Source organism: Exiguobacterium sp. OS-77, assembly GCF_000414195.2.
In the GTDB taxonomy this organism is placed as follows: Bacteria; Bacillota; Bacilli; order Exiguobacteriales; family Exiguobacteriaceae; genus Exiguobacterium_A; species Exiguobacterium_A indicum.
On record NZ_DF239008.1, the window covers coordinates 1,156,978 to 1,214,648 of the forward strand.

At 47.9% G+C, this 57,671-nt stretch carries 60 protein-coding genes, 1 pseudogene and 1 riboswitch (2 of these 62 only partly in view); of the genes and pseudogenes, 56 read left to right on the top strand and 5 right to left on the bottom strand.

Annotated elements, in window-relative coordinates; translation table 11 throughout:
* Positions 1–195, bottom strand: partial view of a lactoylglutathione lyase family protein gene (locus tag EXG77_RS05615; protein ID WP_023468778.1) — the 5' end (the start) only. The gene continues 297 nt to the left of window position 1, outside the view; 195 of the gene's 492 nt are visible here — the first part of the coding sequence; it begins with the start codon at positions 193–195; its stop codon lies beyond the left edge, outside the window.
* 104 nt (positions 196–299) lie between these two features.
* Between EXG77_RS05615 and EXG77_RS05620 the strand changes: the two genes are divergently transcribed.
* The 4 genes from EXG77_RS05620 to EXG77_RS05635 all read left to right on the top strand — a co-directional run bounded on the left by EXG77_RS05620 (position 300) and on the right by EXG77_RS05635 (position 3,317).
* Positions 300–614, top strand: coding sequence for a helix-turn-helix domain-containing protein (locus tag EXG77_RS05620; RefSeq protein WP_023468777.1), 315 nt, complete (start codon positions 300–302; stop codon positions 612–614).
* Positions 615–633: 19 nt separating this feature from the next.
* Complete coding sequence (locus EXG77_RS05625; RefSeq protein WP_023468776.1) at positions 634–1,323, top strand: metal-dependent hydrolase; 690 nt, start codon at positions 634–636, stop codon at positions 1,321–1,323.
* 183 nt (positions 1,324–1,506) lie between these two features.
* Positions 1,507–2,409 (top strand): hypothetical protein, encoded by a 903-nt coding sequence (locus tag EXG77_RS05630; RefSeq protein ID WP_023468774.1) that lies wholly within the window; start codon positions 1,507–1,509, stop codon positions 2,407–2,409.
* The gene (locus EXG77_RS05635) at positions 2,406–3,317 is read left to right on the top strand and encodes an aromatic acid exporter family protein (protein WP_035396740.1); all 912 of its coding nucleotides are present in this window, start codon (positions 2,406–2,408) and stop codon (positions 3,315–3,317) included. The genes EXG77_RS05630 and EXG77_RS05635 overlap by 4 nt, the downstream gene beginning before the upstream one ends.
* A 63-nt stretch (positions 3,318–3,380) precedes the next feature.
* Here the strand turns inward: EXG77_RS05635 and EXG77_RS05640 are convergent, their stop codons facing one another.
* Positions 3,381–5,072 carry an NFACT family protein gene (locus EXG77_RS05640; RefSeq protein WP_035396742.1) on the bottom strand — a complete coding sequence of 564 codons (1,692 nt, stop codon included), beginning with the start codon at positions 5,070–5,072 and terminating at the stop codon, positions 3,381–3,383.
* Between the two features lie 168 nt (positions 5,073–5,240).
* Here EXG77_RS05640 and gmk point away from each other — a divergent pair, with 168 nt between their 5' ends.
* The 13 genes and pseudogenes from gmk (at position 5,241) to EXG77_RS05700 (ending at position 17,989) form a co-directional block, all read left to right on the top strand.
* Entirely contained in the window at positions 5,241–5,858 is a 618-nt protein-coding gene (gene gmk / locus EXG77_RS05645; protein ID WP_174316772.1) for a guanylate kinase, read from the top strand.
* A gap of 1 nt (position 5,859) precedes the next feature.
* Positions 5,860–6,063: a DNA-directed RNA polymerase subunit omega gene (gene rpoZ / locus EXG77_RS05650; RefSeq protein ID WP_023468770.1), complete on the top strand. Its 204-nt coding sequence runs from the start codon at positions 5,860–5,862 to the stop codon at positions 6,061–6,063.
* Between the two features lie 56 nt (positions 6,064–6,119).
* A complete protein-coding gene (gene coaBC, locus EXG77_RS05655) occupies positions 6,120–7,310 on the top strand; it encodes a bifunctional phosphopantothenoylcysteine decarboxylase/phosphopantothenate--cysteine ligase CoaBC (protein ID WP_023468769.1) in 1,191 nt (396 codons plus the stop codon).
* Positions 7,307–9,631, top strand: a complete 2,325-nt coding sequence (priA, locus tag EXG77_RS05660) for a primosomal protein N' (RefSeq protein ID WP_035396744.1) — start codon at positions 7,307–7,309, stop codon at positions 9,629–9,631. The genes coaBC and priA overlap by 4 nt, the downstream gene beginning before the upstream one ends.
* A gap of 9 nt (positions 9,632–9,640) precedes the next feature.
* Positions 9,641–10,030, top strand: a pseudogene (def, locus tag EXG77_RS16520) (peptide deformylase); the annotation flags it as partial.
* Between the two features lie 72 nt (positions 10,031–10,102).
* Positions 10,103–11,023: a methionyl-tRNA formyltransferase gene (gene fmt / locus EXG77_RS05665; RefSeq protein WP_035396898.1), complete on the top strand. Its 921-nt coding sequence runs from the start codon at positions 10,103–10,105 to the stop codon at positions 11,021–11,023.
* Positions 11,020–12,351 (top strand): 16S rRNA (cytosine(967)-C(5))-methyltransferase RsmB, encoded by a 1,332-nt coding sequence (rsmB, locus tag EXG77_RS05670; protein WP_035396747.1) that lies wholly within the window; start codon positions 11,020–11,022, stop codon positions 12,349–12,351. Before fmt ends, rsmB begins: the two co-directional genes overlap by 4 nt.
* An 18-nt stretch (positions 12,352–12,369) precedes the next feature.
* The gene (locus EXG77_RS05675; protein WP_035396748.1) at positions 12,370–13,104 is read left to right on the top strand and encodes a Stp1/IreP family PP2C-type Ser/Thr phosphatase; all 735 of its coding nucleotides are present in this window, start codon (positions 12,370–12,372) and stop codon (positions 13,102–13,104) included.
* A gap of 2 nt (positions 13,105–13,106) precedes the next feature.
* Entirely contained in the window at positions 13,107–15,041 is a 1,935-nt protein-coding gene (pknB, locus tag EXG77_RS05680) for a Stk1 family PASTA domain-containing Ser/Thr kinase (protein WP_035396750.1), read from the top strand.
* A 25-nt stretch (positions 15,042–15,066) separates the two neighbouring features.
* On the top strand, positions 15,067–15,972 hold the full coding sequence (gene rsgA, locus EXG77_RS05685; protein WP_023468763.1) for a ribosome small subunit-dependent GTPase A: 906 nt from the start codon (positions 15,067–15,069) through the stop codon (positions 15,970–15,972).
* 2 nt (positions 15,973–15,974) lie between these two features.
* The gene (rpe, locus tag EXG77_RS05690; protein ID WP_029342106.1) at positions 15,975–16,631 is read left to right on the top strand and encodes a ribulose-phosphate 3-epimerase; all 657 of its coding nucleotides are present in this window, start codon (positions 15,975–15,977) and stop codon (positions 16,629–16,631) included.
* 22 nt (positions 16,632–16,653) lie between these two features.
* Positions 16,654–16,763: riboswitch (TPP riboswitch) on the top strand.
* Positions 16,764–16,824: 61 nt separating this feature from the next.
* Positions 16,825–17,385, top strand: coding sequence for an energy-coupled thiamine transporter ThiT (gene thiT / locus EXG77_RS05695; protein ID WP_023468761.1), 561 nt, complete (start codon positions 16,825–16,827; stop codon positions 17,383–17,385).
* A gap of 1 nt (position 17,386) precedes the next feature.
* Positions 17,387–17,989: a thiamine diphosphokinase gene (locus tag EXG77_RS05700; protein WP_035396754.1), complete on the top strand. Its 603-nt coding sequence runs from the start codon at positions 17,387–17,389 to the stop codon at positions 17,987–17,989.
* Between the two features lie 54 nt (positions 17,990–18,043).
* Here EXG77_RS05700 and EXG77_RS05705 read toward each other — a convergent pair whose 3' ends face one another.
* Together EXG77_RS05705 and rpmB are read right to left on the bottom strand one after the other, a co-directional pair.
* Positions 18,044–19,447, bottom strand: a complete 1,404-nt coding sequence (locus EXG77_RS05705; protein ID WP_023468759.1) for an amino acid permease — start codon at positions 19,445–19,447, stop codon at positions 18,044–18,046.
* 140 nt (positions 19,448–19,587) lie between these two features.
* The gene (rpmB, locus tag EXG77_RS05710) at positions 19,588–19,776 is read right to left on the bottom strand and encodes a 50S ribosomal protein L28 (RefSeq protein WP_023468758.1); all 189 of its coding nucleotides are present in this window, start codon (positions 19,774–19,776) and stop codon (positions 19,588–19,590) included.
* A gap of 283 nt (positions 19,777–20,059) precedes the next feature.
* Here rpmB and EXG77_RS05715 point away from each other — a divergent pair, with 283 nt between their 5' ends.
* From EXG77_RS05715 to rnc, 11 genes are all read left to right on the top strand, one after another.
* Positions 20,060–20,422 (top strand): Asp23/Gls24 family envelope stress response protein, encoded by a 363-nt coding sequence (locus EXG77_RS05715; RefSeq protein WP_023468757.1) that lies wholly within the window; start codon positions 20,060–20,062, stop codon positions 20,420–20,422.
* 25 nt (positions 20,423–20,447) lie between these two features.
* Positions 20,448–22,121 carry a DAK2 domain-containing protein gene (locus EXG77_RS05720; RefSeq protein ID WP_369815311.1) on the top strand — a complete coding sequence of 558 codons (1,674 nt, stop codon included), beginning with the start codon at positions 20,448–20,450 and terminating at the stop codon, positions 22,119–22,121.
* A gap of 100 nt (positions 22,122–22,221) precedes the next feature.
* Positions 22,222–22,884, top strand: a complete 663-nt coding sequence (gene sdaAB / locus EXG77_RS05725) for an L-serine ammonia-lyase, iron-sulfur-dependent subunit beta (RefSeq protein WP_023468755.1) — start codon at positions 22,222–22,224, stop codon at positions 22,882–22,884.
* 4 nt (positions 22,885–22,888) lie between these two features.
* Positions 22,889–23,785 carry an L-serine ammonia-lyase, iron-sulfur-dependent, subunit alpha gene (gene sdaAA, locus EXG77_RS05730; protein ID WP_023468754.1) on the top strand — a complete coding sequence of 299 codons (897 nt, stop codon included), beginning with the start codon at positions 22,889–22,891 and terminating at the stop codon, positions 23,783–23,785.
* Positions 23,769–25,799, top strand: a complete 2,031-nt coding sequence (gene recG, locus EXG77_RS05735) for an ATP-dependent DNA helicase RecG (RefSeq protein WP_035396758.1) — start codon at positions 23,769–23,771, stop codon at positions 25,797–25,799. The genes sdaAA and recG overlap by 17 nt, the downstream gene beginning before the upstream one ends.
* A gap of 85 nt (positions 25,800–25,884) precedes the next feature.
* Positions 25,885–26,454 (top strand): transcription factor FapR, encoded by a 570-nt coding sequence (fapR, locus tag EXG77_RS05740; protein ID WP_023468752.1) that lies wholly within the window; start codon positions 25,885–25,887, stop codon positions 26,452–26,454.
* Positions 26,451–27,446 (top strand): phosphate acyltransferase PlsX, encoded by a 996-nt coding sequence (gene plsX / locus EXG77_RS05745; protein ID WP_035396760.1) that lies wholly within the window; start codon positions 26,451–26,453, stop codon positions 27,444–27,446. Before fapR ends, plsX begins: the two co-directional genes overlap by 4 nt.
* Positions 27,447–27,462: 16 nt before the next feature.
* Positions 27,463–28,383: an ACP S-malonyltransferase gene (gene fabD / locus EXG77_RS05750; RefSeq protein WP_035396761.1), complete on the top strand. Its 921-nt coding sequence runs from the start codon at positions 27,463–27,465 to the stop codon at positions 28,381–28,383.
* Entirely contained in the window at positions 28,380–29,111 is a 732-nt protein-coding gene (gene fabG, locus EXG77_RS05755; RefSeq protein WP_035396763.1) for a 3-oxoacyl-[acyl-carrier-protein] reductase, read from the top strand. Before fabD ends, fabG begins: the two co-directional genes overlap by 4 nt.
* 70 nt (positions 29,112–29,181) lie before the next feature.
* A complete protein-coding gene (acpP, locus tag EXG77_RS05760) occupies positions 29,182–29,421 on the top strand; it encodes an acyl carrier protein (protein ID WP_029342095.1) in 240 nt (79 codons plus the stop codon).
* Positions 29,422–29,477: 56 nt separating this feature from the next.
* Positions 29,478–30,248 (top strand): ribonuclease III, encoded by a 771-nt coding sequence (rnc, locus tag EXG77_RS05765; RefSeq protein ID WP_023468747.1) that lies wholly within the window; start codon positions 29,478–29,480, stop codon positions 30,246–30,248.
* A 70-nt stretch (positions 30,249–30,318) separates the two neighbouring features.
* On the opposite strand, the gene EXG77_RS05770 is transcribed toward rnc, so the two are convergent.
* Complete coding sequence (locus EXG77_RS05770; protein WP_023468746.1) at positions 30,319–30,519, bottom strand: DUF1128 family protein; 201 nt, start codon at positions 30,517–30,519, stop codon at positions 30,319–30,321.
* Between the two features lie 126 nt (positions 30,520–30,645).
* Here EXG77_RS05770 and smc point away from each other — a divergent pair, with 126 nt between their 5' ends.
* From smc to EXG77_RS05910, 28 genes are all read left to right on the top strand, one after another.
* Positions 30,646–34,209 carry a chromosome segregation protein SMC gene (gene smc / locus EXG77_RS05775; RefSeq protein WP_035396764.1) on the top strand — a complete coding sequence of 1,188 codons (3,564 nt, stop codon included), beginning with the start codon at positions 30,646–30,648 and terminating at the stop codon, positions 34,207–34,209.
* A complete protein-coding gene (ftsY, locus tag EXG77_RS05780) occupies positions 34,206–35,210 on the top strand; it encodes a signal recognition particle-docking protein FtsY (protein ID WP_023468744.1) in 1,005 nt (334 codons plus the stop codon). The genes smc and ftsY overlap by 4 nt, the downstream gene beginning before the upstream one ends.
* A gap of 99 nt (positions 35,211–35,309) precedes the next feature.
* Positions 35,310–35,630, top strand: coding sequence for a putative DNA-binding protein (locus EXG77_RS05785; protein WP_023468743.1), 321 nt, complete (start codon positions 35,310–35,312; stop codon positions 35,628–35,630).
* A gap of 12 nt (positions 35,631–35,642) precedes the next feature.
* On the top strand, positions 35,643–36,992 hold the full coding sequence (gene ffh, locus EXG77_RS05790) for a signal recognition particle protein (protein ID WP_023468742.1): 1,350 nt from the start codon (positions 35,643–35,645) through the stop codon (positions 36,990–36,992).
* A gap of 93 nt (positions 36,993–37,085) precedes the next feature.
* Positions 37,086–37,361, top strand: coding sequence for a 30S ribosomal protein S16 (gene rpsP / locus EXG77_RS05795; RefSeq protein ID WP_023468741.1), 276 nt, complete (start codon positions 37,086–37,088; stop codon positions 37,359–37,361).
* 62 nt (positions 37,362–37,423) lie between these two features.
* Positions 37,424–37,933 (top strand): ribosome maturation factor RimM, encoded by a 510-nt coding sequence (gene rimM, locus EXG77_RS05800; RefSeq protein WP_023468740.1) that lies wholly within the window; start codon positions 37,424–37,426, stop codon positions 37,931–37,933.
* Entirely contained in the window at positions 37,930–38,658 is a 729-nt protein-coding gene (trmD, locus tag EXG77_RS05805; RefSeq protein WP_023468739.1) for a tRNA (guanosine(37)-N1)-methyltransferase TrmD, read from the top strand. The genes rimM and trmD overlap by 4 nt, the downstream gene beginning before the upstream one ends.
* Positions 38,659–38,770: 112 nt before the next feature.
* Entirely contained in the window at positions 38,771–39,124 is a 354-nt protein-coding gene (gene rplS, locus EXG77_RS05810; RefSeq protein WP_023468738.1) for a 50S ribosomal protein L19, read from the top strand.
* Positions 39,125–39,228: 104 nt separating this feature from the next.
* The gene (gene lepB, locus EXG77_RS05815) at positions 39,229–39,768 is read left to right on the top strand and encodes a signal peptidase I (RefSeq protein ID WP_023468737.1); all 540 of its coding nucleotides are present in this window, start codon (positions 39,229–39,231) and stop codon (positions 39,766–39,768) included.
* Between the two features lie 147 nt (positions 39,769–39,915).
* Complete coding sequence (gene ylqF / locus EXG77_RS05820) at positions 39,916–40,779, top strand: ribosome biogenesis GTPase YlqF (RefSeq protein WP_035396901.1); 864 nt, start codon at positions 39,916–39,918, stop codon at positions 40,777–40,779.
* A gap of 51 nt (positions 40,780–40,830) precedes the next feature.
* On the top strand, positions 40,831–41,583 hold the full coding sequence (locus EXG77_RS05825) for a ribonuclease HII (protein WP_023468735.1): 753 nt from the start codon (positions 40,831–40,833) through the stop codon (positions 41,581–41,583).
* 12 nt (positions 41,584–41,595) lie between these two features.
* On the top strand, positions 41,596–42,462 hold the full coding sequence (locus EXG77_RS05830) for a flagellar hook-length control protein FliK (RefSeq protein WP_035396766.1): 867 nt from the start codon (positions 41,596–41,598) through the stop codon (positions 42,460–42,462).
* Positions 42,459–42,719, top strand: coding sequence for an EscU/YscU/HrcU family type III secretion system export apparatus switch protein (locus EXG77_RS05835; protein ID WP_023468733.1), 261 nt, complete (start codon positions 42,459–42,461; stop codon positions 42,717–42,719). The genes EXG77_RS05830 and EXG77_RS05835 overlap by 4 nt, the downstream gene beginning before the upstream one ends.
* Positions 42,720–42,806: 87 nt before the next feature.
* Positions 42,807–43,967: an ADP-forming succinate--CoA ligase subunit beta gene (gene sucC, locus EXG77_RS05840; protein ID WP_023468732.1), complete on the top strand. Its 1,161-nt coding sequence runs from the start codon at positions 42,807–42,809 to the stop codon at positions 43,965–43,967.
* A gap of 13 nt (positions 43,968–43,980) precedes the next feature.
* Positions 43,981–44,898, top strand: coding sequence for a succinate--CoA ligase subunit alpha (gene sucD / locus EXG77_RS05845; protein ID WP_023468731.1), 918 nt, complete (start codon positions 43,981–43,983; stop codon positions 44,896–44,898).
* A gap of 83 nt (positions 44,899–44,981) precedes the next feature.
* The gene (dprA, locus tag EXG77_RS05850) at positions 44,982–45,809 is read left to right on the top strand and encodes a DNA-processing protein DprA (protein WP_035396768.1); all 828 of its coding nucleotides are present in this window, start codon (positions 44,982–44,984) and stop codon (positions 45,807–45,809) included.
* A 47-nt stretch (positions 45,810–45,856) separates the two neighbouring features.
* Positions 45,857–47,953, top strand: a complete 2,097-nt coding sequence (topA, locus tag EXG77_RS05855; RefSeq protein ID WP_029342082.1) for a type I DNA topoisomerase — start codon at positions 45,857–45,859, stop codon at positions 47,951–47,953.
* A 3-nt stretch (positions 47,954–47,956) separates the two neighbouring features.
* On the top strand, positions 47,957–49,261 hold the full coding sequence (gene trmFO, locus EXG77_RS05860) for an FADH(2)-oxidizing methylenetetrahydrofolate--tRNA-(uracil(54)-C(5))-methyltransferase TrmFO (RefSeq protein WP_023468729.1): 1,305 nt from the start codon (positions 47,957–47,959) through the stop codon (positions 49,259–49,261).
* Positions 49,262–49,406: 145 nt separating this feature from the next.
* On the top strand, positions 49,407–50,312 hold the full coding sequence (locus EXG77_RS05865; RefSeq protein ID WP_231496840.1) for a tyrosine recombinase XerC: 906 nt from the start codon (positions 49,407–49,409) through the stop codon (positions 50,310–50,312).
* Positions 50,313–50,326: 14 nt separating this feature from the next.
* Positions 50,327–50,878, top strand: coding sequence for an ATP-dependent protease subunit HslV (gene hslV, locus EXG77_RS05870; protein ID WP_023468727.1), 552 nt, complete (start codon positions 50,327–50,329; stop codon positions 50,876–50,878).
* The gene (hslU, locus tag EXG77_RS05875; RefSeq protein WP_023468726.1) at positions 50,871–52,244 is read left to right on the top strand and encodes an ATP-dependent protease ATPase subunit HslU; all 1,374 of its coding nucleotides are present in this window, start codon (positions 50,871–50,873) and stop codon (positions 52,242–52,244) included. Before hslV ends, hslU begins: the two co-directional genes overlap by 8 nt.
* 16 nt (positions 52,245–52,260) lie before the next feature.
* The gene (codY, locus tag EXG77_RS05880) at positions 52,261–53,040 is read left to right on the top strand and encodes a GTP-sensing pleiotropic transcriptional regulator CodY (RefSeq protein ID WP_023468725.1); all 780 of its coding nucleotides are present in this window, start codon (positions 52,261–52,263) and stop codon (positions 53,038–53,040) included.
* 604 nt (positions 53,041–53,644) lie between these two features.
* Positions 53,645–54,007 (top strand): flagellar basal body rod protein FlgB, encoded by a 363-nt coding sequence (gene flgB / locus EXG77_RS05885; protein WP_023468724.1) that lies wholly within the window; start codon positions 53,645–53,647, stop codon positions 54,005–54,007.
* Positions 54,008–54,009: 2 nt separating this feature from the next.
* Entirely contained in the window at positions 54,010–54,408 is a 399-nt protein-coding gene (flgC, locus tag EXG77_RS05890) for a flagellar basal body rod protein FlgC (RefSeq protein ID WP_023468723.1), read from the top strand.
* A 23-nt stretch (positions 54,409–54,431) separates the two neighbouring features.
* Positions 54,432–54,719: a flagellar hook-basal body complex protein FliE gene (gene fliE / locus EXG77_RS05895; RefSeq protein ID WP_035396905.1), complete on the top strand. Its 288-nt coding sequence runs from the start codon at positions 54,432–54,434 to the stop codon at positions 54,717–54,719.
* Between the two features lie 28 nt (positions 54,720–54,747).
* Complete coding sequence (fliF, locus tag EXG77_RS05900; protein WP_023468721.1) at positions 54,748–56,319, top strand: flagellar basal-body MS-ring/collar protein FliF; 1,572 nt, start codon at positions 54,748–54,750, stop codon at positions 56,317–56,319.
* Between the two features lie 4 nt (positions 56,320–56,323).
* Positions 56,324–57,331, top strand: a complete 1,008-nt coding sequence (fliG, locus tag EXG77_RS05905) for a flagellar motor switch protein FliG (RefSeq protein WP_023468720.1) — start codon at positions 56,324–56,326, stop codon at positions 57,329–57,331.
* Positions 57,324–57,671: the 5' end (the start) of a FliH/SctL family protein gene (locus EXG77_RS05910; RefSeq protein WP_023468719.1), read on the top strand. It continues 378 nt past the right edge of the window; 348 of the gene's 726 nt are visible here — the first part of the coding sequence; the start codon lies at positions 57,324–57,326; its stop codon lies off the right edge, out of view. The genes fliG and EXG77_RS05910 overlap by 8 nt, the downstream gene beginning before the upstream one ends.

Sequence of the window (57,671 nt, forward strand, 5' to 3'; positions counted from 1 at the left end):
GTGAGCAATCCGGAACTTGTTCCACCCTGCACCAAAGACATCCGTACACATGACACCGATGGCAGAATCATCTTCGAGGACATCAGACGGTTCCATGATGATATACCAGCCCATCACCTCTTGATAAAAACGGACGGCTTCGTCGAGATTCGGCACGGAAAGACCGATGTGCGAAAAATTACGTGGATACGTCATGCTTAACACTCCTTTTGCAAAATGATTTACGCATACTCTAACTTACGCTACACTCGATTGCATAGTACGCACTTTGAAGTAACTACTCTGGAGGAGAGAACAACATGTCGACAGAACAATTTCCGGTCAATCGGGCGCTCGCCATCATCGGCGGAAAATGGCGTCCACAATTATATTGCACGTTAGAGAACGGTCCGAAACGTTTTTTAGAGTTACAACGTGCCATTCCCGGGATTTCTCGGAAAGTCTTGACCGATCAGTTAAAAGAACTTGAACGACTCGGAATGATCGAGCGGATTGAGTATGATGAAGCCGTCTTACACGTCGAATACAAATTGACAGAGGCGGCATTTACACTGCAACCGGCCATGAAAGGTTTATGCGCGTGGGGGGAAGGGAATCAATTATCCGAATCCTAAACGAGAGGCAGTGACACTCATGAAATTGACTTATCACGGACAATCGACAGTAACAATCGAGACGAACGGGCATCATCTCGTCATCGATCCATTCTTTAGCGGTAACGAAAAAGCGACGACGAATCCCGATGACGTCAAAGCGGATTTCATCCTTTTGACGCATGCGCATGCCGATCATATGCTTGATGCAGAGCGAATCGCGAAAGCGACGGGAGCTACAATCATTGCTACTCATGAACTGGCGACGTATCTGAGTTTCAAAGGGCTCAACGTTCACCCGATGAACCTCGGCGGACAGTTTGAGTTTCCGTTTGGTAAAGTGAAGATGACACAGGCATTCCATTCATCAAGTATCATCGATGAGGAAAAACAGACGATTACGTACATGGGGATGCCGGCTGGATTCTTGCTGACGATCGAAGGAAAGGAAATCTATCATGCAGGTGATACGGCACTGTTCGGGGATTTAGCTCTTTATGGTGCCCATCACGAAATCGATTTAGCTTTCTTACCGATTGGTGATAACTTCACGATGGGTCCGGACGACGCGTTGATTGCTGCAGATATGTTGCAAGCGAAAGCCGTCGTACCGATCCACTACGATACATTTGATTTAATCAAACAAGATGCGAACGCCTTCTGTGAAAAGATTGAAGCACAAGGTCAAACGGGCCATCCACTCGCGATTGGCGAGTCACTCGAATTATAATCCGTTCTTAAGTAAAGGAGAGGAAACGTCATGGTTCCTCTCCTTTTTGTTGCCGTTTTTCTGACCTCCTTCCTTCTTCCGCCCGATGGCGAAACGGTGAACTTCTTCTATGATAAAAAAGGGGCTGTTGACAGCCGATTCGGATATTCGGAATAATGGAAGACATGAGATGGAGGGGCTGACATGGAAGAACATAATAGTAGGAGTGTGCGAAAACGAAAACAATCGTCGTTCACACGCTTAAAAAATAAACAAAAACAAAAGATGGATGCACGATTGAACCGGATTGGAGAAAAAGGACCAGTGAAACGGCCAATCTACTTATACGGCGGTGTCATTCTCGGACTTGTCGTCATCTATTCGATCACATTGCTCGTCTCAACGGAATTGTTATCGCGCGGCGAGTCATTTAAGACGACGAATCGCTATAAATCTCTCGCCATCGAGGCGCCGCACGCAACGGTACAATTCGTTCGAAGCACAGACGGAAACGTCCAAATCAAACTCGTCGATAGTGCGTCGAGTGGGAAGCGACTGAAAATCAGTACATCGACGAATACGGTGACGGTGACAGGACGAGATGGTTGGCTGTCTCGACTTGGCAATCGTCCGAGCGAGAAAACAGCAGACTATACGATTCAAGTAGGATTACCAAGTTATATGAACCGTGTTGATGTCGATGCCGGTACACTGAAAGGGATGGGCATCTACGCAAAAACGATCGAGATGGATGGAGAAGCGATGAGTCTCGATAAAGTAAAAGGTGATGAGATTACACTGAATGCAACACGTGCGATTTCCGTCAAGGAAATGGACGCCGTACATGCGCAGGTGACAGGCGAGAGTGTCTCGCTGGCAGACTATATGGCGAAGTTGAGTCTTGACGTCACGACGATTGACGGCGCGACGAAATTGAAGCCAGATAAATCAGCCGGTACGATTACGATCGACACGGGAGGCGATATTAAAGCCTCTGATCGATATACGAAACAAAAGAATAAGGATGAGACGATTTATGAACTGTCGAAACAAGAAAAACCGGAAGTGACAGTCAATAGTGAAGTCGGGCAGGTGACGCTCGAGTGAAATTAAAGTTTCGGATTGGACTTCGAACGATTAAGACTGGCATCGCGGTAGCTCTTGCACTCAGCATCTCTTGGTATGTATTTGATATTTATTCAGGAATGGGGGCTGTCGCAGCCATCGTTGCGATGCAACCGACAATCCATCGTTCATTTAAAATCGTCTTCAATCGAATTTTCGGAACGGTACTCGGACTAATGTGTGGACTCGCCATCGTTGCGACACTTGGTGCCAATCCGCTGACGATCGGACTCGCCGTCGTCGTCTCACTCGTCCTCAATTCGATGATTGGACGAACGGATATGTCGACGTTCGCTGCCTTTGCGATCGTCTTGATGTTCGAGAGCCCGACCGCCGACTATGTCCACTATGCCTTATCACGATCGTTGCTGACTGTCGTCGGTGTGTTATCTGCCGTTCTCGTCAACTACATCGTCTTCCCACCACATTATGAAGACCGCTTGCTATTACTCGTCAAAAAAACGACGCAACAGTTGATGGAAGATTGGCGAACCCTTGTGCAAGATGATGGACGCTTGCTTGCCGTCCGTAAACAAATCCTCAAACATGAGGAAATGATGCTGATGCTTCAAGAGGATCAAAAATATCCATTGATGGCAAGCGGTCAAAGTGAAGCGTTCATTCGACTGAAGGAGCTTGTCGATCTTGAAGACAAGTTGCTCGTCTTGCTTGAAAGCATTGCTAGTCACCGGGATATCCCGATGACAGAAGAACAGGAAAAGACGCTCGGTCAGGAAATTGATTTCTTACTCAGCCATCATTACGATGTCATCTTCTCCCACGAACGAAAACAGGCGATGTTCTCATTCGATCAAGAATTAAGCGAAGCGAAGGATATCATCCATGGGCATTTGCTTGATTACCGGGAACAGTTAGAAAAAATGAAGTGAAGATGAAAAAGCGCTGTTTCTCCTAAGTAACATTTAGGAAAAACAGCGCTTTTTTGTGTAGCGTCATTGACGTAAGGATTGGACGACATCTGGATCAGGTGTGACGTAAAGAGTTGTTTGATCCGTGTAGATGACGAATCCGGGCTTTGCACCACTCGGTTTTTTGACATAACGTAGTTCCGTGAAGTCGACCGGGACTTGGCTCGACTCACGTGCTTTCGAGAAATAAGCCGCGACGATCGCTGCTTCCTTCAACGTCGTCTCGTCCGGTGCATCACTTTGAATGATGACGTGCGATCCCGGGATATCCTTCGTGTGTAACCACGTATCGGACCTGCGTCCGAACTTGAACGTCGCGTAATCATTTTGTTTATTGTTCTTTCCTACGAAGAATGGAAGACCAGTCGAAGAACGGTATGCTTCGAGTTGTGGGAGCTGCGGTTTCTTTTTCTTCTTTTGTCGTTCGCGCAGATAACCTTCTTCGACGAGTTCCTCGCGCATTTCCCGGATGTCTTCTGGGGATGCGACATCGAGTTGCGCAAGTAAGCCTTCGAAGTACGCAATCTCAGCTTGGTTCTTCTCGAGCTGACGCGCGACTTCGACTTTGGCGGTTTTTAATTTGTTGTACCGTTTGTAGTAGCGCTGCGCGTTCTCATTCGGTGAAAAGCGAGGATCGAGCGAAATCGTTATCTCAGCGCCGTCTGGGTCATAGTAATCGACGACTGTCGCTTCCTTCATCCCGCGTTCGAGCTGATACAGATAGGTCGTCAGTAATTCCCCTTTATGTTTCCACTCATCCATCCGTAACGTCGCTTCTAAATCTTTTTCGAGTTTCGAGCGTTTTAGAATATTTTTATCATATTCACTTTTGATGAACCGTTCGAGATCGGCTGCTTGTTGTTTGACACGATCGCGGTTCGCCTTTTGATGGAAGAAGGCGTCGAGGACTTGACCACTCGTCTCGAACGTCTTCTCATCGATGATGGATCCTTCCGTCAAGCGGATAGGGGCGAAACGTTCCTTCCCGCCATCCATCCGTTGCAACACATAAGGACCATCGAGTTCCTTCAGGACTTCTTGAAAGGCAGACGCGAGAGTCGTCCGGTTGGCTAGACCTGCTCGCGAGACAATCTCTTTTGCGATTTGCGGGGACAGACCACTGAAGAGACCAAGTAACTGACGATCGAGCTTCCCAGCGTTCCAGTCAATCCGGTGAAGCGCCTTTTCGATATCTCCTGTGAGCGGATCAACTTTATCCTGTGCCGGCGGAAGCTGGTATGTCATCCCTGGCATGATCGTCCGGAAGGTATTTTGACTGAGTGGTAAGTGTTTGATCGCATCGAGGATTTTATCTTGTCCATCGGTCAAAATGATGTTCGAGTGACGTCCCATCAATTCGATATAGATTTTTTTCGCTTCCTCATCGCCAAGTTCGTTCCGGGAGCGGACGCGCAAGACGATGATCCGGTCGCGTTCGAGTTGTTCGATTGACTCGATGAACCCGCCTTCGACATGTTTACGGAGCATCATACAGAAGAGTGGGGGTTCACTCGGGTTGCTGACCGCTTCCGACGTAATGTGCATTCGTGCATACATGGCATTCGCAGAGGCGAGCAATAATACGTTTTTTCGCTCGGCCCGGACCTGGAATACTAAATCCAATGTATACGGTTGGTATACCTTATTGATCCGTCCTCCGACGAGCGGTTGGAGTTCTTCGACGACGCGTGTCGTCATCAATCCGTCAAAAGCCATACGATTACCTTCTTTCTTGATTTCGTTCTCACTTTCTAAAGGTAACAGAAATGGCATCGTTATGGTATGATAAAGCAGTCGAGCTAAAAAAGATGACTTGCGAACTTCCCGTCTCTACTGCTAATATGAAACAATGTGAAGTTTGTGAGATGGAGGGGTTTTGAAGTGATTTTCAAAGAGCGTGGCTTATTACTCGTATTATCAGGTCCAAGTGGTGTCGGAAAGGGAACGGTCTGTCGTGCCTTGCGCGAAGATCAGGATAACGATCTGCATTACTCGGTATCCTGTACGACGCGCCAACCGCGTGAAGGAGAAGTAGATGGTGTCCACTATTTCTTTAAATCGCGTGAAGAATTCGAAGAGATGATTGCGAACAATCAACTCTTGGAATATGCTGAATTCGTAGGGAATTATTATGGAACGCCTGTCGAATGGGTAAACCAGATCCTAGATGAAGGAAAAGACGTCATTCTCGAAATCGAAGTTCAAGGGGCCATGCAGGTCAAAGAACATTTTCCGGAAGCTGTCTTCTTATTCCTTGCACCTCCAAGCCTCCAAGAATTGCGGAACCGCCTCGTAGGGCGTGGAACGGAATCGGAGGAAGTCATCAAGCAACGTCTTCTCGTCGCTAAGGAAGAGATCGAGATGATGGATGCGTATGACTATGTCGTGACGAACGACGAAATTCATAAAGCCTGTGATCGAATTCAAGCGATCGTCACAGCGGAACATTGCAGTCGGGAACGTGTCGCGTCCCTATATAAAAAAGCCATGGAGGTTAAGTGATATGTTATATCCATCAGTTGATAAGCTTCAAAAGAAAGTGCCATCGAAATATACGATCGTTACAGTTGCCGCTAAGCGTGCGCGTCAAATCCAAGACGGGAAACGCGTGAGAGTCACGAACCCAAAATCGCATAAACCGGTCGGGAAAGCTTTAGAAGAGCTTTATTTCGAAGAAGTATCCGTCACGAACCAACCGCAAGACTAATTTTGAAGCAGCCACTTGTCATCGTGGCTGTTTTTTTCAATAAGGAGGACACCTACATGTTAACCAACCGAAACATTCTACTGTGTGTCGGCGGTGGAATCGCTTCCTATAAATCAGCAGCACTCGCTTCAAAACTCGTCCAAGCAGGCGCACACGTTCAAGTCGCGATGACGCGTAATGCGCAACAATTCGTCGGTAAGACGACGTTTGAAGCACTGACGCGAAAAGCGGTCTATGATGACGTCTTCATCGAGCATGATCCGTCAAAAATCGCCCATATCGATTTAGCGGACGAAGCGGACTTGATCGTCGTCGCACCAGCGACCGCGAACTTGATTGCAAAACTCGCGCACGGGATCGCAGATGACTTCATTACGACGACGATCCTTGCAGCAACGTGTCCCGTCATCGTCGCACCGGCGATGAATGTCAACATGCTCGAACATCCGGCGACTGTCCGCAATATCGAACAACTCAAGCAGGATGGTGTCCAGGTGATTGCACCGGGAGTCGGAAATCTCGCATGTGGTTGGGTCGGAAAAGGTCGTTTACCGGAACCAGAAGATTTGGTCGCAACACTCTCAACGTTCTTTGAAGAAAAATATCTAGCTGGGCGAAAAGTTTTGATCAGTGCAGGTCCGACCGTTGAACGGATTGACCCGGTTCGTTATTTGACGAATGATTCTTCAGGGAAAACTGGAATTGCGCTAGCAGAGGCGGCACGAGACGCAGGAGCAGATGTCACGCTCGTCCATGGTCCCCTTCGGATCGGATTACCGACCGGGATGGCGACGATTGCTGTTGAATCAGGGGAAGAGATGCTTGAAGCCATGTTACGTGACTATGAGACGCAAGACATCGTCATCATGTCCGCTGCCGTAGCTGACTATCGACCGTCTGTCCAGTACGATCAGAAGCAGAAGAAAATTCACGGACCATTGCGGATTGAACTCGAGGAGACGACGGATATTCTGAAGACGCTCGGTGAGCAGAAACAACATCAGGTATTAGTTGGATTTGCAGCGGAGACGACGGACGTCGAGACGTTCGCGAAACAGAAACTCGTCCGAAAGAAGGCGGATTTCATTGTCGCGAATGATGTCTCTCGTTCTGACATCGGATTTGTCAGCGACGAAAATGAGGTCGTTGTCTTCGGGAAGAATGATTCCGTCACGCGATACGATCAACAATTGAAATCGACGCTCGCTAAAGCGCTCATGCGCCAATTTGCGGAGGCATTGGCATGATAGCTGAAGTCATCGTCGATGTCGCAGCGGCCACTGTCAATCGTCCATTTGATTATGCCGTGCCGGAACTTTGGCAGGAGCTGATCGTTCCCGGGATGCGCGTCGAGGTTCCGTTCGGTCCACGTGCGTTGCTTGGGATCGTCGTCGGGACGAAAGCCACATCTGATCTGACGAACGTCAAATCGATCGTTCGTGTCTTAGATGAGACGCCGACCTATACGCAGGAATTACTCGAGCTGTCGGCTTATCTATCAGAAACGACATTGTGTTTTCAGGCGACGGCACTGCTTGCGATGCTGCCGGCTGCCTTGAAGGTGAGTTATGATAAACTGGTCATAGTCGAGTCGGGCCCACTTCGGGCATATCATGGTAAGAAAATGAGTCAATTACCAACGGAAGTCCAACAAATCATCTTAACAGCGGCGAAACAAGCTGACGTGACGCTTCAACCGGTCATTCGTGAGAAAAAGACGTCTAAGACGGATAAACGGATTCGTCTCCTCGAGGAACAGGCAACTTTTACGAAACAAGCGAGCCAACAAGTGGCACTTTACTCGTATATCCAAGAATTTCCGAATGCGCTTTGGAGTGAAATAAAGCAGGCGACAGGCGCAACGAGCGCAACATTGAACGCCCTCGAGAAAAAGGGCATCATTGAAGTCGAGACGATTGATGTACGGCGAAATCCTTACGAGCATCTCGTCCAAGACATCTTTGTGCCGTCTTCTTTGACGGAAAAGCAACAGGAAGCCGTCTCGGCGATAACAGCTGAAGCGGAGACCGGAACGTTTTTGTTACATGGCGTAACAGGAAGCGGTAAGACAGAAGTCTATCTTGAATCGATTCATGCACAACTCGAACGCGGTAGACAAGCGATCTTGCTCGTCCCTGAAATCAGTCTGACACCGATGATGGTCAAACGGTTCAAACGTCGTTTCGGAGAACGGGTCGCTGTCTTGCATAGCGGTCTATCGCTCGGAGAAAAGTATGATGAGTGGCGCAAAATCGCACAAGGTGAGGTTGATGTCGTCGTCGGTGCACGATCCGCCGTGTTTGCGCCGCTGACGAATATCGGAATCATCATTCTCGATGAAGAACATGAAACAACCTATAAACAAGAAGAGAATCCGCGCTATCATACGCGTGATGTTGCAAAATGGCGAGCGGCCTATCATCGTTGTCCCGTCGTGCTCGGAAGTGCAACTCCATTACTTGAGACGTATGCGCGGGCACAAAAAGGGGTCTATCGTTACTTACCGCTTCGCGAACGATTCGGTGGGGAACTGCCTCCGGTCGACATCGTTGATATGCGTAAAGAACTTGAACGGGGCAATCGTACTCCGTTCAGCCTCGCGCTAGTCGAAGGCATCAAAGAACGAATCGAGCGTGGGGAACAGACGGTATTACTTTTGAACCGTCGTGGGTACACGACATTCGTCTTATGTCGGGATTGCGGGGAGACGCTTCAATGTCCGCATTGTGCCGTCAATTTAACGTATCATCAACATGAAGATCGCTTGAAGTGCCACTATTGTGGATTCGAGGCGGCGATGCCGAAAACTTGTCCGTCCTGTGAATCGACGAAGATTCGTCAGTTCGGAACGGGGACGCAAAAGATTGAGGAAGAGTTGGCGCATTTGATTCCGGAAGCACGGATTATTCGGATGGATCAAGATACGACGTCTCGTAAAGGCGCACACGAGAAGTTACTCGATGCCTTCGAGCGTAAGGAAGGGAACATTCTTCTCGGAACACAGATGATTGCAAAAGGTCTCGACTTTCCAAATGTCACGCTCGTAGGGGTGCTCGCTGCTGATGCGACGCTCGGTATTCCGGATTTTCGGGCAAGTGAGCGAACGTTCCAGTTGATCACGCAAGTGTCGGGTCGTGCCGGGCGGGGGCAACTCGCCGGACAGTCGATCATCCAGACCTATAATCCTGAGCACTACGTCATTCAGACGGCGAAACAGCATGATTACGAAACGTTCTATAAGCGGGAGATGCAGTTGCGCAAACTCGGGGGACACCCTCCATTCTGGTTCCTTGGCTTGATCACGGTCTCGGCGACACATCCACTCGAAGCACAAGCAGAAGCGCAACAGATTGCTTCCGAGCTGCGGGCTTTCGAATCGGAGGATTTAGTCGTCAATGGACCGTTCGATGCGCCACTTGCTCGACTGAAGAATATGTACCGACAACAGGTCTTAATTAAACATAAAGGGCAGGAAGATGTCCGGACACATCTCCGTGATATCTTAGCCCGTCGTCAAAAATCAAAAACACAAGTCGCGATCGACTTGAATCCATTTGTATTCATGTGAGGTGTCTGTATGTATAAAGTAGTAGAAGTACCCAACGATGTATTACGACAGGTGTGTGAACCTGTCACGAAGTTCGATAAAAAACTTGGTAAGATGATCGACCGGATGTTCGATACGATGTATGAATATGATGGTGTCGGCTTAGCGGCACCGCAAATCAATCAACCGATCCGTGTTGCGGTCGTCCATACGGATGATGAGACCGGACCGATCGAGCTGATCAATCCGGAAATCATCGAAGCCGACGGTTCACAGATCGATGACGAAGGATGCCTCAGCATGCCCGGCATCTTTGGTCCTGTCGAACGGTTCGACCGCATCGTCGTCAAGTCGCAGGATCGACTCGGACGAACGGTCAAAATCAAAGCAAACGGCTTTTTTGCACGTGCCATCCAGCATGAGATGGATCATTTAGACGGTGTCCTGTTCACGGATAAACTCGTCGAGCAAGAAAAACCGCGCGTCGTCTTCATGGGGACGCCTGAGTTTGCGGCAGGAACACTGCGTGAAGTGATCGATGCCGGATATGACGTCGTCGGTGTCGTCTCACAACCCGATAAGCCGGTCGGACGAAAACGGGAAGTCAAACCGACACCAGTGAAACTCGTCGCGATGGAGCACGATATTCCTGTGTTGCAACCGAAACGGATTCGCGAGGATTATCAAGATGTTCTCGATTTAAAACCAGATCTCATCATCACGGCAGCTTACGGTCAGATCGTACCGACGGTGATTTTGGAAGCACCACGTTTTGGGGCGATCAATGTCCATGCGTCACTCTTACCGAAATATCGTGGCGGTGCACCGATTCATCAAGCAATCATCGATGGTGAAAAAGAGACAGGCGTGACGATCATGTACATGGTCGATCGATTGGATGCCGGTGATATGTTGTCAAAAATCATCGTTCCGATTGAAGAGAACGATACAGTTGGAACGATGTTTGAAAAATTAGCGGACGCAGGAGCGCGTCTGTTGCTTGAGACGTTACCGCGTTTGTTCGCAGGTGAATTGACACCGGAAGCACAAGTCGAGGCAGAAGCGACGTTTGCACCGAATATCTCACGTGAACGGGAACGGCTTGATTTTACGTTACCGGGTGAGACACTCTATGATCAAATCCGAGGAATGAATCCTTTCCCAAGTACGTACACGATGCTTGGTGATGATCGATTGAAAGTCTTTTTCGCGACGAAAGTCAAAGGAACGGGACGACCAGGTGAAATCATTGCTTTAGAAGCGGATGGTCCCGTCATCGCGACAGGTTCGGAAACAGCGTTGAAGCTGATCGACTTACAGCCGTCCGGAAAAAAACGGATGGATGGTGCCACGTTCATGCGCGGGATCGGTCAATCGCTTGAACTCGGACAACAAGTAGGTGAGAACGCATGAACGTACGTGACGCAGCAGTAGCGACACTAATGAAAATTGGTCAAGGTGGTGCCTTCTCGACAATCACAGTTCACCAGATGCTTGAAAAGCGTGCTATCTCAGCAACGGATGTCGGCTTGTTCACAGAACTCGTCTACGGGACGCTCAGTCGTGAATTGACACTGGATTATATTTTGGAGCCGTATCTAGCGAAACAGAAAAAACTTGATCCGTTCATGCGTCCATTATTACGGATGAGTGTGTATCAATTGTTTTATCTTGATCGTGTACCGGATCATGCCGTCATCCATGAAGCTGTCGAGATTGCTAAAAAACGTGGGAAAGTCCACGTCTCGAAAGTCGTCAACGGAGTGCTCCGGAATGTATTACGGGCGGGAATGCCCCATTTCGCTGAGATTGAGCCTGTTGCAAAACGAATCAGCGTCGAAACGAGTCATCCGCAGTGGCTCGTCGAACGCTGGATTGAACTGTTTGGTCCGGAAGAAACGCTTCAAATCTGTCAATTGAATAACACACCTGCACCGGTCACGGTTCGCATCAATCGGACGAAGACGACGCGAGAGGAAGCGATCGAGCTTCTACTCGACCAAGGTGTGACGGCAAAACCATCTACGGTCGCGCCAGATGGTCTCGAAATCGAACGAGGAAGCGTTCAAAAAACGGATCTGATTGACCGTGGGTATCTTTCTCTGCAGGATGAGAGCTCAATGCTCGTCGCCCGTGCACTCGGTGCAGAAACATCTGATCATGTACTTGACAGCTGTGCCGCACCTGGTGGGAAAGCGATGCATATTGCTGAAGGTTTGACGACGGGAACACTACAGGCACTTGATCTTCATCCACATAAGATTAAATTGATTGAACAGCAAGCGACACGATTAGGTCTTACGACTGTTCAAGCAGAAGCGTTAGATGCTCGTAAAGCAGGAGACCGCTTTGAAGTAGAATCGTTTGATCGGATTCTTGTCGACGCACCTTGTTCAGGACTCGGTGTCATTCGAAGAAAACCAGATATCAAATGGACGAAACGCCCGGAACAACTCGAGCAACTCCCGAAAATTCAACGAGATATTCTGACATCTGTCTTACCACTCGTTAAAAAGGGTGGAACCTTTGTCTATTCGACTTGTACGATTGATCCGACCGAGAACGAGGAGCAGACAGCGTTCATTCTCGATCAAGGGTTCGATTTTGACACATCCTTTGCGGCACGCATGCCAGAATCCGTGCGACATCTGATTGGGGATCGAGCAGAACTCAAGTTGTTACCGACGACAGTCGGAACGGATGGCTTCTATATTGCCGCGTTTAAAAAACGAGAAGATTGACACGAACGGAGGACTGTCATGGAGTTAGCTCACCTTTCGACTACTGGGAAAGTCAGGACTAAAAATGAGGATACGGTATTACTCGTCGGGAACGCTGAACGTGGTCTTGCCGTCGTTGCGGACGGTATGGGAGGTCATGCTGCTGGCGATATCGCAAGTGCAATTGTTCGCGAGGTATTTGAAGCATCCTTTTCACTCATGCCAAATCGTCCGATGGAATTGTCTGAATGGATAGAACAACGTGTAGCCGAGGCAAATGCCCGGATTCTTCAGTTTTCAAAAGAAGAGCAACTTGCCATCGTCGGAACGACCATTGCCTGCGTATGCTGGGTCGAGGAGTTGCTCGTCATCGGTCATGTTGGGGATAGCAGAGTCTATGCCCTTGAAGGTACGGCGTTAAAACAATTGACGGATGATCATTCTTACGTCAACATGTTACGACAAATGGGGGAACTTTCGGATGAGGAAGTCGAAAATCATCCACGTAAGAATGTCATCACACGGTCGGTCGGCTCGAACGAAACAGTCGAAGTCGACATTCAAGTCAGAGATGCTCCAGACTATGACCTCGTCCTCGTCTGTAGTGACGGGTTGACCGATGAAGTGCCAGATGATGTCATCGAACAGATCATCTTACAGGATGAGCCGCTTGATGAGATCGTTGGACGATTGGTGAAAGAAGCGAATGCTCGAGGAGGCGCGGATAACATTACGATTGCCGCCATCCGGTTCAAAGAAAGAAAGAGGGTCTGAATATGCGATACGGAGATCGATTAAATGACCGCTACCGCATAGAACGGCTAGTTGGAAGTGGCGGGATGGCGAATGTCTATCAAGCCTATGATGAGATTTTAAAGCGTCATGTTGCCATTAAGATTTTACGGACTGAATTTTCGCATGACGAACAGTTCATTCGTCGATTCGAACGTGAAGCGCATGCTGCTACCAGCTTGAATCATCCAAACATCGTTGCCGTCTATGATGTAGGCGAAGAAGATGCCATCTATTACATCGTCATGGAGTATATCGATGGTATGACATTAAAAACATTTTGTGAAAATCAAGCATTACCTGTGCCGCAGGCCGTCGATATCATCGCTCAAATTTGTGATGCGATTGATCACGCCCATGCACACCGGATCATCCATCGCGATATCAAACCGCAAAACATGTTGATTCGAGAAGATGGTACCGTCAAAGTAACGGATTTCGGAATCGCTGTGGCGATGTCGAATGCGACGCTGACGCATACGATGTCCGTTCTTGGGTCCGTCCATTACTTTTCACCGGAACAAGCAAAAGGTAAATTTGCGGATGAGAAGTCGGATATCTATTCGCTTGGTGCTGTCTTATACGAACTCGTCACAGGACAAGTCCCGTTCGAAGGTGATTCACCGGTTGCGATCGCTTTAAAGCATCTGCAAGATACACCGCGTCGCCCATCCGTCTTGAATCCGAAAGTGCCGCAAGCACTCGAGAACTGTATCATGCAGGCGCTTGCAAAAGCACCGCATGACCGTCAACAGTCCGTCGCAGCGTTTAAGGCAGATATGGTGACGGCGTTGTCTGACGAACGGGCAAATGAAAGCATCCGTGGCGCAGAAGAGGATGAGATGGAAAAGACAATGGTTTTATCACCTGTCCAAGTGCCAGAAGAATCAAAAGCGGAACTAGAATCACCCGCCGTCGCAACTGTTCAACCGAAAACACCGGAAAAGAAAAAGAAAAAACGCTGGTGGATCATCCTCTTGTTACTCCTTTTACTGGGTGGGGCGGCTACGACGTTCGCGATGTGGCCGGATCCAACGGTCACCGTACCATCTGTCGTCAAGACGGATGGAGACGATGCGGAAACGAAGCTTGAGAAACTTGGATTTGTCGTCGAGACAACGGAACGGAGTAGCGATACGGTCGAAGAAGGCGATGTCATCAGTCAAACGCCTCGTGAAAAAGCACAGGTCAAGAAGGGCTCGACAGTCAATTTGGTCGTTTCTACTGGTAGTGCTCCGGTTGAGGTACCGGATGTGACGGATGAAGCTGAAAAAGAAGCAATTGCAACGCTAAAAGAAGCAGGATTCGCAAAAGTCGAAGTCGAGCGAGAGAAGTCGGATGAGATCGATCGAGGAAATGTGATTCGACAGTCAATTTCTGCTGGAACGGAGGTCATTGCGAAAGAACAAACGATTACGATTACTGTATCTGAGGGGACGTCTTCTTTCGAGTTGAAGGATTTGACGAATTTATCGAGTGATGAAGCAAAAGCTTATCTCGATAAAGTAGGATTAGACGGAACATTCGAACAAGAATTTTCTAGCGATGTCAAACTCGATCAAGTCATCCGTCAGTTCCCGCAAGCTGGCGCACAAGTCGAGCCGAACGACTCCGTGACGGTCTTCATCTCTAAAGGTGAGGAAGAAAAAACAGTGACGGCGACGTTCCCTGAAAAGGTCGTCTATGATGCTGTTAGTGAAGATGAAGAAGAGGCTCCGCCGAAACAAGTCATCCGAATCGAGACGGAAGACGCGAAAGGGAAGCGGACCGTCATCGAGGAATCAATTGATCAAGATGAGACATTCGACGTGCCATTAACGATTGATCCGGGTGAAGAAGGCAAAATTACGATCTATAAAGACGATACGGTGTATCGTTCAAAAACCATCACGTACAATCAAGCAAAAGACGCACAATGAATGTGATAAAAAAGGAGTGCATAGGATGACGGAACAACGCATCGAAGAGAATCGAGAAGGAACGATCATACGCCTGCAGGGCGGCTTTTATGATGTCATGACACCAGAAGGAGAAGTTCGTTCACGAGCAAGAGGAAATTTCCGAAAACGCGGCATCAGTCCAGTCGTCGGAGATGAAGTCGTGCTTCATATCGAAAGTGAGACCGGGTACATTCTCGAAGTGAAGGAGCGGGACAACTTTTTAGTACGCCCGCCTGTCGCGAATATCGATCAAGCGTTGCTTGTCGTCTCGGCGGCAGAACCTGATTTTTCAGCGCATCTACTCGACCGATTTCTCGTCTTGATCGAAGCGAAGGAAATCCAACCCGTCATCCTGTTAACGAAGATGGATTTACTTGACGAAGTCAAAGGACCGGCTGTCCGAGAGGCGATTGCCGCTTACCGGAAGATTGGGTATACGGTCATCGAGACATCAAGTGAGACGTTGACGGGTGTTGAGCAAGTCCGTCCGTTACTTGCTGGAAAAACGAGCGTTCTCGCCGGACAATCCGGTGTCGGGAAAAGTTCATTGCTCAATGCACTGGAGCCCTCTCTTGATTTAGAAACAAGTGCGATCTCGAAATCACTCGGACGCGGACGTCATACGACGCGCCACGTCACATTAATGCCGCTTGCCGAAGGATTGATTGCCGATACGCCAGGTTTCTCGAACCTCGATTTTCCGTATGATATGGAAATCGAGGATGTACGGTGGAGTTTTCCTGAATTCGTCGCTGTACAAGATGATTGTAAATACCGAGGTTGCTTGCATTTGAATGAACCCGGTTGTGCCGTCAAGGAAGCCGTCGAAGCCCAAGAAATCATGTCCTCTCGTTATGAGAACTATGGTATGTTTATAGACGAAATCAAGAATCGAGCCCGGAGGTATTGAAGATGATTAAAATTGCACCATCGATCTTATCAGCAGATTTTGCGAATCTTGAGCGTGATGTCAAAGCAGTCGAAGCAGCAGGCGCGGACTATATCCATTTTGATGTCATGGACGGTCAGTTCGTACCGAACATCTCATTTGGATTACCTGTGCTTAGCAGCTTACGTCAAAAGACGGATATGATTCTCGATGTCCATTTGATGATTGACCAGCCAGAACGTTTCGTTGAAGATTTCGTCAAGGCAGGGGCTGACATCGTGACGTTCCACGTCGAAGCGACGAATCATGTCCATCGTGTCTTGCAACAAATCAAAGCAGCGGGCGCAAAGGCAGGAGTCGTCTTGAATCCCCATACGCCATTATCAACGATTGAACACGTCCTTGAGGATGTCGATATGGTTTTATTGATGACGGTCAATCCGGGCTTCGGTGGACAAGCCTTCATCGAGCGTGTCATGCCGAAACTCGCAGCACTTGCGCAAATGAAAGCAGATCGTGGTCTGACATTTGAAATCGAGATTGACGGTGGCGTCAATCCGGAAACGGCAAAGCTTTGCATCGATAACGGTGCGAACGTTCTCGTCGCAGGATCAGCAATCTACAATGCACCAGATTATGCGGAAGCGATCACTAGCATTCGTCAAGGGGCTGCCGTATAATAAGAACGAGAAAACGAAATATGATGACCGCAAGGGGTGTCGCTTGAAAAGCGGCTGAGAGGAGTCTTTTAGACTTTAACCCTTCGAACCTGTTCCGTTCAAACGGACGTAGGGATGTGGCGCACGCAGGCAGTACGGCGTTCGTCGTACTGCCTTTTTGCGTCCTCTCGTACAATGAAGGAGGAATAATAACATGAAACGGTTACAAATGATGATGGAAATTGCCATCTTTGCCAGTCTCGGAGTCGTCTTTGATTTACTGATTCCATTCAAAATGCCACAAGGAGGCTCAATCAGCTTAGCGATGTTACCGATCTTCGTCATGGCATTTCGCCACGGTGTCGTTGGAGGGGTCGTTACGGGAGCGCTTGTCGGTACGATTCAATTGATGTTCGCTCCACAAGTCTTGACGATCGTTCAACCGATGCTTGACTATACGATTGCGTATGGTGTCGTCGGATTAAGTGGTCTGTTCGCGCGTCAAGTCAGACTAGCCGCGCGCAATGGACAAAAGAAAAGCTTGATGGCGTTCGTTCTCCTGGCGACGTTATTAGGCGCAGGACTCCGTTATATCTGTCATGTCATCAGTGGAATCGTCTTTTTTGCCGAGTATGCCGAAGGTCCAGTCGTACCGTATTCATTGATTTATAACGCGACATACATGGTACCGTCTTACGTTCTTTGTGGTGTCGTTGCGGGTCTTTTATTCACGACTGCGCCACGCTTACTACGTTATTCGGCACGAGGCGTCTGAGATGCGGGCGATTCTCGTCTGTGCCGGTCCGCGAGAAGAAGCGCCGGATTTACGGACGTTTTGTCAGCCAGGTGATTTTATCGTCGGTGTTGACGGTGGTGTTCAGACGATTGAATCGTTTGGGCTGACATGCGACCTGACGATTGGTGATTTTGATTCGCTTGGTTATGTACCAGAAGGGGCAATCGTTCATCCGGCCGAGAAAGATGAAACGGATCTCGAACTGGCACTTCGTACAGTCTCAGAGAAGAAACAGTTTGAGGATACCTTCATTATCGGGGCGACAGGTGGGCGGCTCGACATGACCGTCCAAAATGTATATTTATTGAAGCGATACCCAGAGGCACGACTCGTGACGAAACGAGAAGAGGTACGATACTTGGCTGAGGGAACGTATGCAGTCGAAGCAGGGAGCTATTATTATCTTTCGTTCATTCCACTCGTACCATCGACTTTAAGCTTATCCGGAGTCAAATATCCACTTGATGCACATCCAGTACCGGTCGGAGGTTCCTTGACCGTCAGTAATGAATGGTGTGCGTCAGAAGCGAAGGTAGAGCTCCATCAAGGAGAACTATTGATGATGCGGACGCTTAAGGAATAGCGCAATCATAGGAAAGAGGCCGTGGATGACTCCGCGACCTCTTTTTGTGTGAAATTATTCTTCGAGTTGAGAAGGGGCGACACGGATGTCGCTTTGAGCGGATAGATGTTTTCCTTTGACGAAGAGATGATAACTTCCCCACATGACAAGGAAGAAAGGAACACCAATGTATAGAGCGATTCGTTGATCCGCTTGAAACGCAAGACTGACGAGGACGACGACGTTAAGTGTCAACGAAATCAGTGGTAACACCGGATAGAGTGGTGTCTTGAATTTCAGTTCGGATACATCGTGTCCGTTTCGGACGAACTGACGACGAAATGCAAGCTGAGAAGCAGAGATCGAAATCCAGCCGACTTGAGCCCCGAGTCCGGCTAAGGACAAGAGCCAAATGAAGACGGTATCTTCTGCGAAAAATGCGGTCAGAAGCGATAACATCGCGAACATCATCGTAAAGAGTAAAGCACGCATTGGCACACCACGTGCATTGACGTAAGATAATTTCTTTGAAATCATCCCTTCTTGCGCCATTGCCCATAACATCCGAGTCGCCGCATATAATCCGGAGTTTCCGACGGATAATAGTGCCGTCAAGACGACGATATTCATCAAATCAGCAGCGTACGGAATGCCGATCGCATCAAAGACCATGATGAACGGACTGCTGACTCCGCCAGCCGTCTCATACGGAATTAATGCACCAACGATCGTAATCGATAAGACGAAGAAGATGAACGTCCGCCAGACTGTATTGCGGATCGCTTTTGGAATCGATTTTTCTGGCGTGTCGGACTCCCCAGCCGCAACACCGATCAATTCCGTTCCTTGGAAGGCGAAGTTGACGGCGATCATCGTCGTCAAGACACCAAGAATCCCGTTTGGAAACCAACCGCTTGCCGTAAAGTTAGCGAATAACGATGTTGGGCGATCTGCTTCCATCGGTAACCAGCCGAACCAAGCAGCGCCACCTAAAATGATGAAGAATAGGATCGCGAGGACCTTCAAACTCGAGAACCAGAATTCAGCTTCACCGAATGCTTTGGCGGAGACGGCATTCAGACCGAACAGCAAGACCGTAAAGGCGGTACACCAGACGACGACGGGTACATTCGGAAACCAGCGGTCCATTAAACTGCCGGCAGCTGTGATTTCGAGTGCCACCGTCACGGCCCAGCCGAGCCAATAAATCCAACCGACGGCAAAGCCGATCCCTGGTCCGATGAAGCGGGTCGTATAGGTCTGAAATGACCCCGAGACCGGCAGATAGACCGCTAATTCCCCTAGACATAACATTGTCAGATACATGATGGTCCCACCCACGATGTAACTGAGGACCGCCCCGAGAGGTCCTGCTTGTGAAATCGTTAATCCTGACCCTAAAAATAAGCCTGTTCCGATGATTCCGCCAAGTGAAATCATGAACAGATGTCGACTCGTCATCTCTCGTTTGAGTTGCATGATGACTTCCCCCAATTCTGACAAAATAAAGTACGTTCCTATTGTAAGCGTTTTCAATAAAAGCGACAATTAGTTTATGAGAAAAATAAATGAGGGCATAAAAAAACCGGAAGGGAAGATTCCCATCCGGTGGTTGCGCCTTATACGCGTTCGACTTTACCTGATTTAAGAGCTCGAGCTGAAACCCAAACCTTTTTCGGCTTACCGTCGACGAGGATACGTACTTTTTGTACGTTGACTCCCCAAGTACGTTTTGTTTTGTTCAATGCGTGTGAACGGTTGTTACCCGACTTTGGCGATTTCCCAGTAACGTAGCATTTACGTGCCATGCGTTCCGCCTCCTTTTATGTTGTTTTGCGTTCGTCCTAATAGACACTTTGCTATCTTAGCATGGTGTCAGGGCGGTTGCAACATAAAAAAAGTAGCTGACAAGAAAAAAACTTGACAGACAACCTCGAAATTTAAAATAATGGATGAGGATGATGGTAAAAGTTCATTTGACCGCTACTATTTTTCACTTATTCATTGTATAGTCAGTACGGCGACTTTTCAATAGTAGGTCCTTATAGTAGAATTATGAGAAGAATACAATATTCAAAGGGGGCTACTCAGGTGGCGATCGAGATGAAAACGACCTATGGAAAGATTGATGTAGATAATGATGTCGTCGCGCAACTTGCGGGCGGCGCGGCAATGGAATGTTTTGGTGTCGTTGGTATGGCATCCCAGTCTCAAATCAAGGATGGTCTTGCTGAACTCTTAAAACGTGAGAACTTTGCACGCGGTGTCATCGTTCGACAGGCTTCAGAGCAGGTCCATATCGATATGCATATCATCGTAAGTTATGGAACGAAAATCTCAGAGGTGGCGAATAACGTACAGAGTCGCGTGAAATACACGCTCAGTCAGGCACTAGGTCTTGACGTGACATCTGTGAACATCTTTGTCCAAGGAGTCCGCTTGACGAATGTCTAAGGCGGGAATAGAGGAGGAAACTTTAGTGAGTGTAGATCGTTTAACAGGAGCGCAGTTAGTCAAGATGATTCAAAATGGCGCGGCGAATCTCTATCAAAATGCAGATTTCGTCGATTCATTGAACGTCTTCCCTGTGCCAGATGGTGATACGGGAACGAACATGAATTTGACGATGACTTCAGGTGCAAAAGAAGCAGGTAAATCAACTTCGGATTCTGTATCGGAAGTCGCAAACGTCTTCGCACGTGGATTATTGATGGGGGCGCGCGGAAACTCTGGCGTCATCTTAAGCCAATTGTTCCGTGGATTCTCGAAATCAATCGAAGGCAAAACAACGATTGATACGAAGGAATTCGCAGATGCGTTACAAAAAGGTGTCGATACTGCATACAAAGCAGTCATGAAACCCGTTGAAGGAACAATCTTGACGGTTGCCCGTGAAACAGCTGTCGCTGCTATCGCACAATCTGAGACGACGACGGATTTCTTAGAGTTGATGCGTCAACTCGTCGAAGCTTCGAAAGTATCGCTCGACGGTACACCAGAACTTCTTCCGGTATTAAAAGAAGTAGGCGTCGTTGACTCTGGTGGTCAAGGTCTCGTCTGTATCTATGAAGGATTCCTCGCAACACTCGAAGGAAAAGAACTCGACAAGCCGCATGCACCTGTCATGGAAGCACTCGTCGAAGCAGAGCATCATAAAACGGCTCAAAGCTTCATGTCGACAGAAGAAATCCATTACGGTTACTGCACGGAAATCATGGTTCGTTTCCAAGATGACAAGCTTGCGAATGCACCGTTCAGCGAAGAAGACTTCCGGAACGAATTAGCGGAATTCGGTGATTCGTTGCTCGTCGTAGCGGATGAAGAACTCCTTAAAGTTCACGTCCACGTTGAAACACCAGGAGAAGTCATCACAAAAGGACAACGTTTCGGTGAACTCGTCGCTGTTAAGATTGAAAACATGCGTCAACAACACTCGACGATCCTTGAAGAAGAAGGTGCGAACCAAGTCACTCCAGTCGCTGCACCGAAGGCAAAAGCGAAAGCAGCCCTCGTGACAGTCGCAATGGGTGAAGGAATCAGCGAACTCTTTAAATCACTCGGTGTCAGTGTCGTCATCGAAGGCGGACAAACGATGAACCCGTCGACGGAAGATATCGTTAAGGCGATCGAGGATGCACACGCTGAACACGTTTATGTCTATCCAAACAACTCAAACATCATCATGGCCGCTGAACAAGCAGCATCTGTTGCGAATTGTGGTGTGACGGTCGTGAAATCAAAAACAGTTCCACAAGGTTTAGCAGCAACAATCGTCTATAATCCAGAAGCGACTGTCGAAGAGAACGAAGCGCACATGGCAGATGCGATTGCAGCCGTTAAGTCGGGACAAGTCACATATGCCGTACGTGATACGAACATCGATGGTGTAGAAATCAAGAAGGACGACCATATGGCGATTGCTGAAAAACAAATCGTCGCTACGGACGCTTCAAGTCTTGGTGCAGTCAAGAAACTCGTCGATACACTCGTCACTGAGGACGACGAAATCATCACGGTTCTTTACGGTGAAGGCGTCTCGACAGAAGAAGTTGACGCACTCGTCGCGTACATCGAATCGGTCAATCCGGATGCTGAAGTGGAAGTCCACGACGGCAAACAACCACTTTATTCGTACATTTTAAGCGTCGAATAAAACCATCATACTGAAAAAGGGCGACTAGCCTTTTCACGAATCCCACCATCTGCGATAATAGAGGTGGGATTTCGTTTGTTTCATAGAGAGGGGAAAAGAAATGAAATATCGTAGCGTCTTTGACATCATCGGACCAGTCATGGTTGGTCCATCGAGCTCGCATACAGCAGGGGCTGCACGGATTGGATTGATGGCGGGTAAATTATTCGGGGAAACGCCTACTGTCATCCACATCACGTTTTACGGTTCATTCGCGGATACGTATCGTGGACATGGAACGGATGTCGCCATCATCGGCGGTGTTCTCGGATACGATACGTTTGACGACCGGATTCCACAATCGATCGATATCGCGAAGTCGAAAGGGATTGAGATTCATTTCGAGACGAGTGAAGCGTTGACGGATCATCCGAATACGGCTCGTGTCCATTTGACGAATGGAGTAGAAGAGTTTGAATTGGTTGGTATTTCAATTGGTGGGGGAACGATTGAAATCACGGAATTAAATGGTGTACCGCTTCGTTTGTCCGGTGGGGGGCCGGCACTCGTCGTCTTGCACCATGACCGCTTTGGTGCGATTGCAGCCGTGACGAGCATTTTGGCTGATTACGAAATCAACATCGGGCATATGGAAGTGTCACGGCATGAAAAAGGAAAACAAGCACTCATGGCAATTGAGATTGATGACCGGATAACGGCAGAAGTGTTGGAAGAAATCGATCGGTTACCTCAAGTCGAGCGTGCCGTCATGATGGGAGAGTGAAGACATGTTTAAATCCGTAAAAGAACTCGTCGCCATCGCGACGGAACGAAATATTCCGATTTCGGAAGTCATGATCGAGCAAGAGATGACGGTTCGTCATTTAGAGCGAGATGAAGTCTATGCGATGATGGAACGAAACCTACAAGTGATGGAAGAAGCAGTCGCTCGTTCACTTGATGGTGACGGTGTCCAGTCGGTGACAGGACTGACCGGTGGGGATGCTGTCTTGCTTCAACGATACCGTGCTTCAGGTAAAGGTTTGTCAGGAGATTTGCTACTTGATGCCGTCAGTAAAGCAATCGGAACGAATGAAGTCAATGCTGCGATGGGAAAAATTTGTGCGACACCAACGGCAGGGAGTGCCGGCGTCGTACCAGGTACACTATTTGCTGTCAAAGATCGGTTAAACCCAACGCGTGAACAGATGTTACGCTTCTTGTTCACATCCGGTGCGTTTGGTTTCGTCGTCGCGAACAATGCATCGATTTCTGGAGCGGCTGGTGGCTGTCAAGCAGAAGTCGGTTCGGCAACAGCGATGGCAGCAGCTGCCATCGTTGAGATGGCGGGCGGAACACCGGATCAGTCAGCGCATGCTTTTGCGATCGCGCTGAAGAACATGCTTGGACTCGTCTGTGATCCTGTTGCAGGACTCGTCGAAGTGCCATGCGTGAAACGCAATGCGATGGGTGGGGCGAATGCTGTTGTCGCTGCCGACATGGCACTCGCTGGAATCACGTCACGGATTCCGTGTGATGAAGTCATCTCAGCCATGCATGAGATTGGTCAGATGATGCCGTCTGCGCTTCGCGAGACAGCAAAAGGTGGACTCGCGAATACGCCGACGGGTCGCTGGCTCGAAGCGAAAATCTTCGGAGAGTTATCGAATGAATCCATCACGTGACGTCAAGACATTAAAAGGTGTCGGACGGGATTTAGCGAAAAAACTAGAAGAGATGAATATTCTCACCGTTGCGGACGTGCTCGAGCACGTCCCGTTTCGTTATGACGACTTCGTGACGGGAAGTCTAACGGAAGCAATCCATGAGGATAAAGTCAAGTTCACGGGTCAAGTCCAGTCTGAACCACTTGTGCGCTATTACGGCAAAGGAAAAAATCGTTTAACGTTCCGTTTGCTCGTTGAAGAACGGTATAGTGTGACCGTAACGATGTTCAACCGGGCATTCTACAAAGACCAATTGCAACTTGGAGCAGAAGTGACGGTCAGTGGCAAGTGGGATTTACACCGGATGACGATCTCTGCGACGGAATTGCAATTCGGGGCAATCGAAGGCGAATTGACACCCGTTTACTCGCTCCGGGGTGACATGCGGATGAAGACATTCCGACGCGTCGTCGACTTGGCGTTCAAGGAGACTGAGGCATTAGCTGAACGAATCCCGGATAGCATCCGGAAGACGTATCGGTTGCAAGACCGGATGACGATGTTGAAGTCGCTTCATTTCCCAACGAATCGACAAGAGTTAACGGCTGCTCGTCGCAGTTATGTCTACGAGGAGTGCCTCTATTTCCAACTGAAATTACAGGCGTTACGTCTTGGACGACGGAAAGGTCAAGGGATTGCCTTGCCTTTACATGAAACGGATATTGCCAATTTCATCAAGAGCCTGCCGTTTCCGCTGACAGGTGCACAGCAACGTGTGACAAAAGAGATTCTAGACGACATCGGTCGCGGCGAACGAATGAATCGGTTGTTGCAAGGAGATGTCGGAAGCGGAAAGACCGTCATCGCAGCCATCGCCTTGTTCGCGACGGTTCGTGCCGGAAAACAAGGTGCCTTGATGGTGCCGACCGAAATTTTAGCGGAACAGCATGCAGCGTCGCTGGCCCCATTGCTTGAACCACTTGGGATCCGAGTCGGTTTACTGACGAGTTCCGTTAAAGGGAAAGCGCGTGCACACTTGCTCGAAGCTCTTGTAACAGGAGAGATCGACGTCTTAGTCGGAACACATGCGCTGATTCAAGACACCGTCCAGTTCAAGGCATTACACCTCGTCATCACCGATGAACAACATCGCTTCGGTGTCGAACAACGGAAGCGGTTGCGCGCGAAAGCTGAACAGGCAGATGTATTATATATGACAGCGACACCGATTCCGCGTACGCTTGCGATATCGGTCTTTGGAGATATGGATGTTTCGATCATCGATGAGATGCCGGCGGGACGAAAGGAAATCGAGACCTACTGGGCGAAACCGCAACAGATGGAACGCGTTTTCGGATTCGTCGAGAAAGAATTGTCGCAAGGTCGACAAGCCTACGTCATCACGCCATTGATCGAGGAATCCGAATCACTCGAAGTTCAAAATGCGATCGAATTACATGCGACATTGACCGAGCGGTTCAAGCCCTATCATGTCGGTTTGATGCATGGGCGCTTGACTTCTTCAGAAAAAGACGAGGTCATGCAGGCATTCAAGGAGAATACTGTTCAAATCCTTGTTTCAACGACGGTCGTCGAGGTCGGCGTGAACGTTCCGAACGCATCGATCATCGTCATTCATGATGCAGAACGCTTCGGTCTTGCGCAATTACACCAATTAAGAGGACGCGTTGGTCGAGGCGATGCCCAGTCTTACTGTATTCTAATCGCCGATCCCTCTTCCGATACGGGAAAAGAACGGATCAAGACGATGACGGAGACGAACGATGGCTTCAAGCTAGCGGAAAAGGATTTAAAACTGCGCGGAGCCGGAAATTTCTTCGGTACCGAACAAAGTGGATTACCGCGCTTCGTCTTGACCGATCCGGCGCTCGATATACAAGTCATGGAAACTGCGCGACAAGATGCAGTCCGATTACTGCGATCGGACGCCTTTTGGCAAGCGCCGGAATACGATGTCTTGCGTGACTATATCGAACGACAAGGGCTACTTGAAGGAGAAAGAATCGAATAATACTTGAAAGTGAACAACAAGGGATATATACTACTATTAGTACCAGGTAATAATAGTGGTCATCCTTCTTGTGGGAGGAACATACATGCGGGTACCTAAAAAAGAGAGACAACAAGAATTATTACAGACGATCGAGCAAAATCCGTTCATCACGGATGAAGCGCTGGCGACACGATTCCGTGTCAGTATTCAGACGATTCGTCTCGACCGGATGGAATTAAAGATTCCGGAATTACGGGAGCGAATTAAACACGTCGCGACCGAACGGCTGGATGATGTGCGTACGTTGACTGAAAATGAAGTCATTGGTGATATGATTGACCTGAAACTCGATACATCTGCGATCTCGATCCTTGAGATTTTGCCGGAACATGCGTTTAGTCGGAATGCAATCGCCCGCGGACATATTTTGTTCGCGCAGGCAAACTCGCTTGCGATTGCGCTCATCGACGATGAACTCGCGTTGACGACACGTGCGAACGTTCAGTTCACACGCTCCGTTCATGTCGGAGAACGCGTCGTTGCGAAGGCGTTCGTCAGTTCCCATCGTCAAGATGGGCGTTCTGACATCACGGTGGAGAGTTATGTCGGTGAAGAATGTGTCTTTATCGGTGAGTTCACAGTGTATCGAAGTAGTAAGGAGGAATCGAAATGATTTTAGCAGTTGACGCTATGGGGGGCGATCACGCACCCCGTGCCATCGTAGAAGGGGTCGTTGCCTATTTGGCAGAACGTCCAAACGAAGACATCGATATCCGACTAGTCGGAGATGAGTTGAAATTACGCTCATACACAATCGAGGATCCGCGCGTGACGATCGTCCACGCGGCATCCGTCATCACCGGAGAAGACGAACCGGTACGTGCGATTCGCCGCAAGAAAGATAGCTCACTCGTTGTGGCTGCAAACCTGGTGAAATCAGGAGAGGCAGATGCCTTGATTTCAGCAGGCAACACGGGAGCGCTCATGACTGCCGGATTGTTCGTCATCGGTCGAATCGAAGGAGTTGACCGTCCTGCACTGGCCCCGACTTTCCCGACACGTAATGGGAAAGGTGTCGTCATCTTAGATGTTGGCGCCAACCCGGATGCGAAGGCAGAGCATCTGCTCGATTATGCCATCATGGGGTCTGTCTACGCAGAACAAGTTCGCGGCATCACACGTCCAAAAGTCGGACTCTTGAATATCGGATCAGAAGCCGGTAAAGGGAATGCACTGACGAAGGAAACGTATCCGCTACTTGAGACAGCACCGATTCATTTCGTTGGGAACGTCGAGGCGAGAGAAGTGATGAGCGGTGACGTCGATGTCATCGTCACGGAAGGTTTTGCCGGCAATACGTTACTTAAAAGTACTGAAGGGGCAGCCAGTATGATCATGGGTGTCATGAAGGAACAATTCATGAGCTCGTGGACATCAAAGCTCGCCGCTCTCGTACTGAAACCGAAGTTGAAAAAAATGAAGCAGTTGCTCGCCTATGAAGAATATGGCGGTGCTGGACTATTCGGGATTGCGGCTCCGGTCATCAAGGCGCATGGTTCAAGTAATGCTTACGCATTCAGCCGAGCGCTCGTTCAAGCGGAAAAGATGGTCGAACAAGAAGTCGTTGCCAAAATCGTTCAAGCGAAGGCAACAAAAGCACGTTAAGAAGGAGTGAGACGAGATGGGGAAAACAGTTTGGATGTTTCCGGGACAAGGGTCACAAACGCCTGGAATGGGACAGACGCTCATCACGCAAGACGAGACACGCCAAGCACTCGCTGACCTCGGAACGCGAATTGGTCTGGATCTGACGACGCTGATGACGACAGGGACGAAGGATGAATTGAAAGCAACAGATATCGCTCAACCAGCCATCGTCGCACACAGTGCATTACTCGCACAGCAGTACGCAGCACAAGGACATACACCTGATTTCGTACTCGGACACAGTGTTGGAGAATATAGCGCGCTCGTCGCAGCTTCTGTCATCACACCGTCTGAAGCCGTCTATCTCGTCCGCGAACGCGGAAAACTCATGAATCAAGTCACGGGTGGAACGATGGCGGCGGTCATCGGCATGAATGATGTCGAGGCAGCCCATCACGCGGTCGAATCGATTGCGGCGACGGGAGAAATCGTTCAAATCGCCAACTACAACTGTCCTGGGCAATTCGTCATCTCCGGACAAATCGCAGCGGTCGAATCCGCTACAGCGAAGTTAAAAGAGCTCGGAGCAAAACGTGTCTTACCGCTTGATGTATCAGGTGCGTTCCATTCGTCACTCATGACACCATTCGCACCACGATTCGAAGACATTCTCGTCTCGTCACCGTTTGAAGCGGCGAAGACGAAATTCATCTCGAACGTCGACAGTGCGTTCCATGATCAACCAGACGAATTGATTCGTTTGCTCGTTCAGCAGCTCTACTCACCGGTTCGATTCGAATCATGCGTTGAGCGTCTGATCGAAGAAGGTGCGGATACATTCATCGAGTTTGGTCCATCATCTCCGTTGAGCGGTCTCGTGAAACGAATCAAAAAAGATGCGAAGATCATCAGCATCACGACACTTGAGCAATTGGAAGCGGAGGGAATTCGTTGAGTAAAGTAGCACTCGTCACTGGCGCGTCACGCGGCATCGGAGCTGCCATCGCGAAGCGATTGGCAACAGATGGTTTCCGTGTCGTCGTCAACTATGCAGGAAGCACGGACAAGGCGGAAGCAGTCGTCCGTGAAATCAAGGAAGCAGGCGGAGAGGCACTCGCGATTCAAGCGAATGTCGCTGAAGCAGATGCTGTCAAACAGATGATCAAACAGACGATCGACACGTTCGGTCAACTGGATTGTGTCGTCAATAATGCCGGCATCACGCGTGATGGTTTGCTGATGCGCATGAAGGAAGCGGATTTCGATGCTGTCATCGATACGAATCTGAAAGGTGCGTTTCTCGTCACGCAAGCTGCGACACGTCCATTGTTAAAAACAAGCGGTCGTATCATCAACATCGCATCAGTCGTCGGTATTTCCGGAAATCCAGGGCAAGCGAACTATGTCGCAGCGAAAGCGGGTCTGATCGGGCTGACGAAATCCGTCGCACGTGAACTCGCGAGTAAAGGTGTCACAGTCAATGCCATCTGTCCAGGCTTCATCGAGACGGACATGACGGATGAATTGACGGAAGAACAGCGGAACCTGTCACTCGGGCAAATTCCGTTGAAACGCTTCGGTCAAACGGACGATATCGCTTCACTCGTCAGTTTCATCGCTTCAGATGAAGCGCGATACATCACAGGACAAACTCTTGCCGTCGATGGCGGCATGACGATGTAACACAACTAACGGTAGTACTTTGCCAAATCGGCAATCATCTTATATACTCAACTCATGGAGGGATTTTAAAATGACAAAAGAACAAATCTTAGTAGACGTACAAGAAGCAATCGCAGAAAAATTAGGAAAAGAACAAAGTGAAATCACACTTGATAAATCGTTCAAAGACGACCTCGGTGCTGACTCTCTCGAAGTCATGGAACTCGTCATGGACTTAGAAGACAAGTTCGAAATCACGATCGAAGATGAGCAAGCAGAAAACTTGAAGACTGTCGGCGATGTCGTCAACTACATCGAAACACAAGTCTGATCATTGAAGCTGACCCACCGCAATTTGCGGTGGGCTTTAGCTGTTTAGGAGGAACTATGACGAATCAAAAAGGACGTCGTGTCCGAAAAGGACCCTATGTAAAACGACGCAAGGATGCTCGGACGCTCGCTCAAATCGAGCAGAAATTCGAAGCGTTACAAGAGCGCCTGAATATTACGTTTTCTAATGTCGAGCTATTAAAACAAGCCTTCACGCACTCTTCGTTCGTCAATGAACAACGCGAGTCTGAAGGGGATAACGAACGCCTAGAATTTTTAGGGGACGCTGTCTTAGAGTTGACGGTGTCACGCTATCTATTCGAACACTACCCGGAACGTTCCGAGGGGGAATTAACGAAATTGCGAGCGGCAATCGTCTGTGAACCGTCACTCGTCCAATTTGCGAATCACTATCAGTTTTCCGATATGATTCTGTTAGGTAAGGGGGAAGAACTGACCGGTGGTCGGAATCGTCCAGCCTTACTTGCGGATGTCTTCGAATCCTTCATTGGCGCCTTGTATCTTGACCAAGGCATCGAAGCAGCCGAACGATTCCTCGCCGAAGCGGTTTTTCCGAAAGTGGCGACAGGCTTTTTTGAAGAACAGACAGATTTCAAGAGTCAATTGCAGGAAGCGATTCAACGTGTCGGCTTAGGTGTCATCGAGTATGAAATCATCGAGGAGCGCGGTCCGGCGCATAGTCGGGAATTCATCTCGCGTGTCCAAGTCGCGGATGAGCTGGAAGGGATCGGGACAGGCCGATCGAAAAAAGAGGCAGAGCAACAGGCAGCAAAACAAGCCTTACTTGAATTAAAGAAACAGTTTTAAGCAACAAAAGGCCGACCATCTCTCGAATGCGTGAGAGATGATCGGCCTTTATCGTGTGAAGTTCGCTTGATTAGACAGTCTTAAGGGATTTCAGTTCGTCGACGATCGCGTCGACCTCTGCCAGTGATAACGAGTCGCGCATCATGACGAACTCATAAATCTCTTTTAAGTCCTCATTTTTTGAACCGTCGAATTGTTCTGCTTTAATGACCCCTTTGTTGATGATGTTCAATTTATCTAAGATCGCTTCAATCATTTGTTCAATCGTCATCGTGTTATTCGCTCCTCTTCTTCTTGTTTCGCGTGATACTACCTTAAAACCTATCATGTTGCTAGCGTTTCGGCTATGGTAAACTGAAAGAAATTCAAAAGAAATTTAAACATACGGGTGATCAAGATGTACTTAAAACGAATTGAAATCAATGGCTTCAAATCATTTGCCAGTCGAACTGAACTAGAATTCCTTCCGGGTGTCACGGCAGTCGTCGGACCGAACGGAAGTGGGAAATCAAATATATCGGATGCTGTCCGTTGGGTACTCGGAGAACAATCTGCGAAGTCACTTCGTGGGGCGAAGATGGAAGACGTCATTTTTGCCGGCAGTCTGTCTGAACACCGGAAACAATTTGCCGAGGTGACGCTCGTCTTAGACAACGAGTCGGGAACGGTTGCGTTGCCGTATCAGGAAATCAGCGTCACGCGGCGTGTCAGCCGCAACGGAGACAGCGATTATTTTTTAAATAAAAAACCATGTCGCCTGAAGGATGTTCTTGATCTGTTCATGGACACAGGCTTGTCGCGAGATGCTTTTGCAATCATCGGACAAGGTCGTGTTGAACAAGTCATCTCCGGTAAACCGGAAGAACGTCGTGCTGTCATCGAGGAAGCAGCAGGCGTCTTAAAGTATCGTCATCGCAAGAAGCAAGCCGAGCGGAAATTAAGTGATACGGAAGCGAATCTATCACGTGTCGATGATATTTTATATGAACTCGGCGGACGAATCGAGCCGTTACGTGAACAAGCGGCGCTCGCGAAAGAGTATCTCGTCGCTCGAGAACGGCATGATGTCCTCGAGCGTGGTATCTTAGCGCATGAAATCACGACGTATCAGACGGAGCTCGAAACATTGGCGCGTGACATCGCACAATGTGAAGAACGCCTTGCGTCTCAAAAGACGACTTACGAAGAGACCGTCGTGTCCCGAGAGAATCAAGAATCGGCGCTTGAAGAAGAACGACAACAAGAAAACGCGTTGCAGGAGCAACTTCGACATGTCTCGACGCGATTGGTTGAGATCCAAGGTGCCCTTAACCTAGCGAAAGAGCGTGAAAAACACGGGACCGAGACGAAAGAGCGACTCGAACAAGAGGTTGCCGTCGTCGAAGAACGCGTCAAGGAACTGGAACTTGAACTGACCGCTTTACAGGAACGCCAAGCAGAAGTCGATCAGGAAGCAAAACGGATCACGGCTGAGCGAGAACGAGCCGATCAAGCGCTGACACAAACCGATCGTGATTTTGATAAGGAAGCCGAAGTATTACGTTCGGAAGCCTTTGAAGTGGCGAGTCGATTAGCTGCGACGAATAATGCCTATAATCGGGCGAAGCAAGATCTCATGCAGGCAGAAGAACAACAACGTTCATTTACGGCGGACAGCGGTACGAAACAATCGACGCGTCGTCAACTCGAGGAAGACGTCGCTCGACTAGAGGCGGATGTCGCTTCGATCCGGACGAAGTTGGACCAAGCAACGGAAGAAGAGACGACGGCACTTGCAGCACGAAATGAACAACAACATGCGTTACGCCAAGTCGAACAGTCCGTTGCGGATTTAGAGCGACGTCGGCATAAGACGGAAGACCGAATTGAATTCCTTGAATCCGTCAAAGCCGACTATAGCGGTTATTTCGGTGCTGTGAAGACGATTTTAAAACAACGAGATCAGCACCCAGGTATCCACGGAGCGGTCGCGGAGTTGATTTCGGTTCCGGCGCGCTTTGAAGCGGCAATCGAGACAGCGCTTGGTGGTGCGATGCAAAACATCGTCGTTGATACCGATGCGACAGGACGTCGTCTGATCCAGGAGCTTCGGCGGTTAAATGCCGGTCGAGCGACGTTCATGCCGCTCGCCTCACTCCAAGCACGCGAAGTCAATCGTTCAGTACGAGAACAAGTCGGTGGAATGTCTGGGTTCGTCGGGATCGCAAGTGATCTCGTGACGACAGACGAGACGTTGACGAAATTAAAGATGAACTTGCTCGGTACGACACTCGTCGTCGAGTCACTTGAACAGGCGAACCAAATCGCCCGTTCGACAGGACATCGCTATCGTCTCGTCACGCTCGAAGGAGATGTCGTCAACGTCGGCGGTACGATGACCGGCGGAAGTCGGAAAAAAGGTACACCACTGTTCAGTCAATCGCGCGAACTTGACGAGTTAAAAGAGGGACTGACGCGCGGACAAGCGGTCATTCGGGAGCAGATGCGCCGCTTGGAAGATCTGAGAGCGGCGATCCAGACTCTTGATGCTACGGCTCGGACACGGACAGAAACGATTCAAGCATTACAAGGGCAACTCGAACAATCGCGCGATACGTTAGCAGATGCGAACCGTCATCTCGCTGTCATGACGTCTGAATTGTCGGTTGAAGATCGACAGATGGCACGTGTACTCGAACAAGAACAGGAAGCACGTCAGATCATCGAGACGTCGGAAGTCGAGATCGCAAAATGGACGGAGCGTCAAACAGAGCTCAGACAAGCCTTAGATCGTCTTAAGGATGCGCAAGCCCGTGGTGCCGTCACGATGGACGAACTGAAGAAGGAACAAGCAGAAGCAGTTCTAGAAGAGCGGACGATTCAAATGAAACAAGCGCAGCTTTCGCAAGAGATCGAACGCCTGACGGAACAGGTCAGTCACGCGAAGCTTGAACGTGGTCATAAACGCCGTGACTTGCGTCATGTCCTTGAAGGATTCGACGAAGCGAAGATCGATGCCTTGCACGCGGAACAGCGCGAACAGGAACAGGAACAACAACGGGTCGAGACCGAACTCGTCGCGATCGGGCAACGGATTCAAGTACAAGCAGAATCCCTGCGCTTGATCCGGATCCGCGAAGCGAAGACGAAGGACGATCAACAAACGACGAAACAGGCACTCGAGCAACTACGACTCTCGCAAGGGAAAACGAGCACGCGTCTTGAGACAAGACAAGAAATGCTGGAAGAGATGGGATTACTGCTCGAACTGATTGCACCACTTGATCTATCGTATGAAGAGGCAAAAGAGGAAATTCATCTGCTCAAACGTCAACTCGAAGAAATCGGCATCGTCAACATCGGTGCGATTGAGGAATTCGCAGAGGTCGATGAACGGTTTACGTTCCTATCTGCGCAACGGGATGATCTCGTCGCTGCTAAAACCGATCTCTATGGCGTCATCGAAGAGATGGACCGAGAAGTCATTCGATTGTTCCGTCAAACGTATGATGCTGTCCGAGAACACTTCCGGGAAACATTCCGCGAGTTATTCGGGGGCGGTGAAGCCGATCTAGTCCTCGTTGACCCGAGTGATCTGTTGACGAGTGGAATTGATATCGTTGCGAAACCGCCTGGTAAGAAGCTGCAGAATTTGTCGCTCTTGTCCGGTGGAGAGCGTGCCTTGACAGCCATCGCCTTATTATTTGCGATTCTAAAGACACGTCCTGTCCCGTTCTGTGTCCTCGATGAGGTCGAGGCGGCGCTTGACGAAGCGAACGTCGCGCGATTCGGCGAGTTCGTCCATCAGCTAGCACGCGAGACACAGTTCGTCATCATCACCCATCGGAAAGGAACGATGGAGGCGGCAGATGTCCTTTACGGCGTCACGATGCAGCAAAACGGGATATCTGAAGTGTTATCCGTTAAACTAGAAGAGGCACGACGTACATTAAGTGAAGAACCAAAGGAGATTAAACGATGAGTTTCTTTAAAAAACTGAAAGACCGCTTGACGACTTCGACACAAGAAGTCACGACTAAATTCACGGAAGGCTTGACGAAGACACGCGACGGATTAGCGAGTGCCGTCAATGATCTCGTCTACCGCTTCCGTGAAGTCGATGAAGACTTTTTCGAAGAGTTAGAAGAAGTGTTGATCCAAGCCGACGTCGGTGTGACGACGACGATGGATTTGGTCGAGGAACTAAAGACAGAAGTCAAACGACGTAACGTCAAGGATCCAAAACAAGTCCGGGACGTCCTTGTTGAAGTCGTCGCGAACATGTTAGTCGAAGAAGAAGAGACAGCCCTTGATCTTGATCATGAGCTGAATGTCATCCTCTTCGTTGGTGTCAACGGGGTCGGTAAGACGACAACGATCGGGAAACTTGCGAACCGATTAAAACAAGAAGGTAAGAGCGTCATGTTAGCAGCGGGAGATACGTTCCGGGCTGGTGCGATCGATCAACTGCAAGTCTGGGGCGAACGCTCCGGTGTACCGGTCATTCGTCAAGGCGAAGGCTCCGATCCGGCTGCTGTCGTCTATGACGCCGTCCAAGCAGCGAAAGCACGTAAGGTCGACGTCCTGATTTGTGATACGGCAGGACGCCTACAAAACAAGGTCAATTTGATGAACGAGCTCGAAAAGGTCAAACGCGTCATCGAACGTGAAATTCCTGGTGCACCCCATGAAGTATTGTTGGCACTTGACGCAACAACAGGACAAAACGCGATGGTGCAGGCAAAAGCCTTCAAACAAGCGACGAACGTCAGCGGAATCGTCTTGACGAAGCTTGACGGCACAGCAAAAGGCGGGATTGTTCTTGCAATCAAGAACGAGCTGAATCTGCCGGTTAAGTTCGTGGGTCTCGGTGAAAAGATCGATGATTTACAACCGTTTGACGCAGAACAATTCGTGTATGGACTGTTCGGCGATGTCTTTGAAGAAAAAGAAAACGTCGACACGGAAGAAAGCGCGGAATAAGCTACGTTTCATGTAAAGAAAAAAACTTGACAACACACTGTGAGGGCTGTACTATACTATCTGTAAAGGAATTTCACTTAACATTGCGGAGGTGCTCGGATGACACTTGATAAAACGAACCGGATGAATTATCTGATTGACTTTTATCAGGAGCTTTTGACGCCAAAACAACGGAATTACATGTCACTCTATTACTTAGATGACTTTTCCTTAGGTGAGATCGCCGATGAGTTTGAAGTCAGCCGACAAGCAGTCTACGACAACATAAAACGCACGGAAGCCATGCTCGAGCAGTATGAAGAACGACTATCGCTGTTCAAGAAACACGAACGGCGAAAGCAGTTACTCGATCAGCTGAAGCAATGCGACCTTCCGGGTGAAGCCCTAGTGATCATTGAGACATTGGAGCAATTAGAGTAGGAGGCATTCTTAATGGCATTCGAAGGATTATCGGAACGGCTTCAAGCCAGTCTCGCTAAAATGCGAGGTAAAGGTAAGATTTCTGAAGCAGACGTCAAAGAGATGATGCGCGAAGTTCGCTTAGCGCTACTCGAAGCCGACGTCAACTTCAAGGTCGTCAAACAATTCGTAAATGATGTAAAGGAACGCGCCGTCGGACAGGATGTCATGACGTCTTTGACGCCAGGACAACAAGTCGTCAAAATCGTCCACGATGAATTGACGAATCTGATGGGTGCAGAAGTGTCACCGTTGACGCTTGCGAACCGTCCTCCGACCGTCATCATGATGACCGGTCTGCAAGGGGCAGGTAAAACAACGACAACGGGTAAACTTGCCAATCATTTACGTAAAAAACATAATCGTAGTCCTTTGCTTGTTGCGGCGGATATTTATCGTCCGGCAGCAATCAAACAATTAGAGACACTCGGAAAACAATTGGAGTTACCGGTCTTCTCGATGGGAGATCAGGTTAGTCCACAAGAAATCGTTACCGGTGCACTCGATTATGCAAAAGAGCATCATCACGATATCGTGTTGATCGATACGGCAGGTCGCTTACACGTCGATGAGGAACTGATGCAGGAACTCGTTGATGTTAAGGAGATCGCCAAACCGCATGAAATCTTCCTTGTCGTCGATTCGATGACGGGTCAGGATGCCGTCAACGTCGCAGAGAGCTTCAACGAGAAGCTTGGCGTAACGGGAGTCGTTCTGACGAAGCTCGACGGAGATACGCGAGGTGGTGCAGCACTCTCCATCAAGGCAGTCACCGGAGCACCGATTAAGTTCGTCGGTCTTGGAGAGAAGCTCGATGCCATCGAACCATTCTATCCCGAGCGGATGGCGTCTCGGATTCTAGGCATGGGAGACATGCTGACACTGATTGAAAAAGCAGAGTCACAAATGGACGCTACGCGTGCCAAAGAGTTAGAAAGCAAAATGCGCGATGCATCGTTTACATTCGATGATTTCATCGAGCAGTTGCAGCAAGTGAAACAGATGGGTCCACTCGACGAACTGTTGGGAATGATCCCTGGGGCAGGTAAAGGGAAGATGAAGGGGTTGAAAAACGCCCAAATCGATGAGAAGCAACTCGTGTATGTCGAAGCGATCATCCAATCGATGACGAAACGAGAGCGGACTGAACCTGAAATCTTGAATGCGAGCCGTCGGAAGCGGATTGCCCGTGGTAGCGGACGCAGTATCCAAGAAGTCAACCGCCTCATTAAACAGTTCGAAGACATGCGGAAAATGATGAAACAATTTTCCGGACAGATGGGCAAAGGGAAAAAGAAAGGCTTTGGTCTTCCATTCTTTTAAAAGTCTTTTCTCTTTTGCTGTAACGTTGTATACTAATGAAGTTGTCAATTTGACTAAACGAAAAAATCATTTATTATTTGGAGGGACTTACGAATGGCAGTTAAAATTCGTCTTAAGCGCATGGGCGCAAAAAAATCACCTTTCTACCGTGTGGTAGTAGCAGACTCACGTGCACCACGTGATGGTCGTTTCATCGAGCAAATCGGATACTACAATCCAGTTGCTAAACCAGAAGCAGAAGTTAAAATCAACGAAGAGCTAGCTCTTAAATGGCTCTCTGAAGGTGCTAAACCTTCGGACACAGTTCGTAACCTCTTCTCACAAGCTGGTATCATGGAGAAATTCCACAACGCGAAACTCGCGAAGTAAGACGTTAGGAGGTGAGCGAAAGCTTACCTCCTTTTTTTAATTCAAGAAAGGAAGTGAAACGAATGGAATGGTTGGAAATTGCGAAAATCGCCAACACGCACGGTCTAAAAGGGGAATTGAAGTTACTTGCAAGCACGGATTTCCCGGAAGAACGCTTTAAGGTCGGAAAAGAAGTCTTTCTCGGCTCTGAAGGCACGTATACACCGGTAACGATCAGTGGCTACCGGAAGCATAAACAATTCATCATGGTGACGTTCAAAGGCATGCATCATATCAATGACGTCGAGAAGTACAAAGGATTGAAGCTCTATGTCCACGCAGAAGACTTACAGGACTTAGACGAGCATGAATTTTACTATCATGAGATCATCGGTTGTACGGTTTATGACGGTGAGACGAAAATCGGAGTCGTATCCGACATTCTCGAAACGGGCGCAAATGACGTCTGGACGATCAAACGTGACGGAAAAAAAGACGTCCTGATTCCGTATATCGAACAAGTCGTCGCTTCCGTCGACGTCGAACAGAAACGCATTCAGATCACGCCGCTTCCGGGACTGATCGAAGAATGAACATCCGTGTATTGACGTTGTTTCCAGAAATGTTTTCAGCGCTTGACCATTCGATTGTCAAGCGAGCGCAAGACGATCAACACGTCATACTTGAAACCATCAATTTTCGAGATTTTTCAACGAATCGACATGGTAAGGTCGATGATTATCCGTATGGTGGAGGAGCGGGCATGCTGTTGACACCTCAACCCGTCTTCGATGCGATGGCAAGTCTACCGGAACGAAAACGACGAATCATCGTCATGACACCGACCGGTAAACGGTTTTCGCAACGAATGGCGGAAGAGTGGGCAAACGAAGAAGAATTGGTCTTCTTATGTGGTCACTATGAGGGGTTTGATCAGCGAATCCATGATCAGTTGGTGACGGATGAGGTCTCGCTCGGAGATTTCGTCTTGACGGGAGGAGAACTCGCTGCGATGACGATGATTGACGCCGTCGTCCGCCTCTTACCGGACGTCCTCGGTGCGTCTGCGAGTCACGAAGATGATTCCTTCTCAACAGGACTTCTCGAATACCCGCACTATACACGTCCGGCAGAATATAAAGGGTACCGAGTACCCGATGTTTTGTTATCAGGCAACCATGCCCGGATTGAAAAGTGGCGACGGGAACAGTCGCTGAAGCGGACATATGAGCGGCGCCCTGATCTTCTCGTGGATGCATCGTTAACGGATGAAGATCAGCGTTATTTAGACTCGATTTCAGGATTGTCAAACGACTGAATCTATGATAAGTTAAAACATGTGGCAAAAGCCACCCATTAACGATGTTCCGCTGTCGGATGCTTGAAGCAAATGAAGATAAGAACATTGGTGAAAAAAGGAGAAATCATTCATGAACACACAACAATTGTTCCGTGAACTTACACAAGAACAAATCAAGTCAGACGTCCCTGCGTTCCGTCCTGGGGATACAGTCCGTGTACACGTTAAAGTCGTCGAGGGTACGCGTGAGCGTATTCAGCTCTTCGAAGGCGTAGTCATCAAACGTCACGGTGGCGGCATCAGTGAAACATTCACAGTCCGTAAAATTTCTTACGGAGTTGGCGTTGAGCGTGCTTTCCCGCTCCACTCACCACGTGTTGCACAAATCGAAGTCGTTCGCTACGGTAAAGTCCGTCGTGCGAAACTTTACTACCTCCGTAACCTTCGTGGTAAAGCGGCGCGTATTAAAGAAATTCGTCGTTAATCATGTGAAAAAGTGGCTTGTCTCCGGACAAGCTTCTTTTTTTTGCTGTTTATGCGTATACTAGTCCTTAGGAAGAAATTGCGTTTATCAAGGGAGTGGAATTCGTGAAGGAGTTATTCAGTTGGGTAAAGGCGCTCGTCGTAGCGCTCGTCATCGCGTTCATCATTCGAACGTTTCTGTTCGTACCCGTCATCGTTGATGGGGAATCGATGATGCCAACCTTACACAATGCGGATCGAATGATCGTCAATAAGATCCCATACTATTTTAATGAACCAGAAAGAGGCGATATCGTCGTCTTCCATGCAACGGAAACACGAGACTACATCAAACGGGTCATCGCTGTTCCGGGAGATACGATGTATTACAAAGATGATACATTGTATGTCAACGATAAGAAAGTCGCCGAACCGTATTTGAAAGAATACAAAGCCCAGATGAGTGGTGTGCCATTGACGGAAGACTTCACGCTTGAAGAGCGAACAGGAGAGACGACTGTTCCAAAAGGAAAAGTATTCGTCATGGGAGATAATCGTCAAAATTCAAAAGATAGTCGTGATATCGGTTTTGTGGATGAAGATCAAATCGTCGGAACGACGAACTTCGTCTTCTATCCATTCAATGATGTACGCTCTGTCGATTAAAACGAACGAAGATGAGACGCTTGCCGTTAAAAGTAAGCAGCTCATCTTCTTTTCTTGTCTGAAGTTGCGTATACTAGGGAGTGGATGTTTTTTCATGTATCGTATGATCAGCAAGAAGTCCAGGAATATATGAACGAGGTGAAGGATATGACGATTCAATGGTTCCCCGGTCACATGGCCAAAGCACGTCGGGAAGTCACAGAAAAACTAAAGTTGATCGATGTGGTGATCGAACTCGTCGATGCCCGTCTTCCGATGTCGAGCCGTAACCCGATGGTCGAACAGATCACGGCAGGTAAGCCGCGACTGATTGTCCTCAACAAGGCGGATATGGCGGATAAACGAGTGACGGAGCAATGGATGCAGGCATTACGAGCAGATGGTGTTGATGTCGTTGCGGTTGACGCGAAGCACAATAAAGGATTGAATCAAATCCATGAGGGTGCTTTACGACTAATGAAAGAAAAACACGCACGGATGCGGGAGAAAGGGCGGAATCCGAGTGCGATCCGTGCCTTGATCATCGGCATTCCGAACGTCGGGAAATCGACGCTCATCAATCGACTTGCTGGCCGAAATATCGCTATCACGGGTGACCGTCCGGGTGTGACGAAACGCCAGCAGTGGATCAAGATGAAGACAGGTGAGATGGAATTACTTGATACACCAGGTATCCTCTGGCCGAAGTTCGACGATCAAGTCGTCGGATATCGGTTAGCAGCGACAGGAGCGATCAAGGATGACATCTTAAACATCGACGATATCGCGCTATTTGCCCTTCGTGAGCTAAAGACACGGTATCCGGAGCAGTTACGTGAGCGCTATCGACTCGACGAAGTATCGGGAGAAGCGGTTGATGTACTTGAAGCAATCGGTAAAAAACGTGGTTTCGTCTCAGGTGGCTATGTCGATTTCGAGCGGACGAGCGAAATGCTCCTGCATGAGCTACGAACGGAAAAGCTCGGTCGGGTGACGCTTGAAACAGTCGAAGAATGGGAAACGCATGCATAACGGACTTGGACATCCTTTGATGTCCAAGTTTTTTTCAAAGGAGCAGGATGTATGAAGATAGCAGAAGTAAAAGAACGATTGCAAAAAGCAACACTAGAAGAATTTATTCAATTGAAGCAGGAACTGGCTTCAGATACGCGAAAAGGGGTGCATACGCTGTTTCGTCAGACAGAACGACGATTTGCACTCGAAGAGCAGCAACGGATCGATTTCAAGAAACGACTCGCATTTGAAGACGAGTATCGTCAGCAAGGATACGTTCGAATTGCAGGAGTGGACGAAGTCGGGCGAGGTCCACTAGCTGGTCCAGTCGTCGCAGCAGCGGTCATCTTACCAGACGGATTCTATCATCCAGGACTAACGGATTCCAAACAGATGAGTAAAGTACAGCGGCAAGCGGCACTGAAGCATTTGCAAGAAGTTGCTGAGATTGCGATCGGCATCATCGAACCGGCTGAAATCGACGAAATTAATATCTATCAAGCATCGAAACGGGCAATGCAAGACGCAGTTCGTCAACTCAAACCAGATGCCTTACTTGTCGATGCGATGACACTCGACGACGATACACCACAACTCTCTCTTATCAAAGGAGATGCGCGGAGTGTCTCCATTGCTGCTGCAAGTGTCGTTGCGAAAGAGACACGAGATGCGATGATGGAACAATACGCGATCGAGTATCCGGGATATGGATTTGAAACACACGCAGGTTACGGAACACCCTTACATTTACAAGCGCTCGATACACTGGGCGTCACACCGATTCACCGGAAAACATTCCGTCCTGTCAAAGAACGTCTTTAGGAGGAATCGAGCATGCAAATCGAACATCGCGCCTTACTTCCATTTAAAATCATCGATCATGCGAACCTACCGTTACGGGAAGGCGCAAACATCGTCGGTAAAGTTTTAAAGCTGTTGCCGGACGGATTAATGGAACTCCAAGTCGGTCAACGCGTCTTGACGGCAGGGACGACAGCTGAACTAAAAGAAGGGAACATGTATCGCTTTCAAGTCGTTTCAGTAGAGGGACAACCGGTTTTAAAAATCATCTCGACCGAGTCTGTTCCGCAAAAGTCGGCTCTCCCCCAGTTACTCGACTCCTTTTTACAACGCCAGACGGTACCGACTGCGGAAACACGGGAACTCCTAAGGCAAATTGGTCAACCGGTGACGGAAGGAGAAGCGAAGCAGTTAAAACACGCCCTTACCGAACTCGTTCAACTGGCAAAGGGTGATGAGACAGGTCGAACGCTTGATCGAAAGACGAGTGATCAGATTTTAGCGCAACAACTCGTTCAAGCAACGAACGAAGCGGGGAAAGGAGTCTATTTATTTCAATTACCTCAATTTGGACCGTTCGAAGATGTGGATCTCATGATGGAAGCACCGTTCGAACGGACGTTTGATCCAAATCATGCCCGTGTCGTCTTATATCTTCAATTACCGACGCTCGGTGAGGTCGCTGTTGATGTCTTGATTGCAGACCGGAATGTTTCGATTTCCGTCTTTCATCCGAATGCGCACGTCAATACGTTCATGCAAGCCTACACACCGCAAATTCAGACTCGTCTTGAGGAACAAGGCTATGCATTGACGCGATTCGATTGGGTCGAACAGACGAAAGAGCGCGTACCGCATGATATCTCAACGCGTAACGGAAGGGTGGATCTTCATATATGAAAAAAGCAATAGCTCTATCATACGAAGAACAGATGCATGCCCCAAAAGTCGTTGCTAAGGGATCGGAACACATCGCAGAACGGATTTTAGAAGAGGCATTAAAACATGATATTCCGATCCGGCAGGACGAAACGTTGATGACGTTACTAGATGCTGTTCAAGTATCAGAACAGATTCCGGAAGAATTATACGGTGTCATTGCCGAGTTATTTGCCTTTTTATATCGTCTCGATCAAGATGAAATTCTGAAAAAATAAAGCTTTCGGTCGATAACGATAGACAGCGCTTCCAATTTTAACTACAATGAAAGAGCCGAAACTAAAGGGGTTAAGGGGGATTTTTTCATGAATGTACATGAGTATCAGGCAAAAGAATTACTTCGTTCGTACGGTGTACCCGTACCAAACGGAATCGCAGCCTTCACCGTCGAAGAGGCGGTCGATGCATCAGAACAATTGTCAGGCCCGATTAAAGTCGTCAAAGCTCAAATTCACGCGGGGGGACGCGGTAAAGCAGGTGGCGTCAAGCTTGCGAAATCGCAAGAAGAAGTGAAAGAATATGCGACGGAGTTACTCGGCAAAACGCTCGTCACGCACCAAACAGGTCCAGAAGGAAAAGTCGTTCAACGTCTTCTCGTCGAAGAAGGGTGTGCGATTGACAAAGAATACTATCTTGGAATCGTACTTGATCGTGTGACAGGACGTGTCGTCATCATGGGATCAAGCGAAGGTGGTATGGACATCGAAGAGGTAGCGGAAGCGACACCAGAAAAAATCATCAAGGAAGTCGTCGATCCTGCAGTTGGTCTTCAAGGATTCCAAGCGCGTAAACTTGCGTTCGCAATGGGTGTTCCTGTGAAGCTCGTCAACAAGTTCGTCGGCATGGTCACGAAACTCTACAACTTCTTCGTCGACAAGGATTGTTCGATCGCAGAAATCAACCCACTCGTTACGACGAAGGATGGCGAAGTCCTCGCACTGGATGCGAAGTTGAACTTCGACTCAAATGCATTGTATCGTCATGCGGACATCGTGGCGTTACGTGATGAAACAGAAGAAGATCCACGCGAAGTCGAAGCATCAAAGAGTGATTTGAACTACATCGCGCTCGATGGAAACATCGGTTGCCTCGTCAATGGTGCTGGTCTTGCCATGGCAACGATGGATATCATCAAACACTTCAGTGGTGATCCTGCGAACTTCCTCGATGTCGGTGGTGGTGCGACGAAGGAAAAAGTAACAGAAGCCTTCAAACTGATCTTATCGGATGAGAACGTCAAAGGGATTTTCGTCAACATCTTCGGTGGAATCATGAAATGTGACGTTATCGCAGAAGGTATCGTTGCGGCGACAAAAGAAGTCGGTCTCGAATTGCCACTCGTCGTTCGTCTTGAAGGTACGAACGTTGATGCAGGGAAACAAATTCTCAAAGATTCAGGTCTAGCGATTACAGCAGCTACATCAATGGCAGACGGCGCAGAAAAAATCGCTGCGCTCGTGAAGTAAGGGGGAGCTAAAGATGAGTATTTGGGTGAACGAATCGACGAAAGTCATTATTCAAGGGATTACTGGTAACCAAGGGATGTTCCATGGTGAACAGATGATCGACTACGGCACAAACCTCGTAGGCGGTGTCACACCAGGAAAAGGCGGTACGGAAGTACTCGGTGGTGTTCCTGTCTTTGATACGGTCGCGCAAGCGGTCGAAAAAACGGGTGCGAACGCATCGATCATCTACGTACCACCAGCATTCGCAGCGGATGCAATCATGGAAGCAGCAGATGCGAACATCGCGTTGATCATCTGTATCACGGAAGGTATTCCAGTTCTTGATATGGTCAAAGTAAAACGTTACCTCGAAGGCAAACCAGTTCGTCTCATCGGACCGAACTGCCCGGGCGTCATCACTCCAGGTGTCGCGAAACTTGGTATCATGCCAGGATACATCCATACACCAGGTCATGTCGGTATCGTCTCACGTTCTGGGACTTTGACATATGAAGCTGTCCATCAATTGACGACTGCTGGTATCGGTCAATCGACAGCTGTTGGTATCGGGGGTGACCCGGTCAATGGAACGGACTTCATCGATACGCTCAAAGCATTCAATGAAGATCCAGAAACAAAAGCCGTCATCATGTTAGGGGAAATCGGTGGAACAGCTGAAGAAGAAGCGGCTGAGTGGGTCAAAGCGAACATGACGAAACCAGTCATTGGTTTCATCGGTGGTCAAACAGCTCCTGCCGGCAAACGGATGGGTCACGCAGGTGCGATCATCTCTGGCGGTAAAGGAACAGCTGCTGAAAAAATCAAGACACTCCGTGCAAACGGAATTGAAGTGGCAGAAACACCAGCTGTCATTGGTGAGACGTTAATCCGTGTCATCAAAGAAGCAGGGATCTATGACGAGTGCGTGACGAACAGCACAGTCAAATAAATCAAAAAAAGAAGCTGTCCTGATCAAATCAGGACGGCTTTCTTCTATATAAATAAGAAGCTTAAATAAGGAGCGCTGATCTCATGAAACGTGAACTGTATGTCCGCTTCGCCATGTGTCAGGTACCGTACACGATCGTCCGATTGATTGAGCAATTCGGAATCGTTCCCAGTCATGAATTACCCGTTTCGACGCGTCTTCGAAAACGGTATGAACAAGCATTACAGCTTGATTGGATCGAAGAGTCGATTCTAGTCAAAGGAGATCCACTGTTTCCGACTGTGTTACTGACGATCCCTCAACCGGTCTATGCCCTCTTTTACCGCGGTGATCCGTCCCGCTTAACACTTCCACGCGTCAGTATCATCGGTAGTCGAACCCCCTCACCGCACCATCTTTCCCGTATGCGTTTCTTGCAACCCTTCTTTCATCCAGATCTCGCCACCGTTTCCGGAGGTGCCTATGGTATCGATGCCCTCGTCCATCGTCTATCCTTAAAACATCAGCAGACAACGATTGCGGTTCTCGCAGGAGGACTTGATCGTCTATATCCTACTTCCCATGCTTCTCTTTTTGAACGCATCCTCTCGAACGGTCTTCTTCTCTCTGAATATCCACCCGGAACTCCTATTCAAAAATTTCAATTTCTAGAACGGAATCGGATCATTGCTGGATTATCTTCATCATTGATCATCGTCGAAGCGGCGAAACGAAGCGGTACGATGAATACTGCCAATCATGCGCTTGACCAAGGAAAAGATGTCTATTGTTTGCCGGGTTGTCCCACGGAATCGTTCTTTACCGGAACGAATCAATTGATCGCAGAAGGAGCGATTCCACTCCTTGATCCGGAAGAAGTTTCAAAAAGTATTCGGCTGAACGTTGACAAATGGGAATCGAGACTACTATGATAAGTGAGATTAAAATACGAGTACGCCTCTAATAGGGAGCGATTGCAATGGCAAAATATCTAGTAATCGTCGAGTCACCCGCTAAGGCAAAAACCATTAAACGTTATCTCGGATCCAACTATACCGTGAAAGCGTCGATGGGGCACGTCATTGACTTGCCGAAAAGCCAAATGGGAGTCGACGTCGAACATGACTATGAACCGAAATATATCACGATCCGTGGTAAAGGTCCGGTCTTAAAAGAACTCAAGACAGCTGCGAAAAAAGCACAAAAAATCTATCTCGCAGCCGACCCCGACCGTGAAGGGGAAGCGATCGCATGGCATTTAGCTAAAGCATTAGGCGTTGATGAATCAACGGAGTGCCGCGTCGTCTTCAATGAAATCACGAAAGATGCCATCAAGGATTCGTTCAAGCGACCACGCAAGCTCAACTATGATCTTGTCGATGCGCAGCAAGCCCGTCGTATCTTGGACCGCCTTGTTGGTTACAGCATGAGTCCGTTATTATGGAAGAAGATTAAAAAAGGGTTATCTGCGGGACGCGTTCAATCCGTTGCCGTCAAGATGATCATCGATCGTGAACAAGAAATCAATGCGTTCATGCCTGAAGAATACTGGACGATCAAACTCGAACTCGATGCAAACGGTGAAAAGCTCGAAGCGAACTTCTACGGAGTCGATGGCAAGAAGCGTGAACTTCATTCGCAAGAAGAAGTCGATCAAATCTTGAATCAACTCTCAGAAGACTTTACAGTTGATTCCGTCACGAAAAAAGAGCGGAAACGGAATCCGGCGTTACCGTTTACGACGAGTTCTTTGCAACAGGAAGCAGCACGTAAGCTGAACTTCCGAGCGAAGAAGACGATGATGATTGCACAACAGCTATACGAAGGAATCGAAATTGGAAAAGAAGGTACAGTCGGTTTGATTACGTATATGCGTACCGATTCGACACGGACGTCAGATTCGGCGAACCTCGAAGCACACGGGTTCATTGAGCAGGCGTACGGAAAAGAATACATCGCAAGCGAGAAACGTAAAGAAAAGAAATCAGCGAACTCACAAGATGCACACGAAGCGGTTCGTCCGACTTCGACGATGCGCGAGCCACAACTCGTCAAATCGTATTTATCGCGTGATCAGTTCCGCTTATATAAACTAATTTGGGAACGGTTCGTCGCAAGCCAGATGGCGCCAGCGATTCTCGATACTGTCAAAATCGATCTCGTCTCGAACGACGTCACGTTCCGTGCGAACGGGTCGACCGTTAAATTCCCGGGCTTCATGAAGGTCTACATCGAAGATACGGACGATGAGGCGGTTTCAGACGTCAAGGAAGGACTACTTCCTCCACTCGATGAAGGGGAAGAGTTGAAACAATCAGCAATCGAACCGAAACAACACTTCACACAACCACCACCACGTTATACGGAAGCACGTCTTGTCCGGGCGATGGAAGAGCTCGGTATCGGTCGTCCGTCGACGTATGCGCCGACGCTCGATACGATTCAAAAACGGGGTTACGTGACGCTTGAAGAGAAGAAATTCTTACCAACGGAACTCGGTGAACTCGTCATCGATATGATCAGCGACTATTTCCAAGAGTTCATCACTGTCCAGTTCACGGCAGACATGGAAGCTTTACTCGATGCGATCGAAAAAGGTGACATGCAGTGGACGGAAGTCGTCGATCCAATCTATAAGTCCTTTGCAAAGCGTCTGACACGAGCAGAAGCAGAAATCGAGAAGATTGAAATCAAAGATGAACCGGCTGGAGAAGATTGTGAAGTCTGTGGTCACCCGATGGTCATCAAGATGGGACGTTATGGCAAGTTCATGGCGTGCTCGAACTTCCCAGAGTGTCGTAATACGAAACCGATCCAAGTCGAGATCGGTGTGAAGTGTCCGACATGTGGAACGGGCGACATCGTCGAACGTCGTAGTAAAAAAGGACGTTTGTTCTACGGTTGTTCGAACTATCCGGAGTGTGAGTTCGTCTCATGGGATAAACCGGTCGAAGAACCATGTCCGGTATGTAGTAGTATGATGGTACAAAAGAAAATCAAGAACGGTGTGAAAGTAGAATGTACATCTTGTGGACATCATGAAACACGCATCGATCAGGAGCAAGAGGAGGAATGACCGTTGAAACGTGTAACGGTAATCGGCGCGGGACTTGCAGGTTCTGAAGCAGCATGGCAACTTGCAAAACGCGGCGTACAAGTAGATTTATATGAAATGCGGCCTGTCAAACAGACACCCGCGCACCATACAGACCAATTCGCTGAACTCGTCTGTTCGAACTCACTTCGAGCGAACCAGTTAACGAACGCAGTTGGTGTCTTAAAGGAAGAGATGCGTCAGCTCGATTCCTTGATCATGAAAGCAGCAGACTTAGCGAGCGTTCCAGCAGGTGGAGCACTTGCTGTCGATCGGCACGACTTCGCAGGATATGTGACGGAAACGTTGAAAAACCACCCGAACGTTACCGTCCATCATGAAGAAATCGAAGCGATTCCAGATGGTCCGACGATCGTCGCGACGGGTCCGTTGACGAGTGCGGCATTATCGGAATCACTTAAACAATTCACAGGTGAAGATTACCTATACTTCTTCGATGCAGCGGCACCGATTCTCGATGGAGACACGATCGATCGTGAGAAGGTTTACCTGAAATCACGATATGATAAAGGCGAAGCTGCCTACTTGAATTGTCCAATGACGGAAGAAGAATTCCAGCTCTTCTATGATGAGCTGATCAATGCGGAAGTCGTTCCATTGAAGGAATTTGAAAAAGAGATTTACTTCGAGGGCTGTATGCCATTTGAAGTTCTCGCTTCACGCGGACCGAAAACACTCTTGTTTGGACCGATGAAGCCAGTTGGACTTGAAGATCCGAAGACAGGCAAACGACCATATGCTGTCGTTCAATTGCGTCAGGATAACTCAGCTGGAACATTGTTCAACCTTGTCGGCTTCCAGACACATTTGAAATGGGGCGAACAAAAGCGGATCATTCGCTTGATTCCTGGTCTTGAGAATGCAGAAATCGTCCGTTATGGTGTCATGCACCGTAACACGTTCGTCAACTCACCGAATTTATTGAAACCAACGTATCAGACACGTACACGTGACGACTTGTTCTTTGCTGGTCAAATGACAGGTGTCGAAGGGTACGTCGAGTCAGCAGCGTCCGGTTTGACGGCAGGAATCAATGCGGCACGTCTCGTCAATGAGGCGGAACCGGTTACGTTCCCGCAGGAAACGATGATGGGTGCGATGTCGCACTATATCACGACGACGGAAGGGAAGAACTTCCAGCCAATGAATGCCAACTTCGGATTGGTACCAGCACTCGTCGGTCATCCGGTTCGGATGAAAAAACCTGAGAAGTATGCGCTCTACGCAGAGCGAGCACTTGAAGCAATCAAAGATTTCACGGATATGTGATTTTTGATGGGGAGAAAGGCGTGATTTAGCGCTCTTTCTCCCCATTTCTTAATTTGTCATAAAAGCGTGATAATTTCGTTAATTTTTCGGTTTTTGGTCTATTGTCAGACTACTTGGTCTGTGCTATGCTAAGGGCGATTCGAGAATGAAATGGTCAGAAGGGGGCGCATTCATGGGGATAGACACTGCTTTTGAGCGACTGCTAGAAGATTTCATGCGGTATGTTCATATTGAACGTCAATTATCTCCGAATACAGGTCGCTCTTATGATCAAACACTTCGACAATACGCCGCTTTTTGCCGCGATCATCAGTTACGATCGATTGAATTGGCAAGTGCACGGCGTTATTTGTATGCTCTTTACGATCAGGAGCTGGCGCGGGCGACGATTGCACAAAAAGTTTCCTGCCTCAAACAATTTGGTCGTTTTTTGACACGTGACACCGATGAGCCTAATCCCTTCGATGGATTAAAAGCACCAAAACGACAACAAGGACTTCCGACATTCCTCGTCCCAACGGAATATGAACGTTTCCTCGATGCCTTTCGATCGAGTGATACGCTTGGCAACCGGAATGTGGCGTTAGTAGAACTTTTATATGCGACGGGTATGCGGGTCAGCGAGGTCGTTCAACTGGATCTTCGTGATCTCGCGACTGATCACTCCTACGTCCATGTGTATGGAAAAGGTGGGAAGGAACGCATCGCACCAATCGGAACCTTTGCTAAAGATGCATTAGAACTGTACTTACCATCACGAGATCCAGTCGCAGGTCATGAGCAAGCGTTGTTCTTGTCTCATTCAGGGCGTCGATTGACGACGGATGCGATTCGGAAAATCATGAAAAAAGGGGAACAACTCGTTGGGAAACATGTGACACCACATGCGCTTCGTCATAGTTTCGCGACAGATTTACTGGAAAGAGGCGCCGATTTGCGAGCGGTCCAGGAGTTACTTGGACACGCATCGCTGTCGACGACCGGTCAGTATACACACGTAACGACGGAACGATTACGACATGTTTATCAACAAGCACATCCTCGTGCCTAAGGGAGGAAACATTGATGTTTCATGCAACGACGATTTTTGCGATTCAACATAACGGACAATCCGCGATGAGCGGAGACGGACAGGTGACTTTCGGAAACCAAGTCATCATGAAGAAAAGTGCGAAAAAAGTACGGCGCCTCTATGGTGGCAAAGTCATTGCCGGATTTGCTGGAAGTGTCGCGGACGCGTTCACACTCTTTGAAAAATTCGAAGCGAAGCTTGAAATGTATAACGGGAACTTACAACGGGCAGCAGTTGAGCTGGCGAAGGAATGGCGAGGCGATAAGATGTTGCGTCAACTTGAAGCACTCTTACTTGTCATGGATGGAACACATCTCTTACTTGTATCCGGAAACGGGGAAGTCATCGAACCGGATGACGGCATTCTCGCAATCGGTTCAGGTGGTAATTATGCGCTTGCAGCAGGTCGCGCGTTAGCTCGACATGCAAGTCATCTCACAGCAGAGGAGATCGCCCGCGCAGCGCTTGAGACGGCTGGTGAACTCTGTGTCTTTACGAACGATCAAATCATCCTAGAAACGATCGGAGGCAATGACCATGCATGAATTGACGCCAAGACAAATCGTCGAGAAGTTAAATGAACATGTCATCGGACAAGCGGATGCTAAACGTGCGGTGGCGATTGCTTTACGTAATCGGTACCGTCGACAATTACTCGATGCATCGATGCGGGATGAAGTCACACCGAAGAATATCCTGATGATCGGACCGACCGGAGTCGGAAAGACTGAAATTGCGCGACGCCTCGCGAAACTCGTCCGTGCGCCGTTCGTCAAGATTGAAGCGACGAAGTTCACGGAAGTAGGGTACGTCGGTCGTGATGTGGAGTCAATGGTGCGGGATCTCGTGGAAGCGTCTCTACGTCTTGTCAAAGATGAGAAAAAAGAAGCGCTCAAAGATCGAGCGGAAGCAGTGGCGAACGAACGAATCGTCGATGCGTTATCTGGTAAAAAAGCGTCATCTGGTCTCGGTGGTGGAACGAATCCGTTTGAGATGTTGTTTGGAGGGAACCAGAAGCAACAAGAGCCGGATACATCGGAAGCGACAGCCGACCGTTCGTTACTTCGTCAGCAATTACTGACAGGGCAACTTGAGGATCGCATGATTGAGGTCGATGTTGAAGAACGCCAAGTGGATTTATTCTCTGGGCAACAAGGCATGGAGGGACTCGCGAATCTTCAGGATATGCTCGGACAAGTCATGCCGAAGAAAACGAAGAAGCGTCAGCTCACAGTCAAGGAAGCACGACCAATCCTGACGGCGGAAGAAGCGGAGCGGTTGCTCGACTTGAACGAAGTCCATGACGAAGCGGTTCGTCGCGCAGAACAGATGGGGATCATCTTCGTCGATGAGATCGATAAGATCGCGACAAAAGGACATGATTCAGCTGGTGTTTCACGAGAGGGTGTTCAACGAGACATCTTACCGATCGTTGAAGGATCGACGATCGTTACGAAATATGGTCCAGTCAAGACGGATCACATCTTGTTCATCGCTGCGGGTGCATTCCATATGGCGAAACCATCTGATCTGATTCCTGAACTCCAAGGTCGTTTCCCAATTCGTGTCGAACTCGATAGTTTGACAGAAGATGACTTTGTTAAGATTTTAACTGAACCGAATCAAGCATTACTCAAACAATATAAAGCATTATTAGGGGCAGAGCACGTTCATGTCACCTTTACAGAAGAAGCCATTCGTGAAATCGCGCGGATTGCTGCACAGGTAAACGATGAGACGGATAATATTGGAGCACGACGCTTGTATACGATCATGGAGCGCGTCCTTGAAGAATTATCCTTCGAAGCAGCAGACATGCCGGAGACGGATGTGACGATCACGCCACAATACGTGACGGAACGAGTTGGAAAAGTAGCAGATGATCGAGACTTAAGTCAGTTCATCTTATAAAGTGGAGGAAGAAAAAATGAATTTATTGGCGAAAACGCGGAAGCTGAATACGATGTTACAACAAGAAGCGAGCACACATGTTGATTTCAAGGTCATGGCTGATCGACTCAGCGAAGTCATGGAATCGAACACATTCATCGTAAGTCGGCGCGGTAAGTTACTAGGTATCGCAATCAAGCAACAAATCGAAAATGACCGGGTCCGTGGTTTCTTAGAAGAACGTCAATTCCCGGAAGATTACACGAAAAAATTATTTAACGTCACGGAAACGACAGCAAACATTGCCATCGATAGTGAACATACGGCATTCCCAGTCGACAACCGTGATACGTTCGAAACGTCGAAAACGACGATCGTACCGATCATCGGTGGTGGCGAACGCCTTGGTACACTGGTTCTCGGTCGTATGGTGGAAGACTTCAACGAAGAAGACCTCGTGCTTGCAGAGTATGGTGCGACAGTCGTCGGGATGGAAATCCTTCGTGAGAAGGCACATGAGGCGGAAGATAAAGCACGGAAGAAAGCGGTCGTTCAGATGGCGATCAATTCGTTGTCTTATTCAGAACTTGAAGCGATTGAACATATCTTCGAAGAGCTGGAAGGAAATGAAGGACTACTCGTCGCTTCCAAGATTGCCGATCGCGTCGGTATCACGCGTTCTGTCATTGTCAACGCACTGCGTAAACTCGAAAGTGCAGGCGTCATCGAGTCGCGTTCACTTGGAATGAAAGGAACTTACATTAAAATTTTGAACGACAATTTCCTTTATGAGTTAGAGCGTATTAAATCGAACTAAAAAAATAATGAGATACAGCGTATTTTTCGTTAATCGTTTTTAACGTCTGTATTAGATAAGCGATTCTTCTTCAATGTGAGAAGAATCGCTTTTTTTGTTAAAGACGATTTCTTACAAACATCCATCAGGTGATAGAAGAAGCAATGCAGATCCACTCTTCTTTAAATGGTTATCGTAGAGTATCAATGAAAAATACCAAGAAAAGGGGTGGATAAAAAAGTTAAAAGAGAAGGAACTATTTTTATATTTATTCAAAGAAATTACAATTTGGTGTTTTTTTCATTCTGTATTAGATGTATAATCAATTCTGTTGCTCATGAATGAAATATTTTAAATCTTAGTTTAGACATTTTCTGTAAATCATAAATTAGTCCATTTTTATTAATTAAACTTTTTTCTATTCGTAGATGCATAGGTAATATTTATCATTTTTGAACAAAATGGTAATTAAAGGTGAAAAATGAACATCTCATTACCCTTTTTTTAAAATTTATCCTTTTCAAACATTGACCTATTTGTTTCAATTATTTCAGATATGTTACTAATGACTTACTAGTTTTAATATTCTTCAATTCCAAACTATTCATAGATGGAGGGCGGATAAATGGATTGGTTAGGTTCCGATTATTCTTTACTCACTAAAGCAGTCAATCGTACTGTAGATTCTCAAAAAGTAATATCTAAAAATATTGCGAATGTTGATACACCTGGATACAAAGCACAACGTTTAGTGTTTTCGGATGTACTAGACTCTCAAATGAAAATGAGTCTAAAGCGTCATGCTCAAATTGATGCGCAAGGTTCGATCGTTGAGCAATCGACTTCTATGCGTAACGATGGAAATGGTGTCGATATTGATTTTGAGATGTCTGAATTATCACGCAATCAAATCGAGTATGAGGCATTAGTAGAACAGCTGAATCGGAAATTTTCAGGAATCCAATCAGTAATTAGAGGAGGCAGATAAAAGTGAGTATGTTCGGTGGATTTCATACTTCTGCATCAGGGTTAACTGCACAACGTCTCCGGCTTGATACGGTTTCAGCAAATATTGCAAATGCTCAAACGACACGGGGAGAACTTGTAGATGGTCAATGGCAACCCTACGCTCGTAAATTAGCAGTACTTAAGGAAACGGCTAACGGTGTAACGGTTAGCGAACTTCGAAAAGATGAAGAGCCTTTTAAATTAGAATACAACCCAAGTCATCCGGATGCAGACGAGCTTGGATACGTCAAAATGCCGAATGTCGACATTTTAAAAGAAATGGTCGATATGATGGGCGCGACACGATCTTATGAAGCAAACGTGACAGCTCTTAACGCGACGAAAGCAATGCTTGTTAAAGCGATGGAGATCGGTAAGTAAGAATGAAGGGATGATGAATGACCATGGCAATTCAAGCAATTCAGGGATTACAACCCATTCTTCAAAATCAAATGACTCCTAAAACAACACCAAGTGACTTTAGCGAAGTGTTAAGTCAAGCAATGAATGGATTAAATGCGACACAAAGCGCTTCATCTCAAGCACGAGTAGATTTGGCGACGGGAAAGTCAACAGATCTACATAATATTATGATTAAAACAGAAGAAGCATCTCTCTCTATGCAACTCGCCATTGAGGTCCGTAATAAGGGCATCGAAGCATACCAAGAAATGATGCGTATGCAACTGTGAATGTTAAGGAAAGCGTGGGAGATGTTGAATGAACGAAGGATTAAAAGCAAGATGGAACACCATTAATACAACGTGGAAATCATGGTCACTCGCTAAAAAGGCGATGATTCTTGGAAGTATTATCGTCGTTTTAGCAGCGTTGATCGTCGCTATTCTCTGGTTATCTAAACCAACGATGACACCCCTTTATTCAAAATTATCACCACAAGAAGCCGGACAAGTGACGGAAAAACTAAACGAGGACGGTATTCAGTCTGAAGTTGTTAGTGAAGCTAATGGCGTGACCATTCTTGTTCCAGAGGCGAATGTTGAGAATTTGAAAGTCGAATTAGCAACAGCTGGTATTCCAAAGTCTGGTCAAATTGATTATTCCTTCTTTAGTGAAAACGCGGGTTTCGGAACGACGGATAAAGAAATGAACATCTTGGAACGCGACACGATGCAGACGGAACTCGAAAACTTGATTACACAAGTCAATGGAATCGAGTCAGCTAAAGTCATGATTACGCTCCCAGAAAAGAGTGTCTTTTTATCGGATGAGAAAGAATCTTCAACAGTATCGGTCGTATTGACCTCTAGCGCAGGTAGTAACTTGAATAATCAAACGGTTCAAGGTCTGTATCATTTGATCGCTAAAAGTATTCCAAATCTTAAAGAAGAAAACATTACGATCATGGATCAGTACTTCACGTACTATGAACCGGGCAATGCGACGCAAACAGCAGGTGGAACAGATCCGATGGCACTTAAAAAAGCAACAGAGAACGATTTACGGAAACAGATTCAACAAATGCTTTCCGTTGTTCTTGGACCGCAAAAAGCACTCGTATCGGTCACAGCGGACGTAGATGTTACGAAACGTCAGGAAGAACAAAAATTAGTAGAGCCAGTAGATCCAGATAAAATCGAAGGAATCGTCACATCTGCTGAAAAAGTAGCTGAAGCATACACTGGTGCAGCGAATCAAGGAACTGCTGGGACTGGCGAAAATGAAACAATCAATTTCCCGACAGGAAATGGTGAAGCTGGAGATACGAGTGAAAAAACACACGATATTATTAACTATGAAGTAAATCGAATCACGAAACAGATTTCTGGGGCACCATATGAAATTCGTGACTTAGGTATTCAAATCATTGTAGAACCACCAAAGGGTCAGACACAAATTGATCCGCAGTTACAAACGGACTTACAGACGATGATGTATTCTATCATTCGTACGTCCATTACAAAACAAGATGCTAAAACGACGTTAACAGATGCGGAACTGACAAATAAAGTAGTTGTCATGTCTCGACCATTTGCTAACACGACAACTAAACAGACCGCTACTTCAGAAACAATTCCGATGTGGGTTTGGTTTGCATTAGGTGCAGCAGCTTTAGTCATCATAGGCATGATTTTCTTCATGGTTCGTAAACGTAAAAAAGAAGAAGAGGAAAGCTTAGAGGAATGGACACCGATCGAAACAGAAATCCCTGAGTTATCGACTGAAGATAATAGCAATGAAGCACAAAAACGAAAACAACTAGAAAAATTAGCAGCGTCAAATCCAGACGAATTTGCAAAACTGCTTAGAACTTGGTTAGCGGAGGATTGATCCTATGAAGAAATTAGAGATGAATAGTCGTGAAAAGGCTGCCGTCCTAATGATTTCATTAGGTCCAGAAGTCGCGGCGAACGTATATAAGCATCTAAGTGAAGAAGAGATGGAATGGTTGACGTTACAAATCTCAAGCATGAAACGAATTGACCCTGAAGATAAAGCAGGTGTTCTGGATGAATTTCATGATTTAGCAATGGCACAGAACTATATCACGCAAGGTGGTATCGGTTTTGCGAAATCCGTATTAGAAAAAGCTGTTGGTGAAGAAAAGGCGATGGAATTGATTCATCGCCTCACATCAACACTTCAAGTACGTCCTTTCGAGTTTGCACGAAAAGCAGATTCAAAACAATTATTGAATTTTATTCAAAATGAACATCCGCAAACGATTGCTCTAGTCCTTGCTCATTTGGATCCAGCGAAGTCAGGACAAATCCTTTCTGAGCTTCCGGCAGAGGCACAGTCGGATGTAGCGAGACGAATTGCTACGATGGATCGAATGAATCCGGAAATCATTAGTGAAGTTGAGTTGATTTTAGAACGTAACCTGTCTCAAGCAGGAATGCAAGACTATGCTCAGTCAGGCGGGATTGAAGCAGTGGTTCAAGTGTTGAATGGTGTTGACCGAACGACAGAACGAACGATTTTGGATACGCTTGAAATTCAAGATCCTGAACTCGCTGAGGAAATTAAAAAGCGGATGTTCGTATTTGAGGATATTGTCACATTGGATGCACGTGCAATTCAACGTATCATTCGTGAAGTTTCAAATGAGGATCTTCTTTTAGCATTGAAAGTATCATCTGATGACGTCAAAGACATGGTGTATCGAAATATGTCTCAGCGGATGGTCGAGTCGTTCAAAGAAGATATGGAGTTCATGGGTCCTGTTCGATTACGCGATGTCGAAGAAGCACAAAGTCGAATTGTCGGTATCATTCGTCGTTTAGAAGATATGGGTGAGATCGTCGTCGCACGCGGTGGAGGAGATGATATCGTTGTCTAACGTCATTAAACGGCAGAGTGTCTTGTCTAAATCGCAGCGTTTGATTCATCAGCCAGTAGCATCGTCTGAAAACGTTGATCATGACAGTAATCTCGTTACGATTTCCTATGAAGAAGAATGGTTAGAACGTCAGAATCAATTGACACTTTTAGAAAAGCGTTTGATGGAAGAACACGAATCAAGACTAGCGCAATTGGAAGAAGAAAAGTTAAGAACCCTCGAGGCGGCAACGCTGCAAGGGTATGAAGCAGGGTTTGTTGAAGGACAATCAAGCGGCTTCGCAACATATGATAAGGCAATGTCTGACTTAAATGCGTTAAGTGAGAAATTAGAGCAACGT

Bases quoted from the DNA above. Each gene is read 5' to 3' on its own strand.
- priA (WP_035396744.1), top strand. From the start codon at position 7,307: ATGATAGCTGAAGTCATCGTCGATGTCGCAGCGGCCACTGTCAATCGT.
- recG (WP_035396758.1), top strand. From the start codon at position 23,769: ATGAATCCATCACGTGACGTCAAGACATTAAAAGGTGTCGGACGGGAT.
- sdaAB (WP_023468755.1), top strand. From the start codon at position 22,222: ATGAAATATCGTAGCGTCTTTGACATCATCGGACCAGTCATGGTTGGT.
- rpoZ (WP_023468770.1), top strand. From the start codon at position 5,860: ATGTTATATCCATCAGTTGATAAGCTTCAAAAGAAAGTGCCATCGAAA.
- EXG77_RS05675 (WP_035396748.1), top strand. From the start codon at position 12,370: ATGGAGTTAGCTCACCTTTCGACTACTGGGAAAGTCAGGACTAAAAAT.
- hslU (WP_023468726.1), top strand. From the start codon at position 50,871: ATGCATGAATTGACGCCAAGACAAATCGTCGAGAAGTTAAATGAACAT.
- EXG77_RS05630 (WP_023468774.1), top strand. From the start codon at position 1,507: ATGGAAGAACATAATAGTAGGAGTGTGCGAAAACGAAAACAATCGTCG.
- ftsY (WP_023468744.1), top strand. From the start codon at position 34,206: ATGAGTTTCTTTAAAAAACTGAAAGACCGCTTGACGACTTCGACACAA.
- sucC (WP_023468732.1), top strand. From the start codon at position 42,807: ATGAATGTACATGAGTATCAGGCAAAAGAATTACTTCGTTCGTACGGT.
- trmD (WP_023468739.1), top strand. From the start codon at position 37,930: ATGAACATCCGTGTATTGACGTTGTTTCCAGAAATGTTTTCAGCGCTT.
- rnc (WP_023468747.1), top strand. From the start codon at position 29,478: ATGACGAATCAAAAAGGACGTCGTGTCCGAAAAGGACCCTATGTAAAA.
- sdaAA (WP_023468754.1), top strand. From the start codon at position 22,889: ATGTTTAAATCCGTAAAAGAACTCGTCGCCATCGCGACGGAACGAAAT.
- EXG77_RS05770 (WP_023468746.1), bottom strand. From the start codon at position 30,519: ATGACGATTGAACAAATGATTGAAGCGATCTTAGATAAATTGAACATC.
- acpP (WP_029342095.1), top strand. From the start codon at position 29,182: ATGACAAAAGAACAAATCTTAGTAGACGTACAAGAAGCAATCGCAGAA.
- EXG77_RS05700 (WP_035396754.1), top strand. From the start codon at position 17,387: ATGCGGGCGATTCTCGTCTGTGCCGGTCCGCGAGAAGAAGCGCCGGAT.
- topA (WP_029342082.1), top strand. From the start codon at position 45,857: ATGGCAAAATATCTAGTAATCGTCGAGTCACCCGCTAAGGCAAAAACC.
- EXG77_RS05620 (WP_023468777.1), top strand. From the start codon at position 300: ATGTCGACAGAACAATTTCCGGTCAATCGGGCGCTCGCCATCATCGGC.
- fliG (WP_023468720.1), top strand. From the start codon at position 56,324: ATGAAGAAATTAGAGATGAATAGTCGTGAAAAGGCTGCCGTCCTAATG.
- dprA (WP_035396768.1), top strand. From the start codon at position 44,982: ATGAAACGTGAACTGTATGTCCGCTTCGCCATGTGTCAGGTACCGTAC.
- thiT (WP_023468761.1), top strand. From the start codon at position 16,825: ATGAAACGGTTACAAATGATGATGGAAATTGCCATCTTTGCCAGTCTC.
- rpsP (WP_023468741.1), top strand. From the start codon at position 37,086: ATGGCAGTTAAAATTCGTCTTAAGCGCATGGGCGCAAAAAAATCACCT.
- rsgA (WP_023468763.1), top strand. From the start codon at position 15,067: ATGACGGAACAACGCATCGAAGAGAATCGAGAAGGAACGATCATACGC.
- ffh (WP_023468742.1), top strand. From the start codon at position 35,643: ATGGCATTCGAAGGATTATCGGAACGGCTTCAAGCCAGTCTCGCTAAA.
- fliE (WP_035396905.1), top strand. From the start codon at position 54,432: ATGGCAATTCAAGCAATTCAGGGATTACAACCCATTCTTCAAAATCAA.
- EXG77_RS05825 (WP_023468735.1), top strand. From the start codon at position 40,831: ATGAAGATAGCAGAAGTAAAAGAACGATTGCAAAAAGCAACACTAGAA.
- EXG77_RS05785 (WP_023468743.1), top strand. From the start codon at position 35,310: ATGACACTTGATAAAACGAACCGGATGAATTATCTGATTGACTTTTAT.
- rpmB (WP_023468758.1), bottom strand. From the start codon at position 19,776: ATGGCACGTAAATGCTACGTTACTGGGAAATCGCCAAAGTCGGGTAAC.
- EXG77_RS05835 (WP_023468733.1), top strand. From the start codon at position 42,459: ATGAAAAAAGCAATAGCTCTATCATACGAAGAACAGATGCATGCCCCA.
- flgB (WP_023468724.1), top strand. From the start codon at position 53,645: ATGGATTGGTTAGGTTCCGATTATTCTTTACTCACTAAAGCAGTCAAT.
- hslV (WP_023468727.1), top strand. From the start codon at position 50,327: ATGTTTCATGCAACGACGATTTTTGCGATTCAACATAACGGACAATCC.
- pknB (WP_035396750.1), top strand. From the start codon at position 13,107: ATGCGATACGGAGATCGATTAAATGACCGCTACCGCATAGAACGGCTA.
- fliF (WP_023468721.1), top strand. From the start codon at position 54,748: ATGAACGAAGGATTAAAAGCAAGATGGAACACCATTAATACAACGTGG.
- EXG77_RS05865 (WP_231496840.1), top strand. From the start codon at position 49,407: ATGAAATGGTCAGAAGGGGGCGCATTCATGGGGATAGACACTGCTTTT.
- EXG77_RS05625 (WP_023468776.1), top strand. From the start codon at position 634: ATGAAATTGACTTATCACGGACAATCGACAGTAACAATCGAGACGAAC.
- rplS (WP_023468738.1), top strand. From the start codon at position 38,771: ATGAACACACAACAATTGTTCCGTGAACTTACACAAGAACAAATCAAG.
- coaBC (WP_023468769.1), top strand. From the start codon at position 6,120: ATGTTAACCAACCGAAACATTCTACTGTGTGTCGGCGGTGGAATCGCT.
- EXG77_RS05830 (WP_035396766.1), top strand. From the start codon at position 41,596: ATGCAAATCGAACATCGCGCCTTACTTCCATTTAAAATCATCGATCAT.
- plsX (WP_035396760.1), top strand. From the start codon at position 26,451: ATGATTTTAGCAGTTGACGCTATGGGGGGCGATCACGCACCCCGTGCC.
- EXG77_RS05705 (WP_023468759.1), bottom strand. From the start codon at position 19,447: ATGCAACTCAAACGAGAGATGACGAGTCGACATCTGTTCATGATTTCA.
- fabD (WP_035396761.1), top strand. From the start codon at position 27,463: ATGGGGAAAACAGTTTGGATGTTTCCGGGACAAGGGTCACAAACGCCT.
- ylqF (WP_035396901.1), top strand. From the start codon at position 39,916: ATGACGATTCAATGGTTCCCCGGTCACATGGCCAAAGCACGTCGGGAA.
- fmt (WP_035396898.1), top strand. From the start codon at position 10,103: ATGGGGACGCCTGAGTTTGCGGCAGGAACACTGCGTGAAGTGATCGAT.
- fapR (WP_023468752.1), top strand. From the start codon at position 25,885: ATGCGGGTACCTAAAAAAGAGAGACAACAAGAATTATTACAGACGATC.
- smc (WP_035396764.1), top strand. From the start codon at position 30,646: ATGTACTTAAAACGAATTGAAATCAATGGCTTCAAATCATTTGCCAGT.
- sucD (WP_023468731.1), top strand. From the start codon at position 43,981: ATGAGTATTTGGGTGAACGAATCGACGAAAGTCATTATTCAAGGGATT.
- rpe (WP_029342106.1), top strand. From the start codon at position 15,975: ATGATTAAAATTGCACCATCGATCTTATCAGCAGATTTTGCGAATCTT.
- codY (WP_023468725.1), top strand. From the start codon at position 52,261: ATGAATTTATTGGCGAAAACGCGGAAGCTGAATACGATGTTACAACAA.
- rimM (WP_023468740.1), top strand. From the start codon at position 37,424: ATGGAATGGTTGGAAATTGCGAAAATCGCCAACACGCACGGTCTAAAA.
- rsmB (WP_035396747.1), top strand. From the start codon at position 11,020: ATGAACGTACGTGACGCAGCAGTAGCGACACTAATGAAAATTGGTCAA.
- EXG77_RS05640 (WP_035396742.1), bottom strand. From the start codon at position 5,072: ATGGCTTTTGACGGATTGATGACGACACGCGTCGTCGAAGAACTCCAA.